Genomic DNA, 56,189 nt, shown 5'->3' on the forward strand with positions numbered 1-56,189 from the left:
CCGGCCGACCCCCCACGGACAGCTCGAGCGGACCGAGCACGCGCAGGCGCACCGCGTCGTGCTCCGTGGTCAGGCCGGCCCCCGGTCTCTCCAACGAATTCCTCGACAACGCTCTCCTCCCACCCGCGGCTCACGGAACGTGAGTGCGACTCCTGCCTCCCTCGGCCCGGTGCCACCGTGTCTACCGGTCGCGCGTTGTTCGGGATCGGGTTGGTGGACGGTGAACAAACTTCGCTGAACAATGGGCCGGCAGCCGAGGGGGGTGGTGCCGGTGCCACGTCGTGAACGTCCGTTGGCGTCGGAGGACACGGCGCTGCTGCGGTTCGCGGCGGATCTGCGGCGGCTGCGGGAGAAGGCGGGCAACCCGACCTACCGGGAGCTGAGCAGGCGCGTCCACTACTCGCCGGCGACGCTCTCGGAGGCCGCAGGCGGCCGCAAGCTGCCCACGCTTCCGGTCACCATGGCCTACGTGACCGCCTGCGGCGGCGAGCCGGTCGACTGGCAGGAGCGGTGGCGCGAGGTCATCACGGAGCTGGGCGAGATCGACGACGGCCCCGGCGAGGACACCGGCCGACCGGCGCCCTACGTCGGGTTGGCCGCGTTCGAGCCAGCCGACGCGGACCGGTTCTTCGGTCGGGACGAGGTCGTCGAGGACCTGCTGGCGCGACTGCGCGCGCGTCGTCTCGTCGGGGTGTTCGGGGCGTCCGGCTCCGGGAAGTCCTCCGTGCTGCGGGCCGGTCTCGTGGCCCGCAGCAGGGCCGGGGACCTGGTGGCGGGCCGGGGGCCGCGACCGACCCTGTTGTTCACCCCGGGGCCGCATCCACTGGAGGAATGCGCCGTCCAGCTCGCGTCCCTCACCGCGACGTCGGTGGCGACGCTGCGGGACGAGTTGGCCGCCGACCCGGAGAGCCTGCACCTGCGGGTGCGCGCGGCGCTGGCCGAGCGGCCGGCCGACGTCGACCTCGTCCTGGTGATCGACCAGTTCGAGGAGGTGTACACGCTGTGCGCCGACAGCGCCGAACGCGAGCGGTTCGTGGCGGCCCTGGTGTTCGCCGCGACGACGCCGACCAGCAGGGTCAGGGTGGTCCTCGGGGTGCGGGCGGACTTCTACGGCCACTGCGGTCAGCACCCCGAGCTCGTCGCGGCCCTGCGCGACGCACAGATCCTCATCGGCGCCATGTCCACCGACGAGCTGAGGGCAGCCGTCACCGGCCCGGCGGCCGCCGCGGGTGCGATGGTGGAGACCACGCTGGTGACCAGGCTGGTCGCGGACGCCGGCGGGCAGCCGGGAGCGCTGCCGTTGCTCTCGCACGCGCTGCTGGAGACCTGGCGGCGCCGGCGCGGCGCGACCCTCACCCTCGTGGGCTACGAGGCGGCCGGGGGCATGCGCCACGCCATCGCCCGCAGCGCCGAGCACGTCCACACCACCCTGACCGCCGCCCAGCAGGCGGTCGCGAAGCAGATCTTCCTGCGGCTGACCGCCCTGGGTGACGCGACCGACGACACGAAACGCCGGATCAGCCGCCGGGAGCTGGACGACGACCCGGACACCCGCGTGGTGCTGGAGCGGCTGACCCACGCGCGGCTGGTCGTCGTGGACGGCAACAGCGTCGACGTCGCCCACGAGGCCCTCATCCGCTGCTGGCCGCGGCTGCGCGGCTGGCTCGCCGAGGACCGCGAGGGCCTGGGGATCCACCGCCAGCTCACCGACGCCACGCACGCCTGGGAGGCCCTCGACCGCGACCCGGGTGCTCTCTACCGGGGCGCCCGCCTCGCCGTCGCCACCGACTGGGCCGCCACCCACGACACCGCGCTCACCACGCGCGAACGGGACTTCCTCGCGGCCAGCAGCGCGGCGCAGTCCGACGAGCTCACCACCGCCCGGCGCCACACCCGCCGGCTACGGCGACTCGTCGCGCTGCTGGCCACCCTGCTGCTCGTGGCCGGCACCGCCACCGTGCTGGCCGTGCGCGCCCGGGGCAGCGCCAGCGAGGAACGCAACGTCGCCGTCGCACGCAAGACCGTCAGCGACGCGGTCGCGTTGCGCGCCACCAACCCCGCTCTCGCCGTCCAGCTCAGCCTCGCCGCCTACCGCCTCGCTCCCGAGCGGGACACCCGGGACAACCTGCTCGACACCTCCGCCGTCCCCTACGTCACCCGGCTCACCGGGCACACCGGCACCGTCGCCTCGGCGGCGTTTCGCCCCGACGGCCGCACGCTGGCCACCGCCAGCGCCGACCGGACCGTGCGGCTGTGGGACGTGGCCGACCGCGGCCGGCCGCTGGCGACCCTCACCGGGCACACCGACGCGGTCTACTCGGTGACGTTCAGCCCCGACGGCCACACCCTCGCCACCGCCAGCGCCGACCGGACCGTGCGGCTGTGGGACGTCACCGACGTGCGGCATCCCCACGCGCTGGTCACCCTCACCGGCGGCACCGACGCGGTCTACTCGGTGACGTTCAGTCCCGACGGCCACACCCTCGCCACGGCCGGCGCCGACCGGACCGCACGCCTGTGGGACCTCGCGGACGTCCACCACCCCGCGGCGCTGGCCACGCTCACCGGCCACACCGACACCGTCTGGCAGGCGGTGTTCAGCCCGGACGGCCGCACCCTCGCCACCGCCTCCTGGGACCACACCGCCCGCCTGTGGGACGTGTCGCACCCCTCGCACGCGCAGGGGCTGCCCGCGCTCGCCGGCGACACCACCCCGCGCTACCCCCAGACCGGACCCGGCGCGGTCAGCGCGGTGGCCACGCTGACGGGTCACACCAACCTGGTCTACGGGCTGGCGTTCAGCCCCGACGGCCGCACCCTCGCCACCGCCGGCGTGGACAAGACGGCACGGCTGTGGGACGTCTCCGACCCCCACCGCCCCGGGGAGCTGATCACCCTCACCGGCCACACCAACGCGATCTACGCGCTGGCATTCAGCCGGGACGGGCGGACCCTGGCCACCGGCGGCGAGGACCACACGACCCGGTTGTGGGACGTGTCCGACATCGTGCCGATGGGCGGCACGGGTGCGGTCTACACGCTGGCGTTCAGCGGGAACGGCCACCTCCTGGCCACCGCCGGCGAGGACCGCACCACCCGGCTGTGGGACATGACCGACGCCGGCCACCCCCACCAGGTCACCGCCCTGCCCGCCGACAACCCGGTCGAGGCCGTGGCGTTCCGGCCGGACGGCCGCGTGCTGGCGACCACCAGCAGCGACCGGAAGGCCACCACGGTGACGCTGTGGGACGTGGCGGATCCGGGCAACCCGCACCGGCTCGCCTCCGTGGCCGCCGACTTCGACGGCGACCAGCGGCTGCTGTTCAGTCCGGACGGCCGACTCCTCGTCGTCGCCGGCGCCGACGCGACGGGGCGGACGGCGATGACGCAGCTCTGGGACGTGGACCAGCCGCGCCGGCCACGCACGCTCGCCACGCTGACCGGCGACCGCGAGGACTACGTCTGGTCCGCCGCGTTGAGCCCGGACGGCCGCACGCTGGTCACCGTCGGCAGGGACCACCGCTCGCAGATCTGGGACGTGTCCGAGCCACGCCACCCGCGCAAGGCGGCCATTCTCACCGGGCACACGGACTTCGTCACCGGAGTGGCGTTCAGCCCCGACGGCCACACCCTCGCCACCGGGAGCGGCGACCGGACCGTGCGCCTGTGGGACCTGTCCGACATCCGGCGCCCGCGCGCTCTCGCCAGGCTGACCGGGCACGCCGACGGGGTCTACTCGGTGGCGTTCAGCCCCGACGGCCGCACGCTGGCCAGTGCGGGCGCCGACAAGACCGTGCGGCTGTGGTCCGTGGCCGACGTCCGGCACCCGTACGAGGAGGCGACCCTCACCGGCCACACCGACTCGATCAACTTCCTGGCGTTCGGCCCCGACGGGCGCACGGTGGCCACCGCCAGCTCGGACCACACCGTCCGGTTCTGGGACACCGACGTCGAGCGGGTCGCCACCCGTACCTGTGCCACCGCCTACCCCCGCATCACGCCGGCGGAGTGGAGCCGGTACTTCCCCGGCCTGGACTACACCCCGCCCTGCCGGTAGCGGTGCGCACCGACATGCCGGCGTACCCGGCCGTGCTGCGCGAGGTGGCCAGGGTGCTGCGGTCCGGCGGGGTCTTCGTGCACGTCGGGGTCCACCCGTGCTTCCGCGGCGGGTTCGCCGACCACAGCGACCCGGACGCGGTGGTCACCCTCGAGGACGGCACCGAGGGCGGCACGCCGGTCCCGATCGTGCCGGCGGTGCGCACCCGCGGACACGGCGAGGGTGGTGCGGGCACGACCTGATCACGCCGTCAGGCGACGCGGAACTCGTTTCCCTCGGTGTCGTGCATGACAACGTGCTCGAGGACCGTTCTTGGTCGTCCCCCGAGGACTGGTCGTCTTCGGCTACGGCACCGTGAGGAAGAGTCAGCGCGCCGCCCAGCGTTGGGCGCCCGTGTTGTTGCACTCGTAGAGCTGCACCAGGGTGCCGTTCGCCGTGCCGCTGGCCGCGACGTCGAGGCATTTGCCGGAGCCCGTGCCGATGACGGACCCGTTGGTGGCGAAGGTGAAGCGCTGCGCGGTCGTGCCGTTGCACGTCCAGATCTGGATCTTGGTGCCGTTGGCGGTGCCGTTGCCGTCGACGTCGAGACAGCGGTCGCCGTAGACGCGCAGCTCGCCGGCCGCCGTGCGGGTCCACTGCTGGTTCACCCCGCCGTGGCAGTCCCAGATGTGGACCTGCGCGCCGGGGGTGGTGCTGACGCCCGAGACGTCCAGGCAGCGGTTCGACTGGGGGTTCACCAGCGCCACGGCGGTACCGACCGGCGGCAGCGCGGGGGTGAGGCTCGTCGGCACCGACTGCAGCGCCGAGTACCACCGCGCGCCCATCTTGTCGTAGCCGGTGGCGGTGGGGTGCACGCCGTCGGCGAGGTCGGCGGTGGTGACCGCCGAGTGCATGTCGACCAGGTGGGTCAGCGGACCCTTCTGCGCGACCACGCCGGGGAGCGCCGCGTTGTAGGCGTCGACGCGCGCCTCCAGCGTGGGGTCGCTCTCCGGCGTGATCTGTGCGACGAACAGCTCCACGGTCGGCGCGGTGGCCCGGATCTTGTCGATGAGCGCGGACAGGCGCGCCGGGGCGTTCGCGACGTCGTAGTTCTGGTTCATGTCGTTGGTGCCGATGTGCAGCAGGATCGTGCGCGGTGCGTAGGTCTGCAGCCAGCCGACGATGTTCGCGTCGAGCTGGTCGATGCGCCAGCCCGAGTGCCCCTCGTGGTCGTGGTCGCCGAGCGTGCTCGGACCGTTGAAGCCCGAGCCCACGAAGTCGACCGTGTACGCGCCGCCCGCCAGCCGCTGCCACAGGTTGATCCGGTAGCCGCCGGGAACGTTGTAGCCGTCGGTGATGGAGTCGCCGAGCGGCATGACACGCACCCCGCCGTTCGACTCCGCCGGCGCCTGCGCGGCCCCGGCAACGGTCATGCCGACCGCGAGAACCACGCCAAGTGCGGCGACACCCAGCCGCCGGAGGGTCCACTGCATGCCTGATCTCCTCGCCGTCGAGTTGCCAGGTTTCCGCCTCATCAGGAAATCGGTGAGGAGTTGGCGGTGTCAAGGCGTGCGCGTGATCTTGGGCCATGTGCCCGGCGCGTTTCGGCTGGACAGGCGCGGGTATCGCCTGGTTCCCGGTGCGACGGAGGAGGAGACGATGACTGGTTCGCGTTGGTACGGGTGCGGCGGCACGAGGAGCGAGCGGTGACCGGCCGCGTGCACAGCTACCTGGCACAGCACCGCGAACAGCTCGTCGACCAGCTCACCGGGTGGGTGCGCCTGCGTTCGGTGGCGGGCACACCGGAGCACGAGGTGGACGTGGTCCGCTCGGCCAACTGGCTCGCCGCGAACCTGCGCGACACCGGGTTCCCCACCGTCGAGGTGTGGGAGGGGAACGTCGTGTACGCCGAGTGGTGTGCGGCCCCGGACGCCCCGACCGTGCTGGTCTACAGCCACCACGACGTGCGGGCCGCGAAGGACGAGCAGTGGGAGCAGACGCCGCCGTTCGAGCCGGCCGTGCGTGACCGGCACCTCTACGGCCGGGGCGCTTCGGACGCCAAGGGGCAGGTCCTCGCCCACGTCTGGGGTGTCCGCGCGCACCTGGCGGCGGCCGACCGCGAGGCGCCTGCGGTGAACCTGAAGGTCCTGGTGGAGGGCGAGGAGGAGATCGGCTCGCCGAGCCTGGCCGGCCTGCTGGACGCCAACCGCGCGCGGCTGGGCGCCGATCTGGTCGTCTTCTCCGACACCCTGCTGTGGCGGGCCGACCACCCGGCGGTCTGCACGAGCGTGCGCGGGGTGCTCAACGCGCACCTGGAGGTGAAGGGCCCCCGGCGCGACATGCACAGCGGCGCCGTGTCGGGCACGGCACCCAACCCCGCCACCGAGCTGTGCCGGCTGCTGGGGCGGCTGCACGACGACAAGGGGCGGGTCACCCTGCCCGGGTTCTACGACCTCGTGGCGGAACCGTCGGAACGCGTGCGGGCGGACCTGGCCGCGCTGCCGTTCGACGAGGAGGACTGGCTGGCCCGGTCGGAGACCCGCGGCCTGGGCGGCGAGCAGGACTACACCCCCCTGGAACGGCTGTGGGTACGCCCTACCGTCGAGGTGCAGAGCCTCATCGCCGGCGACCCGATCGGCCCGTCGCGGGGCGCGATACCGTCGGTCGCCACGGCCGACCTGAGCATCCGCACGGTGCCCGACCAGAAGATCGCGGAGATCGGCGAGCAGCTGCGGAGCTGGGTCGCCGACCGCATCGACGACCGCCTCGACCACGAGCTCACGCTGTCCGACCAGACGGCCCAGGAGCCGTACCACACCCCGGAGGACCACCCGGCACTCGACGCCCTCGCCGCCGCCATGCACGACGGCTTCGGCACGCCGGTGGGCCGGATGGGCAACGCGGGAGGCGGCCCCGCCGAGCTGCTCGCCCGGACGCTGGACGCGCCCGTGGTGTTCTTCGGCACCGGCCTGCCCGAGGACCGCTGGCACGACAGCGACGAGCGGGTGAACATCGACGTGCTGCTCGCCGGCGCGGCCACCCTGGCGCACCTGTGGTCCCGGCTCGCGGATGGCCACTAGCGTTCGCGGCCGAAGAGTCCGTGCCGGACCTCGCGGTCCGGCACGGACCGCACCACGCGCCGACCGCCGCGGTGCCGGGTGCGGGTCAGGGCACGAGCACCGCGCGGAGGTCGGGTGGGAGGTCGACGAGCCCCGGTTCCGCCTCGTCGAGGGCGGCGAGCACCACCTGGGTGAGGTGCCGGGCCTGCCGCGGCGCGGTGTCCAGCTGCCGGGCCACGTCGCGGAGTACCTCCTGGCCGTCCGGGGACTCGACGTCGGCCAGGGTGGTGGCCGCGTAGCGGGCCGTGTCGGGTAGGGACGTCGCCAGCCGTTCCCGTGCCTCGTTGTGCAGGTGGCGGGCGACGGCGCCGGTGACCGCGGAGATCGCGGCGCGGGCGGTGTCGGCGTCCACGTCGGCACGTCGGCGCACCACCTCGACCAGGTCGTCGTGGTTGATCACGGCGCGCTCCCGGTGGAGGGGGTGCCCTGCCAGCCGTGCGGTTTGAGCTGCTCGTCCGCCGGGGACGGGTGCCGGTGGAGCAGACCGTCCTCGCACTCGGCGTACTGGCCGGTGTCGGTCAGGGGTGGGGAGTAGGCGTGCACGGTGACCGTCGGGCCGGCGGCGGGTTCCGGACGCATGCGGTGGATGAACGTGGGATCGAACCGGAAGCTCTCCCCCGCCGGTACCGCGGTGCCCACCGGCCGGTCGCCGAGCCGGAGGTGCTCGTGGCGGATCGTCCCCTTCACCACGTACACCGCGCCGTTCGACGTGGTGTGGTCGTGGTAACCGGTGTCGTGCTCGTCGGCCATCCACGAGATGGCCCACACGCCCAGGTGCTCGTTGGTGAACACGTCGCAGTACGTGCGCTCGGCCGTGGTCCTGCGCAGGTCATCCTCCCACAGCGACGACTGCTCACCGACGGCGATCGCGATCTTCTCCAGTTCCGCCGGGGTTAACTCCTGGTCCGGCGGGTCGAACGGCAGCGAGGGATTCATGAACCGGTAACTACCCGGGTGATCGCCGAGAAAACTCGTCCGGGTGACTCGCGCGGTGGTTCGTCGACCTTCAGCCGGGTAGCCCGACCGCCTGCCGTAGACCGCCTGCCGTAGAAGGGAGATCGCCATGACCGAACCCGAGCGCGCGGAGGACCAGGACGTCGAACGGGGCGCGGCGGAGGAGAACGCCGACGCGCCACTGGACGACATGGAGCGCGAGGTCTCCAGGCCGCCCGAGGAGCGCTGGCCCGAACACCAGGGCCGCGAGTCGGAGTCGTCTCGCTGAGTACCCGAGGCGCTTCCGGTCGCGCGGGCGAGCGCCCACGCGACCGGAAGCGGCTCATCCCCGCCGGGGCAGGCCGGTGCTCGGCAGGAGGGACCGGGTGATCCTGGCGAGGTCCTCGGGTGCGGTGTAGTTGAGGGCGTGCCCGGCGCCGGGGACCTCGACGAGTCGTCCGTGGGGCAGGAGCGCCGCGACCTCCACCGCCCACTCGTGGGACACGATCGGGTCGCGGTCACCGCGCGCGACCACGGTCGGCGTGGGCATCTGCGACAGCTTGTGCTCGACCGCGTCCGCGAGGACGTGGCGGAAGGCCGTCAGCAAGCGGCGCGGGCCGCACCGCAGGTAGTCCCCGGCGATGACCGGGACCAGGGACGGACGTTCGCGACCGACGTCCGCCAGCAGCCGAGCGAGCTGGCGCACCGGCGACCGGGCGTGCCGGTCCATCGTCGGCGCGCACAGGACGGCCGGGCCGAGCAGCTCGGGCGCGTACGTGGCGAGGTCGACCACGACCTGGCAACCCGCCGAGTTGGCCACGAACACCGCGCCACCGCGCCCGGTCGCGGCCAGCCAGTCCGCGAGCGCCAGGGACTGGCCGCGCACGCTCAGCTGGTCGGCTCGGTGTGCCGGTGTCCGGCCGAAACCGGGCAGGTCGAGCGCCACCACCTCGACCCCCGGCGCCAGTGCCCGGGCCAGTGGCCGGAAGTAGCGGTGCGAGCAGCCCAGGCCGTGCACGCACACCACCAGCTCGGAGGAGCCGGCCGGGCCGAGCGCCGCGGCGTGCACCCGCGTGCCGGCCGCGGCCGTCACCTCGTACCGGTCCCAACCACCGGCCTGATCGTGCCGCTCACTCACCCGGGCGATCGCCGAGGGCCTTGCGCACGAGGTCCTTCGTGCGGTCGAACAGCGACAGCGCCGGGCCGGCGGCGTAGTTCGCGGCCGCGGACTCGGTGCCGGGGTGCGGGTGGGTCGGCGCCACGGCCTCGGCCGCCTTCAACATGGGCACCAGCGAACGCAGCCGCTCCGCCGGCACCGACTCCCGCAGGCTCGGGAACTCGTCGACCTCCTCGTGCCGGGCGTGCGCGGTCACCTTGCCGCGGAACTGCTCGAACATCGTGTCGAACCCCTGCGCCTCCGGGCCCATCCGCTCCAGGTCCTGCAGGGTGTCCTTCGCCTCCCGCTCCTCGGCCAGGCGCAGGTCCACCATGTCCGCGCTGACGTGCCCGGACTTCTTGGCGAGCGGGTGGACCAGCTGTTCCTCCGCGGTCTCGTGCACCGCCAGCAGGCGCACGAGCCGCTCGAACGCGCTACGCCGCTGCTCTCCGGTCGAATCGGCGACCTCGGTGAACAGGTCCCGGATCGTGTGGTGCTGCTCGGTCAGGAAATCGATCGCGTCGCCGGCCGAGGTGGTCGAGGCGCCGGCGTCGTGCTCGGTGGAATTCGTCATGCGGCCGTCTACCCGTTGTTCCGCCACCCATGCCGGCGCCGGAAAAGCACGGCCGGGTCGATCACCCGCCCGGCTGGAAGACGGCGCGCACGCAGTCGTCCTCCTTGTTCTTGAACAGGTCGTAGCCCTCGGCACCCCGGTCCAGCGGCATGACGTGGGTGGCCAGGTGCGAGGTGGTCAGCTCACCCTGCGCCATCCGGTCGAGCAGCATCGGGATGTAGCGGTGGCCGTGCTGCTGCGCGGAACGCAGCGTCAGCCCCTTGTTCATCACGGCGCCCAGCGGGAACTTGTCGACCACGCCGCTGAAGACGCCGAGGACGAACACCGAGCCGCCCTTGCGGCAGGCGTGGATGGCCTCCCGCACCGCGACGGGCCGGTCGGTCTGCATCCGCAGCTGCTGCTTGACCTGGTCGTACCAGTACTGCGGGCCAGGGCTGTGCGCCTCGAGGCCGACCGCCTCGATGCACACGTCCGGACCGCGCCCACCGGTCATCTCCCGCAGCTCCGCCCCGACGTCCGTCGCGGTGTAGTCCAGTGTGTCCACATCGAACAGTCGCCGGGCCTGGGACAGGCGGTACTCGAAGCGGTCGATCACGACGACCCGCTCCGCGCCGAGCAGCTGCGCCGCCCGTGCCGCCATCTGCCCCACCGCGCCGCAGCCCCACACGGCGACCGTGTCACCCGGCCGGACCCCGCCGAGGTCGGCACCCATCCACCCCGTCGGCACGGAGTCGGAGGCGAACAGGGCGCTCTGGTCGTCCACCCCCTCCGGCACCGTGAACGCGGTGTAGTCGGCGAACGGCACCCGCACGTACTCGGCGTGGCTGCCGCGGAACCCGCCCATGGCGTGGGAGTAGCCGAAGACCGCGCCGGGATCGGCGCCCCACATGAGCTGCGTGATGCCGGGGTTGGTGTTGGAGTTGTCGCACAACGAGGTCATCCCCCGCTCGCAGTACCAGCAGCGGCCGCAGGAGATGAACGAGCAGACGACGACCCGGTCGCCGACCCGGTGGTTGCGCACGCCGGCGCCGACCTCGACCACCTCGCCCATGAACTCGTGGCCGATGACGTCACCGGACTCCATGAACGGGATGTAGCCGGAGATCAGGTGCAGGTCCGAGCCGCACACGGTGGACAGCGACACCTTCAGCACGATGTCCTCGGCGTTCTGGATCGCCGGGTCGGGCACCGTCTCCACCCCGAGCGAGTTCACTCCCTGCCAGCACAACGCTTTCACAGCCGTCCCTCCCCACCCGCGCGCCGGCTCGCCAGCTCAACGAGCCTGCCGCCCGGTCCCGGGTGCGTCGACGGCGGATCCGGCCGGAGCACGTCTCCGGTCTCCAGCAGGGACTTGGCCGCACGCAACGCCGACCGCACGTCCTGGCGCGGATCCTGCCCGGCCACCCGGGCCACCACGCCCGAGGGCCCCGGTTCACGCAGCCGTGCCGCGAGCTCCGTGCCCTTGTCCCCGCTCGCCGGCCTCACCCGGGTCTCTATCCGGTCGCCGAGCTCGACCAGCGGCGCCGGCAGACCGGCCGGGTCGACCTCGTCGAACGGACGGTTCACCGTGACCGCCAGCCAACGGTTCTCGTCCGCCCGGTGCTGCCTCGCACTCGACGCCCGGGTGGCCGCCGTGACACCGGCGGCGGCGCCGGCCAGCAGCGCCAACTTGCCCATCCTTCGCATTTTCCTCGCCCTTCAGCAGGTAGCACCGGTGCGTACCCGCCCGTACATAACGAAAACCGACCGTTGACGACCGAATCCGGTACCGACTCGGTGACGGCGGCCTAACCACCGCGTCGCCGGGTAGCCAGGGCCACAGGGGAACGGGCGACGGGAGAAAGCAATGCACGACATGGCCGACATGGATTTCCTCCACCAGCTCAGAGACGCCCATCGCGACATCGACCGCTGTCTGGACCTCCACGACCCGCGGGCATTCAGCCGGGCGAGCCAGAAACGCCAGGACCTCCTGTCCCGCCTGCGCGAACTCATCGAACACATCTCGGTGGCCGAGATCGCCGCGTGCGTCGCGAGCAGGCGGTGACCACACCTACCGGCGCCCGTTGACGAACGCTGCGGACGAGCACGCCGCGCGGGCGGCTGCCGGACCGCTCCACCCGGTCAGGTTCTTCTCCCCACCACCGCCTTCGCGGGACCTGATCGAGTGTGTCATCGCGTGCTGGCCGGGTAGCCGGGGCCGCATGGCAACCCGTTGGCGTATTTCCGGTCCGCCGATCGAGGTGCGACCGTGCTGACCGGCGGTGACCCGATCCAGCTGCTGCCGGCGCGCGAGCAGATGGCGTTCACCCTCGGCTTCCACATCATCCTGGTGCCGTTCGGCATCGCGTTCACGTTCCTGATGCTGGTGGCCAACTATCGCGGCATCCGGCACGGCGACGCCGACGCACTGCGGCTCGCGCGGCGGTGGTCGAAGGTCGCGGCGGTGCTGTTCGCCGTCGGCGCGGTGTCCGGGACCGTGCTGTCGTTCGAGCTCGGCCTGCTGTGGCCGGGGCTCATGGGGCGCTACGGCGCCGCGTACGGCATCCCGTTCGCCGTGGAGGGCATCTTCTTCTTCCTGGAAGCCATCTTCGTCTCGATCTACATCTACGGGTGGCGGCGAATGCGTCCCTGGCCGCACTTCTGGGCCGGGGTGCCGGTGCCCGTGGCGGGTCTGTTCGGCGCCATGTCGGTGGTCGCGGCGAACGGCTGGATGAACCTGCCCGGTGGGTTCACGCTCCGCGACGGCCGGGTCGTGTCCGTCGACCCGCTCGCCGTCTACTTCAACCGCGCGTTCTGGTACGAGGCGCTGCACATGTTCCTCGCCGCCTACATCGTCGCCGGGTTCACCGTGGCCGGGGTGTACGCGGTGGGCATGCTCAAGGGCCGGCGCGACGCCTACCACCGGCGCGGGTTCCTCATCGCGTTCACGACCGCCGCGGTCGTCACGCCCGCGCAGATCTTCGTCGGCGACGTCGTCAGCCGCGAGGTCTTCCACGCCGAGCCGGCGAAGTTCGCCGCCATCGAACTGGTGCCGCACACGGGCACGCACGTGCCGGAGAAGATCGGTGGCGTCCTCGTCGACGGCCGCGTCCGGTACGGGTTGGAGATCCCGGACGTCGGCTCGGTACTGGCCGGCCTCGACCCGGCGACCCGCATCCGGGGGCTCGACGCCGTCCCCGCGCGGGTGCGGCCGCCGGCCCACCTGGTGAACATGGTCCACCTGAGCTTCGACGTCATGGTCCTCACCGGTTTCGCGCTGCTGGCGCTCGCCGCGTGGTTCGGCATCGCCTGGTGGCGCCGGCGCGACCTGCCGAGGAGCCGCTGGTTCCTCCGCGCGACCGCGCTCGCCGGCGTGACCTCGGTCGTGTCGCTCGAGTGCGGGTGGATCGTGACCGAGGTCGGGCGCCAGCCGTGGATCGTCGTCGGGCACCTGCTCACGAGGGACGCGGTGACCACGTCGGGCAACATGTGGCTCTTCTTCGCGGCCGTGCTGGTCATCTACGCCGCCATCGGCACCGGCGCGGTCCTCGCGATCCGGGCGATGCGCCGCCGCTGGGCGAGCGAACCGGACGAGACCGTGACGACCCCGTACGGTCCCCGCGGGCAGGAGGTGCCGTCATGACCCTCGTGGTCGCCGCCGGCCTGCTGCTCGGCCTGGTCGCCTACGCGGTGTTCGGGGGCGCCGACTTCGGCACGGGCTTCTGGGACCTGACCGCGGGTGGCGAGGACCGGCGACGGACGTTCATCGGGCACGCCATCGGCGCGGTGTGGGAGGCCAACCACGTCTGGCTCATCTACTGCCTCGTCGTGTTGTGGACGGCGTTCCCCGGCCCGTTCGCGGCGATCATGACGACCCTGTACCTGCCGTTGGGCCTGGCCGCGCTCGGCATCGTCCTGCGGGGCAGCGGGTTCGCGTTCCGCGAGGTGGTCAGCGGCGCCGGCCAGCGCCGCCGCTACGGCGCGATCTTCGCCACCTCGTCCATCCTCACGCCGTTCTTCCTCGGCACGGTCGCCGGCGGCATCGCGTCCGGCCGGGTGCCGGCGAGCGGGCACGGCGACGCCGTCACCAGCTGGGTGAACCCCAGCTCGCTGCTCACCGGGGCGTTCGCGGTCGCGGTGTGCGCGTACCTGGCGGCGGTGTTCCTGACCGCGGACGCCCGCCGCCAGGAGACCCGGGACCTGGAGACCTGGTTCCGGCGCCGGGCCTGGGGCGCGGCCTGGGTCACCGGAGCGGTCGCGATCGCGGGGCTGCCGGTGGCACACGCCGACGCGCCGCGCCTGTTCGACCGGCTCCTCGGCGCCGCGCTGCCCGTCGCGGTCGTGTCCGTGCTCGCCGGCACCGCGGCACTGCTCCTGTTGCGCAGAGCGCGTCCCGCGCTCGTCCGCGCGCTCGCCGCGGTCGCGGTCGCCACCGTCGTGGTCGGCTGGGGCGTGGCCCAGTACCCGTACCTCCTGGGCGACCACGCGTCCGTGGCCGCGAGCGCCGCGCCCCGGGCCACCCTCGTCGCCCTCACCGTGGTCTTCGTCGCGGCCGGTGTGCTGGTCGCGCCGTCGATCGTCCTGCTCTACGTCCTGCGCCAACGAGAACGGGTGGGCACCTCGGAGTAGACCCACTCGTACGGGCGGTGACCGGCTCGCTCGACCGCCGGAAGGCCGATCGCCGGTGTCGGGGTGAGCACGGGCGTGACGTACGCGGCCAGGCGTTGCCCCAGACCGTCCACGGTGGAGGGCCGTTCGTCGGGGTCGGTGACCGGGCGAAGGTCGTGCCGCGGCTCGAAGAGCGCCCGTGCCCAGGCCGCCACGGCGGCCGGCGGCGGCAGCACGTCCGCCCCGAGACGGGCCACGACGAGCAGCTCCTCACCACCGCCGCTCTCGACCGCGGCCGACCAACCCCGGCCCTCCTCCCACAGCAACGCGACGTCACGGTTCGGGAACTGGCCGAGCCGTCCGTCCAGCGCGATGTAGGCGGAGAAGGGTTCGTCGGTCTGGACGTACGAGCACTCCCCGTGCAGGTCGAGAGCCCGGCTGACACGGCGGACGTAGTGGAGCAGCCCACGTGCCACACTGTCGTCGAAGTCCAGTTCCATCATGGCATCGCAGTCCTTTGGCGCGAAGGGGAATCACCTGGCGCCGACTGCTTGACGCAACCACCAATTACCCCTACGCGCAAGTAGCTAACCGCACCCACCCGGTCCCTGTCGATCTTTTCCGGTCAAGCACCCCCACGACAATCCACGGCCTCGACCGTCATGCCAGGCCGGGAGTGTTGATCTGGCGGTCCTGCCGGTATGACCGCTGTGCCCAGCCCGCGATCTTGTGCAGCTCGGCCTTGAGGCCGGCCCAGGTCTTCATCGAGTCCCCGATCAAGCGGATCTCCATCGGGATCACGGTCGAGCCCTCGACCTCGTGCGGGGCGATCTCCTTCATCCCGCCGAACACCCGCTGCTGGGACACCGCCTGTCCAACGCCCAAGGCCGACTGTGCGTAGGTTTCCAGCGACACCGGGTCGAGATCAGGAAGCGCGCGTTCGCCGACGTCGAAGAAGGTGGCGGCTTCTTCTCCCTTCGCCGTCACCTCGTGGAACTGGGACAGCCGCTCGATGATCTCGTCATGGTTCTCCGCCAGGTAGGTCCTGATCCGGGGGTCGAGCAGTCGGTAGGCGTCGGCCAGCCGGGAGCGGGAAAGGAAGATGGTCCAGTTCTTGGGCTGCCCCTGCGGGCTCGCGTAGCGATTTTTCTGCCCCTGTGCCACGGCGACGTAGTCCGCCATGGCGGTGATCTGCGTGTAGATGAGCTGGAGGTAGCCGTTGAGCGCCGTGGTGTCGATCGGCGACCCGATCGCCTGCGTGAACCGCGTCAACTCCGCCGCCGCGAACGGCCGCGCCTGGTCCAGTCGGTGCTGAGCGTCCGGCAGCAGAGTCGGACGGTCCTGGGCCACTCTGGCCTGCGCGTCGGCCCGGTAGAGGTCGAAGAACAGCGGCATACCGGCCAGCGGCACGCCGATGGAGTAGTGGACGAACAGGCCGTCACCCATGCCCGGCTGCCCGGCCCGCTCGGTGTAGCCCTCGCTGCTGAGGGTCACGCCCTTGGTCAGCAACCGCAGGTCCAGCCGCAGTGACGACAGGCGTGTCCCCTCGATCGCCGCGTAGAACCCGTCGCTGACCCGCTTGATCTCGTCGGTGATCCCGACCAGCTCGTCCGGCCCCGCCGCCGCGTTCGAGCCCACCACCTGGACGGCGCCGGTGACGAACTCGATGTTGGAGTAGGGGCCGCCGTCGTTCAGGCTCCGCGAGTCCGAGACGACCTTGAAGTCCGCCCTCCGGCTCTCCGCGATGTCGGTGTCGCCGGGCAGCTTGCCGCCCTTCTGGTTCTTGACCCTCTTGTCCCGCTCGGCCTCGAACCCCAACATCCGCTGGACGGGCCGCTTCCCACCGCCGCCGTCGGCGGACGACGCGGCGGGCAGGGCCGGGTGCTCGCCAGCCGGTCGGGACATCGCCCGGGTGGCGACCTGCTCCGCCTCGCGCTCGAACCGATCCGTCGGGTCCGACACGGAGAGCCCCGACCCGGTGTCGGTACCCTCCACCGGTCCACCGCGCTGCTGAACGACGTGGACCAGCTCGTGGGCGAGCGTGTGCCGATCCCCGCCGCCGTCGCCGACGACCACGTGGTTGCCCGAGGTGTAGGCCCGCGCGCCGATCTCCTCGGCCGACCGCCCCGCCGCCGGGTCGGTGTGCAACCGAACGTCGGAGAAGTCCGCGCCGAGCCTCGCCTCCATCTCGGCCCTGGTCGGCCCGTCGAGCGGTCGCCCGGACGAGCGCAGCACCTCGCGCACGGCCGACCGCTGGACGGGGTCCTCGTCGGCATCGGCCGGGTGCTCGCGGTCGCGTCGGTCGGCCAGCATCCTGGCCACGGCGGTATTGCCGATATCGCGCTGGAGCGCCAGCAATCCGGCCGGCGACGTCGACAGCGGCGGCGGCTCGGCCGCCTTCGCGTCGCCGGTCGGCCGGGCCACCCGGCCGGCGGACTCCTGCGGGTTCTCACCTTCCGGTTCGTGGCGTGCGTGCATGATCAGCTCCGTCCGTTCGAGGCAGCACACGGATGCCGCACTACCTCCCTATCCGGGGCGACCTCCCGCACACCAGGGCGGCACGGGCAAAGCCAAGGGCACGCCGACGCACGTCGGCCCGGCGTACAGGTGGATCCGTGGCCGCGGCGGCTTGTCGATCCCCGGTCCCGACCGCTGTTCTCGCGGTTGCGAAGCCCGGAGCCGGGCGACCAGCAGACCCTCGTCGGCGGTTTCCAGTCCGCCGACGGCTCCCGCTGGGGGCGACCGGTCGCCGGACCGGACCACGCCGTCCACATCACCGACGACCGGGCCGGCGCGGTCTACCGCCTGACGCCACCCGGCCGCTGACGGACCGGCGCGCCGGGAAAGGCCGGCGCGACACCGCGTCTGTCCACAGTGGACGCGGAGGTCAGGCGACGGTGACGGCGTGCCGGACCTGGGCGCCGTAGAGGTAGCCGCCGGTGTTGAACGGGACCTCGGTGGGCTGGGTGGCGCCGGTCTCGTCGGTGGCCGCGGCGATCAGCTCGTAGGTGCCCGGTTCCGGCCGCCACGGCAGCTCCCACGGCAGCCACGCCGCACCTCCCCGTTGCGCGGTGCGCGGGTGGGCCCGCCGCCAGGTCGCGCCGCCGTCGGTGCTGACCCGGACGTCACGGATGCGGCCGTTGCCGGACCAGGACCGGCCGCGCAGCAGGTGCGTGCGGCCCGCGGCGAGCGTGGCGCCCTGCCACGGCAGCTCGAACGCGCTCTTGACGTTCTGCGTGGTGACCGGGGCGCCCTCGGCCGGGTACCGCGGCCCGTACAGCCGGTACAGCTGGGTGTTGAACGGCGAGAACAGCGGGGTGTCGGCGACCTCGACGTCCCCCACCCACTTGATGTTCGCGACGCCGACCCAGGACGGCACGACCAGCCGCACCGGTGCGCCGTGGTCGGGCGGCAGCGGCTCGCCGTTCATCTCGTAGGCCAGCAGCACGTCCCGCAGCGCCTTGGCGATCGGCAGCGGGCGCCGCACGTGCCCGAGGTTCACCCCGTTGCTGACGAACTCGGCGTCCAGCCCTTCGGGCAGCACGTCGACCGCCGAGGCACGCAGCCCCGCCAGCCGCAGCACGGTCGCGAGCCGAACTCCGCGCCAGCGCGCCACACCGACCGCGCCGAGCCGCCACTGCGTGCCCGGCACCGGCGTGTTCTGCTGCGTGGCGAAGAAACTCCGCCCGTTGCCCGCGCACTCCACGAACGCCGAGACCGACACCGACGGCAGCCGGCGCAGCCGCGCCAGGCTGAACTCGACTGCGTTCTCCCGGCTCGGCGCGCCCCGCAGTCCGGCGCCGAACAGCCGCAGCCGCCACGTGTTCGGGTCGACGAGCGCCGTGGCCGTGTGGTCACGCACGAAGAACCGGTCCACCGGCGTGTGGAAACCCTGGTCCCGCATCGACTCCCAGCGCATCTCGGCGTTGCCGCCGAACACGTCGAACAACTCCGGCGGCAGCGGCTTGACGATCGGTCCCGCCGCCGCGGCGGGCACGGCCGGCACGACCGCCGACATGGCCGGCACGACGGCCAGCGCCCCGGCCACGCCGAGCGCCCGCAGCACGTCCCTGCGCCGCAGCCCGTCCGACCGCGCCCGGCCGGCCAACCACTGCGCCATGCGGATCCGGTCGTAGCTGCTCTCGTCGATCACGACCACGCTCCACTGAGGACAAAGGGATGCCAGGCACGACACCAGGAGCGTGACACGGTGACCAAGGGTGGTCAACGACGTCCAGCGCGTGAGACCTCCCGGGCAGCACCCCGGACGTCCACATCGTGGGACACTGCTTCCATGCGTTGCCCCGTCGGGCACTGAGTGTGACGCTCCATCCCGTGAACGCCGGCCTGCCTGTGGGGATGGCCGTCACCGCCCGGGTGGTGGTGTACGGCTGAACGAGCTGACCAACCCGTCGGTCGCACGGTCACTTCCGGTGGCCGTGTGGCGTGCCATGCGTGCCGACCGGTGGGCCTTCGCCGGTGCGGTCACGATCGTCGCGCTCGGTGTCGTCGCCGTGGCCGCGCCCGTGCTGGCGGCGGTCGAGGGGCAGGATCCCTACGGCTACCACAACGAGGCGCTGGATCCGGATACCGGCCTGCCCGCCGGGCCGCTGGGCGGGGTCAGCGGCACCCACTGGTTCGGCGTGGAGCCGCTGACGGGCCGGGATCTGTTCGCGATCGTCGTCCACGGCGCGCGGACCTCGTTCCTGATCGGGCTCGCGGCGACGGCGCTGGCGATGCTGCTCGGGGTGCTGATCGGGACCAGCGCGGGGTATCTCGGCGGCTGGTGGGACCGGCTGGTGCGGTGGACCGGGGACGTGATCTTCGGCTTCCCCTACCTGATCTTCATGATCGCGCTGGGCGCGGTCGCGCCGCCGAGCATTCCGCGACCGCTGCTGCTGATCGTGGTGCTCGGGTTCTTCGGCTGGCCGAAGGTCGCCCGGATCGTGCGGGCGCAGACGCTGACGCTGCGCCAGCGGAACTTCGTGCGCGTCGCGCACGTGATGGGCGCCGGTCCCCGGCACGTGTTCACCACCGAGCTGCTGCCCAACCTGTGGGCGCCGATCATCGTGGTGGCCACGCTGTCCATCCCGGAACGGATCGGGATCGAGGCGGCGCTGTCGTTCCTCGGCGTCGGCATCCCGCCGCCGACGCCGAGCTGGGGTCGGTCGATCAGCGACGCGGTCAGCTGGGTGCCGACCGACCCGATGTTCCTGATCTTCCCCGGCATCTTCCTGTTCCTCGCCACGTGCGCGTTCAACCTGCTCGGCGACGGCCTCGCCGACGCGTTGGACCCGAAGGCGGACACGAGGGGACGGGGGCGTTCGTAGTGCGGATCGCGCGGTTCGTCGCCGGCCGGCTCGCCGGCATGGTGGTGGTGTTGCTGGTCATCGCGTTCGTCACGTTCGTGGTGTTCTACCTGCTGCCCGCCGACCCGGCACGGCTGTCCTGCGGGCGGCCGTGCAGCCCGGAGTCGCTGGCCACCGCCCGCAAGTTCATGCAGTTCGACCAGCCGTGGTACCAGCAGTTCGCGAGCTTCCTCGGCGGGATCTTCACCGGCCGGACGTTCGGCAGCGGCCCGACGGCGATCCACTGCGGCGCGCCGTGTTTCGGCTACTCGTTCCAGCAGAACGAGGAGACACTGCACCTGATCGCGAGCAGGCTGCCCGTGACCGCCTCGATCGCGGTCGGTGCCGCGGTGCTGTGGCTCCTGGCCGGCGTCGGTGTCGGCGTGCTGTCGGCACTGCGGCCGGGCCGCCCGGCGGACCGGATCGCCATGATCGGCTCGGTGGCCGGGGTGTCGACGCCGGTGTTCCTCACCGGCCTCGTCGGCATCCTCGTCTTCGGCGTCACCCTGGACATGGTGCCCACACACGGGTACGTGCCGTTCGCCGAGAGCCCGGTGGACTGGGCGTGGCACCTCGTCCTGCCGTGGCTCGTGCTCGCGTTCCTGCACGCCGCGATCTACGCCCGGCTCACCAGGGGCCAGATGCTCGAGGCGCTCGGGGAGGACTACATCCGCACCGCACGGGCGAAGGGGCTCACCGAGGCCACGGTCGTGCGCCGGCACGCGCTGCGCAACGTGCTGCTGCCGGTGGTCACCGTGTTCGGCCTCGACCTCGGCGGCCTGCTCGGCGGCGCGGTGATCACCGAGCGGGTGTTCGGCATGCCCGGCGTCGGCTCGCTGATGATCGACGCGGTGCACGCGCTCGACCTGCCGCTGCTGCTGGGCTGCACCCTGTTCGGCGCACTTCTCATCGTCGTCGCGAACTTCGTCGTCGACGTGCTCTACGGCGTACTCGACCCACGGGTGCGCCTGAACTGAAGGGGAGACCATGAACCTCGGATCACGCCGGCTCGCAGCCGCGATCGGCGTCGTGCTGCTGCTGGCGGCCTGTGGCGCCAACGACAAGGAGTCGCGGTCCGCCACGGCGTCGGACGACCTGAGACCCGGTGGCACGCTGACGGTTCTGACCGACCAGACGACGTTCCCCTTCGACCCGGCCAGGAGCCAGGGGCTCGCGATCACCTCGAACGGCCTGGTGCACCGCAGGCTCACCACCTGGAAGGTCGCGAAAGGACGGACGACCACGGTGGTGCCGGACCTCGCCGAGGACACCGGCAAGGCCAGTGACGGCGGCAGGACCTGGACGTTCACCCTCAAGGACGGCCTGCGGTTCAGCGACGGCAGCCCCATCACCTCCGCCGACATCAAGTGGGGCGTCGAGCGTTCGTTCGCACCCGCGTTCACCGGCGGGCTGGGCTACCACAAGACGCTGCTGGAGGGCGGACCGGGCTACCAGGGTCCGTTCGAGGGCAAGGAGCTGACCTCGATCGAGACCCCGGACGACAGGACGATCGTCTTCCACCTGAGCCGCGCCTACGGCGACTGGCCGTGGGTGGTCAGCACACCCGCGTTCTCCCCGGTGCCGAAGGGGAAGGGCGCCGAGGCCGACTACGGTGAGCACCCCGTCACGTCCGGGCCCTACCAGGTGGCCTCCTACGAGAAGGGGGTCGCGGTCACCCTCACCCGGAACACCCACTGGAACAAGAAGATCGACGGCCTGCGGCCGGGGCTGCCGGACAAGATCGTGTTCTCCCTCGGCCAGGACACCTCGGTGATCTCGCAACGCCTCATCGACGACAGCGGGGACGACCAGTCGGCCTTCGGGGCGTCGTTCGTCTCCCCCGCCGAGCTCGCGCAGCTGCGGGGGAACTCCTCGGCCACCGACCGGCTCGTCACCTCGGAGTCGGGTGCGCTCGCGTTCCTGGCGCTGAACACCCAGCGCGGTGTGCTCACCGACCCCAAGGTGCGCAGAGCTTTCCAGTACGCCGTCGACAAGAGCGCCTACCAGGTCGCGTCGGCCGGCAACGCCAGGCTCGCCGGGGACATCGCCACCACCCTGATCACGCCGGGCATCGGCGGGCGCGAGGAGTTCGACCTCTACAAGACGAAGCCGACCGGCGACCCGGAGAAGGCCAAGAAGCTGCTCGCCGAGGCCGGGCACCCGAACGGTCTGGACAACCTGCAGCTGGTGGTGGGCAACGTCAACAACTACCCGGAGAAGGCGCAGGCCATCCAGGCCGCGCTGGCGAAGGCGAACATCAGGGTGACCATCCGCTCGCTGGACAGCGACGCCTACGACGCCGAGGTGACCACGAACCCCAACCCGACCTACGACCTGACCCTGGAGGCGTGGCAGCCGGACTTCCCCAGCGCGAACGCGAACCTCCAGCCGCTGTTCGCGTCGTCGGAGATCGGTGGCGGCGGCTACAACACCGCGCGCTACAGGAATCCGGACGTCGACCGGCTCATCGAGGAGGCGCAGAGCACCGTCGACCAGGGCGCGGCCGGCAGGAAGTGGGCGGCGATCGACCGGAAGATCCTCGAGGACTCCCCCGTCGTGCCGCTGATCTACACCCGCAACTCCTTCCTGCACGGGTCCAAGGTCGTCAACTTCCAGATCGGCGAGTTCCCCGCCTACCCGGACTACCGGCTGGTCGGGCTCGCCAGGTGAGTGCTCCCCTGCTGTCGGTGGAGGGCGTGACGATCGCGTTCTCCGCCGACGGACCACCGGCCGCGCAGGACGTCAGCTACGCGCTGGCCGAGGGCGAGGTGCTCGCCGTGGTGGGTGAGTCCGGCGCCGGCAAGACGGTGACCGCGATGTCGCTGCTCGGGCTGCTGCCGGCCACCGCCAGCGTCACCGGTCGGGCCTGCCTGCGCGGGCGGGACCTGTACGCGCTGCGCCCGGCGGAGCTGCGTGCCGTGCGGGGCAACGAGATCGCCATGATCTTCCAGGAGCCGATGAGCGCGCTCAACCCGGTCCTCACGATCGGGGTCCAGCTCGTCGAGGCCGTCCGCACCCACCAGCGGGTGTCGTCCGCGGCGGCCCGGCGCAGAGCGGTGCGGCTCCTCGACCTGGTGCGGCTGCCGGAACCCGCGCGGCGACTGGGTTCCTACCCGCACGAGCTGTCCGGCGGGCAGCTGCAACGCGTGGTCATCGCGATGGCCATCGCCAACGACCCGGTGCTGCTGATCGCCGACGAGCCGACCACCGCGCTGGACGTGACGGTGCAGGCCGAGATCCTCGAGCTGCTCCGGGACCTGCGCGCGGACCTGGGCACCGCGATCCTGCTGATCACCCACGACATGGGCGTCGTCGCGGACATCGCGGACCGCGTCGTGGTCATGAGTGAGGGGCGGGTGGTCGAGCAGGGCGGCGTCACCGACGTCTTCGCGAGCCCGCGCGAGGACTACACGAAGCAGTTGCTCGGCGCGGTCGTCTCACTCGGCGGCGCCGCCACCGCCGCGGTGGAACGAGCCCTGCACGGCGATCCCGGCGAGACCGGCGATCTCGGCGAGACCGGTGACATCGTCGAGGCCGGCGGCACGCACACGGCCGCGGCGGAACACCCGGCGACGCGGTCGGTCCCGGACACGCCTGCCGTGGAGCCGGTGCTGCACGTGACGGACCTCTCGGTGAGCTACGGCGGCCGGTTCCGGCGGATCACCGTGCGCGCGGCCGACCTGGTCAGCCTCCACGTGGAACCCGGCGAGATCCTCGGCCTGGTCGGCGAGTCCGGCTCCGGCAAGACCACCGTGGCCGGCGCCGTCACCGGCCTGATCCCGCCCACCCACGGCACGGTGCTCGTGGCCGGCACGGACATCCACCGCGCCGACCGCCGCACCGGCAGAGCGGTGCGGCGGCGGATCGGCGTGGTGTTCCAGGACCCGCTGTCCTCGCTCAACCCGCGCGCCACCGTCGCCGCCAGCATCGCCGAGCCCATCCGCCTCCACCGGGCACTGCGGGGCGCCGACGTGGACGGACGGGTCGACGAGCTGCTGGAGATGGTCGCGCTCCCCGCGAACCTGCGCCACCGGTACCCGCACGAGCTGTCCGGCGGCCAGCGCCAGCGCGTGTGCATCGCCCGCGCACTGGCCCTGGACCCCGACCTGCTCGTCGCGGACGAACCCACCAGCGCGCTGGACGTGTCCGTGCAGGCACGCATCCTCGACCTGCTCCGCGCTCTGCAGCGCCGGCACCGGTTCGCGTGCCTGTTCATCAGCCACGACCTGGCCGTCGTCGAACAACTCGCCGACCGGGTCGCCGTCATGCACCGCGGGCACGTCGTCGAGCACGGCCCCACCGCGGCCGTGCTCAACCAGCCGCTGCACCCCTACACACGGCGCCTGCTCGCCGCCGCACCCGTGGCCGACCCCGCCGAACAACGCCGCCGACGAGCGGCGTGGCGCGAACTGAACCGGTAGAAGAGCCGCGTCGGTGCGACCGGCCGAAGTGGACGGACGTGCGGCGACCTCGTCGAGACCTGGTCAGGACGTCGTGATCGGCTGGGGGTTCTGGTCGTCGCCGCCACCGTCCTCGTGTGCGGCCTTGCAGGCCTTGATCGCGGTGTCCAGCTTCACGTCGTCGACCACGAGCAGCGCGATACAGGCGTCGAGATGGCCGTCGCCGGCCGCCTTGCAGGCGACGTCGTACTTGTTGTCGTCGTTGCCGTTCTGGCCGCCGTTGTCACCGCCACCGCCGCCGTTGTCACCACCGTTGTCGCCGCCGGCAATCTGCGTGCACTTGTCCTGGTCGGCCTGCGCCGGGCTCGCGACGGTCAGCGAGATCCCGGTGAACGCCAACACGGCCGCCGCACCAGCGGCCAAACCACGAAAGGTACGGGACATTACACGGCTCCTTTCCGGAGGGTATGGGCTCACGCGAGTAGCCTCACGCGCCATTCCCCACACCGCTCACGCGCACAGTTCCCACTATCGGGAGTGCGCGCCACCCGGAAGTGGCACTCCCCGCCCACCTCCTCAGGTCCCGGTGACAGTCCGAACACGACAGAGCCGGTGATGCCGAGCGTCAACGCGACGTTCTCAGGCGGCGCGGCGGTCGGTGACGGGGCGGCGGCGCAGGTTCGGCGTCAGCAGTGCCGGTGGCTGGTAGGCCTGGTCGAGCGCGCCGACGTCCGTGCCCGGGGGGACGATCTCGTCGATGCGGTCGAGGATGTCGTCGGTGAGGGCGACGTCGACGCCGGCCAGCAGGTCGTCCAGCTGGTCCTCGGTGCGGGCGCCGAGCAGGGCGCTGGTCACCCCGGGATGGGCGATGGTGAACGCCATGGCGAGGTGGGTCAGCGGCAGGCCCGCCTCCTCGGCGACCGGGACGAGCCGCTCGACGACCTCGAGGCGGCGCTCGTCGTGGAGGTGGTCGACGAAACGCGCACGGCGCAGGTCGTTCCGCTCGCCCCTGCGCACGCGGCCGGTGAGCATGCCCTGCCCGAGCGGCCCCCACACCAGGGTGCCCAGCCCGTACCGCTGCGCGACGGGCAGCACCTCGCGTTCGATCCCGCGGTTGAGGATCGAGTAGGCCGGCTGCTCGGTCCGGAACCGCACCAGGCCGCGCCGTTCGGCGACCCACTGGGCCTCGACGATGTCGGAGGCCGGCAGCCCGGAGGTGCCGATGGCCCGGACCTTGCCGCTGTGGACCAGGTCGGAGAGCGCCGACAGGGTCTCCTCGATGTCGGTGGCCGGGTCGGGGCGGTGGATCTGGTAGAGGTCGAGGTGGTCGGTGCCCAGCCGGCGCAGCGAGTTCTCGACCGCGGTCGTGATCCACCGCCGGGACGCGCCCTGCTGGTTGGGGTCGTCCCCCATCGGGCGGCTGACCTTGGTCGCGAGCACGACGTTCGCGCGCCGTCCCTTCAGTGCCCGGCCGACGATCTCCTCGGAGTCGGCGTAGGCGTCGGCGGTGTCGACGAAGTTGATGCCCGCGTCGAGCGCCTTGTGCAGGACGCGGATCGAGTCGGCGGGGTCGGGGTTGCCGATGGACGTGGCGAACATCAGCGTGCCCAGCGCGTACGGGCTGACCTTGATGCCCGTCCGGCCGAGGGTGCGGTACCGCATGGCGGTCTCCTGCCGTATCGTGAACCGGAAAGCTTTTCCGCAACCATACGGAAAGGCTTTCCGGTTACGCAAGTGGAGTGGAGGACGGCCGTGACCGAGACCTCGGCCGCGCGCCGGCGGCGCGCGGACGCACGACGCAACCTCGAGTCCCTGCTCGAGGCGGCGAAGGCCGTCTTCGCCACGTCCGGGGTGGACGCACCGGCGAAGGAGATCACCGACCGGGCGGGTGTCGGGGTGGGAACGCTCTACCGGCACTTCCCGCAGCGCTCGGACCTGGTCATCGCGGTGCTGGAGCGCGAGATCGACGCCTGCGCCGACGCGGGCCCGCAGCTGCGCGCCACCCACCCGCCCACGGCGGCGCTGGTGACGTGGATCCGGCGTTACACCGAGCTCGTCGCGACCAAGGCGGGCCTCGCGTCGGCCCTCCAGTCGGCGGGCGAGGCGCACCAGGCGCTGCGCGAACACTTCTACCAGCGCATGGGGCCCGTGCTCGAGACGATGATCGCGGCCGCGGCCGCGGCGGGCGGGGTCCGCGCCGACATCGACGCCAAGGACGTCCTGCACGCGGTGGCCCTGCTGAGCCAGCCGGTGCCCGGCGAGGAACCCGGCTACGGCCGGCACCTGGTCGACATCTTCATCGACGGGCTGCGCCCCTGACGCCCGCCGTGGGACGGCACCGCGCTCGCCACCGGTCGCCGCGCGGGTGGCGGGTCACCATGTCCCCCAGCTCGTTCTCGACGGTCTCGACCGGAATGGCCCGCACCACGAGCGGTACCTCACCGGGTCGGGCCCCGGCCGGCTGGCCGGGCCCCCGCTCGTCCTTGCCGAGTTCGACGATCGCCACTCGCGACGCCGATGGCGCCCGAACAACCGGACAGCCTCACATCCGTCCTAGGGTGGACGGTGTCCGTGCTCCTGGGCGGGCGCCGGCCCCGCAGTGGCGACTGTTCCTCGGACGGAAGGACCTTCGGGTTGTCACCCACCACCAGCCTGGCTCCGAGCACGGCCGAGGTAACCCCGGAGGAACCGCCGGCGGCCGGCGACGGGCGCCGGTTCGACTGGTTGCGGCGGCACCGGCGGTGGTGTTTCGCGCTGGTCGTGGTCGTGTTGCTCGCCGAGATGGCGTTCGCGATGGTCACGACGGCCGTGGAGCAGACGCCGACCATCGACGAGCCGGTCTACGTCGGCACGGCGGTGGTCTACCTGCGGCAGCACGACCTGCGGTACAACCCGGAGCATCCGCCGCTGGGCAAGCTGATCATGGCGACCGGGCTGGCCTTCGCCGACGTACGGCTCGACCCAGCGTTCGCCGGTGACCAGTCACAGCTCGGCCGGCACGTGCTGTACGAGTCGGGCAACGACCCGGGACGGGTGATGTTGCTGGCGCGGCTGCCGATGATCGTGCTGACGCTGCTGTTCGGGCTGGTCGTCTTCGCGTTCGCGTGCGATCTGGTCGGACCCGTGGGCGGGATGGTGGCACTCGCCCTGTACGCGTTCTCGCCGGACGTGATCGCGCACGGGTCGCTGGCCACGCTCGACGTGCCGGTCGCCGGGTTCCTGCTGACGTCGGTCTGGCTGCTGTGGCGGGCCCGGCGCCGCCCCGTCCTGTACCTCCCCCTCGCGGGGCTCGCCCTCGGCGCGGCCCTCGCCACGAAGATGAGCGCCCTGGCCGCGGTTCCGGTGTTGCTGCTGCTGGTCGCGCTGTCCGTCTGGCACGCCCGCCGCGCACGCGATCCCGACCCGCGCAGGACCGCCGGGCTCGTCGTGGCGGCGGCGGCCGCGGTGGTGCTGATCGCGGTCGCGGTGGTGTGGGCCTCCTACCTGGCCGTGGATCCGCGGCTGCGCTTCGAGACGCCACCGGGCCTGCCGGCCGTCCACGGACTGCGCGCGCTCGTCGACTGGCTGCCGTTCCCCCGGCCGTACCGGGACGGGATGCGCGTCCAGTTCGGCTTCGAGGACCAGGTGTGGGGCGGCTTCCTGTTCGGCCGGCAGTACCTCGGTTCGCTGTGGTACTACGTGCCGGCCGCGCTGCTGGTGAAGACGCCGCTGGGCGCGCTGGCGCTCGGGCTGGCCGGCACCGTCACACTGCTGGCGGTCCCCCGGCTGCGCCTGCCGGCGCTGTACGTGCTCGTCCCCACGGCCGTGCTGCTGGTCTCGGCCATGAACAGCGAGCGCGACCTCGGCGCCCGGTACGCGATCTTCGTACCCATGTTCCTGGCGGTCGCGGCGGCCGGGGTGGTCGCGCTACGGCCGCGGTGGGCGCACGTCGCCGCGGCGGTCCTGGTCACCTACGCCGCGGTCAGCGCGCTGAGCACGTTCCCGTACTACCTGCCGTACTCCAACGAGGCCTTCGGCGGCCCGGCGAGGACCCACCTGCGCCTGCACGACTCGAACGTCGACTGGGGCCAGGATCTGGGCCGGCTGTCGGACCGCCTGAGGCAGCGTTACCCGCGTGAGCGGGTCTGGCTCGTCTACAAGGGCAGCGGCGTGCCGTCCTACTACGGCATCAACGCCGCCGACCCCCTCGCCGTGCCGCCGGCCCGGGTGCGCGGGCTGCTCATCGTGTCGGACTCCGCCGTCGCCAGGGCCGACGACCGCCTGGCAGCGCTGATCGACGGCAGCACACCCATCGACGAGGTCGGTCACTCCATCACGATCTACCTCCGGCCGTGACCCGCGGCGTCCGCAGGGTCAGGATTCGGCGCATGACCGGGTCACGGTCGAGGCCGGTGCGGCGGCGAGTTCCTTCGCACGGTGGACCACGGCGTCCAGCATGGCCGCGGTCAGCACGCCCGTGTTGGTGTTCTGCCGGCTCGGGTGATAGCTGCCCAGCAGCACCAGACCGGCAGGGGTCACCTGCTCCGCACCGTGTGCGAACCGCGGCAGCGGGCGCGCTCCCGCCCACCGCGCCACCGCCCGCCAGGCGAACGCGCCGAGGCACAGCACGACGCGCAGCGCGGGCAGGGCGTCGACCTCCGCGGCCAGGAACGGCAGGCAGGCGTCCCGTTCCGCGGCGGTCGGCCGGTTGCCCGGCGGGGCGCACCGCACCACCGACCCGAACCACACCCCCGCCAACCGCAGCCCGTCGTCGCGGCGCTCGGAGACCGGCTGGTCGGCCAACCCGGCGCGGTGCAGGGCGGCCACGAGCCAGCTCGCCGTCGAGTTGCCGGTGAACGCCCGGCCGGTCCGGTTGCCGCCGTGCGCGGCGGTGGCCAGACCGGCCACGTAGATCCGCGCGTCGGGGTCGCCGAACCCCGGCACCGGCCGCGACCAGTACTCCTCGCCGGCGAACCGCGCTGGCCGCTGCTCGGCGCAGGCCTCGCGCCACCACACCAGGCGGGGACAGGCCCGGCACGCCACGATCCGGTTCCGCACCTCGAGCATCGACTCCACCCCCTGACTCTCCCGCAGACCCCCGACAGCGCCGCCGCCGCCCCGACCGCCGGCGAGCGAGCGGGTCACCTGGCGGTACGCCCCAGCCGCAGCGCCGAGAGGAGGAAGAAGACGCCGCCGAGCGTGGCGTAGGCGGCCAGTGTCGTCAGCGAAGCACCGTCCTTCGCGGCCTGAACGATGAACGACGCCCCGGCCACCACGGAGACGGTGCCGCTGACGATCATCGGCCACTGACCGCCCAGACCGCGCCGGCCGGCACCGACGAGGAGCTGGACGAGGCCCGACACGATGGCCCAGCTCCCCCACACACGCAGGACAGCCGGGATCCCGGACGACGCGGCGATGGCGAGGCCGGCGGCGGCGAGCAGGCTGACCGCGATGTTCACGTACAGCCCCGGCACCGGCCTGGTCGCCTTCGACGAGCGGGCGTCGACGACCGCGGCGACGGCATCGAACACGGGGTAGAGCACCAGCAGCGTGCCGCTGACGGCGCCGAGTCCCGACGCGGTCGCGAACAGCAGTCCGGCCCAGACGACGGCGAACGCGAACCGGACGAAGTACAACCGGCGCAGGGAAAGCCCGGCGCCGACGGCCCGATCGGTGATGGTGCTCATCCGGTCTCCTTCGGATGGCTGACGGTGCAGCCGAGTAGATAGAACGTTCGGTCCTGTGGATCGAACACTGGCACGAGCCTCGCACTACGTCAAGACCGAACGTTCTATCTGCTACGGTGGCGCCAGTGGAGGGGAGCGAAACGGTGTCCGAAGCACGATCCCGGCTGCTCGCCACGGCGAGCCGGCTGTTCTACGCCGAGGGACTGCACTCGGTCGGCGTCGACCGGATCATCTCCGAGGCGTCCGTGACCCGCGCGACCCTGTACCGCCACTTCCCCGGCAAGGACGACCTCGTGGTCGCCTACCTGCGCGCCGCCGACGACGCGATCCGCGCGCAGGTGGGAGCCGCCCGCGCCGCCGGGGGCGCCCCGGCCGAGGTGGTCCGGGCGGTCGCCGCGTCGATCGCCGACGGCATCCGCTCGCCCGGGTTCCGGGGATGTGCCTTCCTGAACGCCGCGGCGGAGTACCCCGACCCCGCGCACCCGGTGCACCAGGCCGTCCTCGCCCACCGGCAGTGGTTCCTGAGCACCGTCACCGAACTGCTGGCGCGGACCGGGGAGACGGCACCCGAACCCGCGGCGAGGCACTTCGTCATGCTGCGGGACGGCGCGATGGCGGCGGGCTGCCTCACCGACCCCGTACCGGTCTGCGAGACGTTCCTCCTCGGTGTCGAGGGGATCCTGCGGTACCGGGACGCGAACCCCTGACGGCTCACCCCCCGACGACCCGGCGCGCGGACGTGCCGGGTCGTCGGGCCGGGCTCAGGGCCGGTTGCCCGTGGGGATGGTGATGAGGGTGGCCGTCGGTGAGGTGCCCTTGTCGAGGAACAGCATCGCCAGCGCGCGGATGAACTGGTCGAACATGTAGAACCCGACGGGCATGATCGGCAGCAGCCCCTCCCGGAACGCGATGTAGGCGGGCCACCCGGTGCGGACCAGGGCCGCCGCCGCGTAGTCGCGTGGCAGCTGGAGCCAGTCGCCGATCGCGTCGCTGAGCACGTAGCGCACGAACTCGTTGAGGAACCCGCGCGTGACGCCCAGGTCGATCTGCGCGGTCAGGCCGAGCAGGTCCTCGGCCAGTTCCCTGCCCTCCCGCGTCGGGGCGAGGATCGGGGTGAGCACCTGCGCCGACTGCGCGTCCGCGGCGGCCCAGGTCTGGGGGATGAACTCGTCGCGCACGCCGAGCAGGTGGATGGCGACCTGCCACGAGTGCAGGAAGGCATCCTCCTCCGCGGCCGTCATCGGGACGTGCCACTCGCGCAGCTTCCGGTGCACGAAGGTGCCGAGGCTGTGGAAGGTGACCAGGATGTCGCCGTTGCTGATCGGGATCTGCTCGTCCGGGACCGCCTGCTGCCAGTGCGGCGACCGCGGCAGCAGGTGGCGCACTGCCGCGTGCACGAGGCGCGTCTTGTTGGACGTGACCAGGAACTGGCCCGCGGGGTCGAAGGCGTTCAGCTCGCTGAGGTCGTAGCCGAAGGTGAACGTCTTGGCCGCGCGGTCCTGCATGTCGGCACCGCCCGCCGACCAGTAGACCGACGCGGCCTCCCGCGGGATCACCGTGCTCATGATGCCGCTGCCGAGGCCGTAGAGCATGAACAGGTAGGTGTCCTTGCGCCGGTTGAAGTCGGCGGCCAGGCGCAGCTTGGCGCGGTCGGCCCAGGACGGCAGCGTGGTGACCCGCCGCAGGTAGGCGGCGAGGTCGGCCGGCAGGCCGCTGGGCAGCGGGTCGCCGTTGTTCACCCACGACCGCAGGGCCGTGTTGACCGCCGGCACCTGGCCGTTGTCGAAGAGGCCCGCCACCAGGCGGTCGACCTCGTCGTCCCAGACCCACCACGGGTCGCTCCCCGCGGCGGCGCCGGCCGCCGAGCCCGCCGACGCCCAGGCCGGGGCAGCGCCCGCCACGCCGACCAGGCCCAGCGCAACACCGAGCGAAAGGACGTTCCTCCTGCTGAGATTGCTCATTTACTTACCTGGCTTCCTTGGTAGGCATAGGCACCGCTTGTGCAGGGTGTCGCGGTAGCAAACCAGCCACGATCTCAGACGCATCAGAATGAGATTCTTCATTAACATATCGAAGCGGATCGGCCGTCGGCAAGGGAATCCCCACCTGAATCGGTCCCTACGCCGACGGGAGCGCGCATGACCATGGACGCAGGCGAGCGCCGCTGCGCGAGAAGGAAGATGTAAACCGGCAGTCACGCGGGGGCGAGTCGCGTCGGTCTGGTTCGTCCCGTGGTTGACTGGCACGCATGGCCCTGTCCCCGCGTACGTCCGCCCGGGTGCCGCGGTGACCGCCGAAGCGGCCGCGGCCGTCCGGCCGCGCAACCGCAGGCAGCTCATCGTCGAGGCGGCCGGTCGGGCGTTCAGCGAGCACGGCTACCACGCGGCGTCCATGGAGGAGATCGCCGCCAGCGTGGGCATCACCGCGGCGGCCCTGTACCGGCACTTCCCGAACAAGTACGCGTTGTTCGCCGAGTGCGCGAACGTCCTGGTGGACCGGCTCGTCGCCGTGCTCGACGAGGTGCCCGCCGAAGCGGCCCTGGTGGACGTGCTCGCCGCCGTCACGCGGGTCACCGTCGCCCACCGGGCGGCGGGCGGCCTGTACCGGTGGGAGTCCCGTTACCTCAACCGCGAGGACCGCCAGGTGCTCCGGGCGAAGTTCGCGCACGTCGTCGGGCGGGTGACCGACGTGGTGCGGCGCGAGCACCCGCTGCCCGACGAGCACCTGCGTGCCGCGGCGGCACTCGGCGTGATCGGGTCCATCACCATGCACCGCACCTCGATCGCGCAGCGCCGGGTCGAGGAGGTGCTGCTGGCGGCCGCCACGCGCGTGGTGGCGACCGACCCGACGGCGGCCACCGGGAGCGCACGCTCCGTCGAGCTACCCACCCAGCCCGTGCCCCGCACCCGGCGCTCGGAGATCCTCGCGGCCGCCATCCCGCTGTTCGAGAAGGACGGGTTCACCACCGTCACGAACGGCCGGATCGCCGAGGCCGTCGGGCTCGTGCCGTCCGCGATCTACCGCTACTTCCCCGGCAAGGCCGACATCCTCGCGGCGGCCTGCCTGCAGGCCGCGGGACTCCTGGCGCAGGCGGTGGCACAGAACCTCCTCGGGGTGGTCGACCCGCACGACGCCGTGGTCGCACTGGCGGCGACCTACGTGGCCTACAGCTTCGAGCACACCGCGCTCACCAACGTCGCGAACGCGGAGCTCGCCGGTCTGCCGGCCACCCTGCGGCGCCCCCTGGTCGTCGCGCAGCGCGAGCACATCGCGGTGTGGGAGCGGCAACTGCGGTCGGCGCGTCCGGAACTCGACTCGCGCCAGGCCCGGGTACTGGTGCACGCCGGGTTCGGCGTGGTGGTCGAGGCCGGCCGCGGACTGCGGTGGCGGGACAGCCCGGACAACCGCGACGCCGTCGTCGCCTTGCTCGTGGGTGCCCTGGGTCTCTGACACTCCGCAGGGCATGCGGCCGGCGGACCGCGATCAGGGCGCGGACACGCCGACACGCTGGAGGTAGGGCTCGACGCTCGAGACGTCACGGGTGACGGTCGCGACGTAGCCGTCGGGGCGGACGAGCACCCACTGGCCCGGCTCGAGGCCGTAGGTGTCCCGGACGTGGTCGCCGGTGTCCCGAATGTCGCCACCGACCAGGTGGACGTGCAGGCCGGCGCGTGCCGTCGGCGCCGACCCGGGGTCGGCCTCGTAGCCGAGCAGGGTCCAGTGTGGCCCCTGGAACAGGGTGAACAGCCGGGTGGGCGGGCCACCGGCACCGGTGACGGGCGCGTCCGGGGCGCGGTCGCCGGCCAGCACGCCCTTGTCGCGGTCCGGGTCGGCCAGCGCCAGGGACGAGCGGGAGTAGCCGAGGTCGAGCTGGCTGCTCTCCCGGCCACGGGACATGCGCCGCCGGTCCTCGCGCAGGAGCCGGGTGGACAGGTTGAGGACCTCCTCGGCGACCGGCCTGCGCTCCTGCTCGTAGGTGGCCAGCAGCGACTCGTCGGCGCCGCCGAGTACGGCGGCGAGCTTCCACCCGAGGTTGTAGGCGTCCTGCAGGCTGGTGTTCAGGCCCTGCCCACCGGTCGGCGGGTGCACGTGCGCCGCGTCCCCGGCCAGGAACACCCGGCCCCGCCGGTAGGTGTCGGCGATCCGCGCGTTCATGGCGAACGCCGACGCCCACGACACGGACCGGACGGTCACGTCGTCGCGGCCGGTGCGCTCGCGGAGCAACGCGGTGAGCCCGGCCGCGGAGAGGTCGACGTCCACGTCGAACGGGACCGGCGCCTGGAGCTGGAACATCTCCGTGCCGCGGAGCGGGCACAGCGACACCTGCGCGGACGTGTTCTCGCCCCACCGGTGCCAGAACGCCGCGGAGACCCCCTCGGCGTACACGTCGGCCACGATCGCCCGCACGCCGAGGGTCCTGCCCTCGAACCCGATCCCGAGGCTCTTGCGGACGAAGCTCGCCCCGCCGTCCGTGCCGACCAGGTACGCCGCGCGCACGATCCGCTCGCCGCCCGGTGTCGCGAGCCGTGCGGTCACCCCGTCGCCGTCGGCCTCGAAGCCCACCAGCTCGTGGCGGTAGCGCGGGGCCTGCCCCAGCTCGGCAAGCCGGTCACGCAGGACGCGTTCGGTGCGGAACTGCGGCACCATCAAGGGAATCTGGTACGGCTCGGCCGTCGTCGCCGGGGACAGCTCCCCGACCGGGCTGTCCACCGGCCCGTTGTCCGTGTAGGCCCGCTGCGGCGGGTACTCGCCCCCGGCCGCGACGACTCGGTCGATCACCCCGAGGTCCTCGAACACCTCCTGGCTCCTGGGCTGGATCCCCTTGCCCCGCGACCCGATGAACGGGTGCGGCGCCTTGTCGACCAGCACGAGCGGCACTCCCCTGCGCGCCAGGTCGATCCCCGACGTCAGCCCGGCCGCTCCGGCCCCGCTGATGAGCACCCCGGTCTCCACGACATCCACCATGACTCGTCTCCCTCCAATAATATGTGCGACTTGCACATGTTATGGAGCGAGAACTCCCGCTGTCAACGCATGCTTCTGCTCATCGTGACTCCTTATGCGTGCTTGCTACACCTATCTCACGGCCGGCGGCGGACGAGTGGACGGTCGTGCGGACGCCTACTTCCAGCGGAAGTGCACGAAGATCCGGCCGAAGTTGTCCGAGTCCTTCTCCACCCGGTGGTAGATCGCCTTGATCTCCTTGCGGTCGAGGAAGCGCAGCACCCGCTTCTTCAACGCGCCGGAGCCCTTGCCCGGGATGATCTCCACCAACGGCGCCTTCTTGGCGACCGCCTCGTCGATGATCGCCTGTAGGGCGCGGTCGATCTCCGCGCCGCGGTTGTAGATGTCGTGCAGATCGAGCTTCAGCTTCACACCCGCCATGGTGCACCTCGACGGCGCGAACGCCTGCTCATCCGCCGCCGCCTCGGGTGATGTCGCCGAGCACGTCGAGTGACAGGGAGTTGAAAGGGCGGTGAAAGACATCCTCGTTACGTTCCCCCGGGTATCCACAGGGAGGGAACTTCGAGTGTCATATCCACAGCAGGGCGGCTACGGCGCGCCACCACCGGGGTATCCGCCACCCGGGGGTGGTTACGGTCCGTACCCGCCGCCGCGGCGGCGGAGCACCGGCGCGATCGTCGGCTTCGTCGGTGTCGTGGTCGTCGCGGTCGTCGCGGTCGTCCTTGCCGTCGTCCTCACGGGGGGTGACGACGGCAAGGCGACCGCGGGCGGCACCGGGTCCGTTCACACGTCTGGGGCCGCCCTGCCCGGCGGCTCCAACGGCGGCTCCCAGCACGGCGGCACCGACTCCAGCGGCTCGAACGACGGCGGCTCCGACGAGGGCTCGGACGGTGGCTCCGACGGTGGCGACGGCGGCACGGGCGATGGCGGCCCGAGCCCCGAGGCCATGGCGGACGAGGTCGTCCGCGTGGTCGAGCAGCACGACACCGAGACGATCCGGCGTTACGCCTGCACCGAGCAGGAGGCCGCCGACCTCTACAGCGAGCTGTCGCGCTACGACGGCATCCAGCTCTCGGCGACGGTGAACGACGTCCAGAAGTCCGGCGACACCGCGCAGGCCAGCATCACGATGTCCGCGGGTGGCCACAGCGAGGACTTCACCGTCGAGATGGCGAAGAACGACGGGGGGCTCTGGTGCGTCACCGGCATCTGAGCCAGGCGCCGCACCACGGGGGATGGCACGGATGATGTCCGGCTGCGCCGAGGCCATGCCGACCTCAGTTCGACGGCCTCGGCGTGCCGATCATGCTTCCGTGACCGCGATGACCAGGACCGGGACGGGGTCCACGGGGGGTGCTGTCCCGGTCCTGGCAGCGTCAGCTGACGGCTCGCCCGTTCGTCTGGGCGGCGGCGGTCTCCGCCAGTGCGACCTGGAGTGCCTTCGCCTTGGGGGTGTCGGCCTCGCCCATCCGGGTGAGGATGTCGAGGGCTTCCGCCCAGGACGCCCGGGCACCCGCGATGTCGCCCTTGCCGCGGCGCGCGTGGCCGAGGCCGGCGTGCATGGCGGATTCCTGCCTGCGACCGCGGGAAAGCGGTTCACCGGCCAGTGCCTTGGTGAAGAACTCGATGGCCTCGTCGTACTCCTGGCGGTCGAGGTGCACGTCACCGATCTGGCCCAGGACCACCCTCTCGTCGCCGCGGTTGCAGGCAAGGGCCTCGTACGCGGTGCCCAGCGCCTCGTCGAGGCGGCCGTCCTCCCGCAGGGCGTCGGTGATGTTGCCGAGAATCGTCGCCTCGCCGTAGGAACCGGTCAGTTCGCGGCTCGTCGTCAAGGCCTCGGTCAGGGCGGCGATCGCCTCGTCGAAGCGTTCCTCCTCCTTCAGCAGGTTGCCCATGTTGTTCAACGTCGCCACCCGCACGCGGTGCGCCCCGTTCGCCGCGCTGATCTCGATGCTGCGCCGGAAGCACGCGAGCGCCTCGTCGGGCCGGCGGGCCACTCGGTAGGCGGTGGCCAGGAGGTTGAGCGCGGCGCTGCGCGCGGCCGGCTCGTCCAGGTGTTCACTGGCGGTCACCCCGACCTCGGCGAGGACAACGGCGTCGTCCTTCGCGCCGAGGGACTCCAGCGGCCGCCACAGCGCCCACGCCAGGCCGAACGCGAGGTCCCACCAGTCGTACGCGGCGGCGAGCCGAGCGGCCCCGACGAGGGCAGGGCGCTCTTCCTCGAACCACCGCATCGCCTCGGTGGAGTCGGCGAACAGCAGCGGCGCCACGTCCGGTTCCGGGTCGACCAGCGGTATCGGGCTCTTGCGCTCCGGGTCGCACCGGTTGTCCACGTTCGTACCGCTCTGCAGGCACCAGCTGACGAACCGGCGCAGCGCCGGTCGCGCCGACCCGTCGTCGAGCTCGATCGCGTAGTCGCGCAGCAGGTCGTGCAGCTCGAAACGGCCCGGCCGGCGTTCCTCGAGCAGGTTCGCCGAGACCAGCGCGGTCAGCAGCGACCTGGTCTGCCTCGGCGGCCTACCCGCCAGCGCCGTCGCGGCCGCGACGCCGATGTCGGTGCCCGGGACGACGCCCAGCAACCGGAAGAGCTCGGCCGCGTCGGGCGCGAGGTCGCGGTAGGACGCGTCGAAGATGGACCGCAGGTCGTCGTCGCCGAGGTCGAACCCGCCGAGCGAGTGCTCGGCCAGCTCGTCGGCGAACTCCCGCAACGGCACCTCCGGGTAGCGGGCGATGCGTTCCGCGCTGATCCGGATCGTCAGCGGCAGTCCACCGCACCGCCGGATCACGTCGGCCGCCGCGTTCGGCTCGACGGCGACCCGACCCGCGCCCGCGATGCCCTCCAGCAACGCGAGGCCGCCCGCCGTGCCGAGCCCGTCGAGCCGCAGCGACCGCGCGCCGTCCATGGTGAGACCGCGCAGGCGGTTCCGCCCGGTGATCAACACGAACGCGGAGCTGCCGGGCAGCAGCGGGCGCACCTGCTCGGCATCGTGGGCGTTGTCGAGCACCAGCAGGATCCGGCGGCCGGCGAGCTCGGTGCGGAACAAGGCCGTGCGGGCGTCGATGTCCGCCGGTAGCCGTTCCGGGGGCATCCCGAGCGAGAGCAGGAGCGTGCCCAGCGCGGACCGCGGCTCGACCGGACCCTGCGGGCTGTGGCCACGCAGGTTGAGGTACAGCTGCCCGTCGGGGAAGTGCTCCCGCACCCGGTGCGCCCAGTGGATCGCCAGCGCGGTCTTCCCGATCCCGGCCATGCCGTCGATCGCGACGATGGTCACGGCGTCGGGCGGCTCGGCCAGCAGCCGGTCCAGCTCCGCCAGCTCCTCGACGCGCCCCTGGAAGCGGGTGACGTCCGGTGGCAGCTGCGCCGGCACGCGGAACGGCCGGTCCCGTCCGGCATTGAGCACCTCCTGGTGCGCCTGCTTCAACACCGGTCCCGGCTCGACGCCCAACTGGTCGGCCAGGAGCTCGACGACCTGGTCGTACGCCTTCGCGGCGTCGGCCTGGCGGCCGGCGCGGTGCAGCGTCAGCAGCAGGGTCGACCAGATCTGCTCGTTGAACGGGTCGGTCCTGGTCAGCTCACGCAGCCCGCTGATCGCGTCGTCGGTCCGGCCGACCGCCAGGCTGGCGTCGACCCACTGGTGGAGGAGATCGGCGCGCCACACGAGCAGCGGCGCGACCTCCTCGGCGTGCATCACCTCGGAGTCGACGTCGCGCAGGGGAACGTCGCGCCACAGCGCCACGGCCGCACCGAGGTCACGGGCCGCCGCCACCGGATCGCCCGCGTCGGCCGCCGCCCGGCCCGCGTCGGCCAGCTGCCGGACCCGCAGCAGGTCGAGCTCCTCGGGACCGACGTCGATGCGGTAGCCGGCCGAGGTGGTCTGCAGGCACGACGGGTCGCCGAGCACGCGCCGCAGCCGCGCGACGCGGGTATGCAGCGCCGCCCGGCCACCCGCCGGGTTCGGGGGCGCCCCGTCCCAGACCCAGTCGATCAACGTGTGCACCGGCACCTCGCGGTTCGCGCGCAGCAGCAGGCCGGCGAGCAGTGCACGCTGCTGGCGGCTCCGCACCACGACCTCGGTACCGTCCGACAACACCGTCAGCGGCCCCAGAACCTCGAACTGGAGACCCATGGGGCGATCATAGAGCCGGTGGGCGCGCGATCCGGATGGGTAGACCATGCCGGTGGGCGTGTGCGATCGTCGGTGGTGGTGTTGATCGCGATCGCGCGGGGAGGACGGATGGCAGGCGAGGTGACCACGCCGAGCGCCCAGGAGGTCGAGGAGCTGGTCCAGGGGCTCTACACCGACGGCATCGTCGCGCGGCGCGGGGCGTTCTCGACGGAGTGGGTCGACCGGCTCGGCGAGGACATCATGACGATCTTCCGGGAGTCGCTGGAGCTGCCCGGGACCGCGGTGGGGCGCGGCCCCAACCGCTACTACGTCGAGATCCACCCCGAGCGGCTGCGCGGGTTCCTCGACCTGGTCACCCACCCCTGGGTCACGGCCGTGTGCGAGGGAGTGCTCGGCGCGGACTACCAGATCGTGGAGGTGGGCTTCGACGTGCCGCTGCCCGGCGCGGTGAACCAGCCGTGGCACCGCGACTTCCCGGCGCCGCCCGAGACCACCCGGGACCGCCGGCTCACCTCACTGGCGTTCAACCTGACCACGGTGGACGTCACCCCGGAGATGGGGCCCTTCGAGATCGCGCCGGGCACCCAGTGGGACGACAGCCCGGAGTTCGAGCACGGCATGTTCCCGCCGCGCGACCACTGGCCGCGGTACGAGGAGCTCGGCCGGCGCAGGCTCACCCGCCGCGGCGACATCTCCGCCCGCAGCGCGCTCACCATCCACCGCGGCACGGCCAACCGCTCGGACACCCCGCGCCCGACGCTCGTCCTGGGCGTCGACGCCCCCGGCGCCGGCAACGACGAACGGCACGACCTCCAGGTCACCCGCGCCTACCACGCCCAGCTGCCGGAGTCGCTGCTCGCGCACCTGCCGTGCCGCGTCGTGGACGAGCTGGAACCGGTCGAGCAGAAGCACACCATCGAGGGACTCGTCATGGGGGCACCCTGACGAGCGCCTGGCTCACGGGCCGCGCCGGCACAGCCCCGGCGCGGCCAGCCGGGTCGGTGGACCGGCGTCAGCGCTTGCGGCGGAACTTCTCCACGGCCTGGCAAGCGCGCTCACGGTTGCGCGGATCCTTCGCCATCTCTCCCGCCTTGGTGGTCATCTGCCGACCACGCGGGCTACGCATGAAGTTCTTGATCCGGTTGAACAGACCGGCCATCACGGTCTCCCTTCCTCGCTTCTCGTCGGATCAGACATACCCACCGATCACGACCTCAACCGGACACCCTCGGTGGCCTCGCGGTGGGCCGGCGCGAAGACCGGTCCGTGCAGCCACCCGGCGGGGTTGGGGACAACCCCGGGTTGCTCCGGTGCGTCCTGTGGTTCGTAGCCGACACCGGGGGTCGCCATGCCGGGCTGGAACCGCCGCTGGACCGCGCTGTCCGCCGGTGCCGGGCTCCTGCTCGCGGGCACCGCGGCCGTCCTGCTGGTCACCGACGCGAAGCCGGAGCTCGACGAGACCCTCCTGCGGGAGGTCGGGCCCGTCGTGCACGCCGCCCTCCCGACGGACCGGGAGCTCACCTGGCCAGGCCCGCTGAAGGGCCGCTGGTTCTGCGCCGAACGCTGGGTGGAGACCCGTCACATCGACGGTGCCGTGCGAGTAGGACTGATCGCGAACTGCTCGGAGTACGCCCGGCGGGACGGTGCACTGGTCGAGTCGGCCGGCCTCCACAGCCCACTGGTGGTCACGCTCACGCCGGGCCGGAACGGGTGGCGAGTGCACGACGTGGACGTGCCGACCGACGGCGCCGGCCACGACGCGTCGCTGCGCCGCATGTTCACCCAGCCCGGCTACGAGGAAGTACGGCGGTCGATGGGCGAGCCGGGTCCGGATCCGGCGGTCGAAGCACGCGAAGCGTTCCGACTGCCCGTCGACGCACCGGTGCTCCCCCGCTGACGACCGCCCCCGTGTCACGTCCTGCCGAAGGGAACCGGATCGGTGTCCACGGCCAGCCTTCGTAGTGCCACAGAGCGATCCCCGTCCCGGTGTCCGTCCACCCACCAGCGGGAGCCGCCGCGTTAGTACGGAAGCGTATAGTACGGAACCGTGAGGAAAGAGCCGGCTCTGCTTGCCCTGCAACGGGCCACGCACGCGACGCTGCACCGGCTCTCGCTGGTCCTGGCCGACCTCGCGCTGACCGCGTCGGAGATCAACGCGCTGGGCAACCTCGGTGACGGGCAGGCCAGGACCACCTCGCAGTTGGGGGCGGCCGTCGGTGCGCGACCGACCACGCTCACCGGCGTGCTCGACCGCCTGGAGAGCCGGGGATACATCACACGCACGGCCAGCCCGACCGACCGGCGGGCAACCGTGATCACGGCGACCACCGCGGGCCGGCGGGTCGCGAGGCGCATCCGCAAGGCCATGACCGAACTCGAACGGCGGGCCGTGGCCGGTCTACCACCCGAGTCGGTCGAGGCCTTTCACACCGTGCTCACCGCACTGACCGAGGAGCCGTCATGACCGCCTTCCAGCGGCTGCTGACCGAGGTGACCGCCGCCACCGGCCGGTTCGGCCACCGCGAACACGTCCACCTCACCTGGCTGGCCGTCCGCCGCTACGGCCTGCCCGCGGCGATCTCGGCGGTCAGCACCGGAATCCAACAGACCGCCCGCTACGCGGGCGCACCACAGAAGTACAACGCGACGGTCAGCAGAGCCTGGGTGGAACTCGTCGCACACCACACCCACCACGACGGCGCGGTCGACTTCGACACCTTCACCACGCGCAACCCGGCGCTGCTGGACAAGCGACTGCTCACACGGTTCTACCACCCCGCCACGCTCGCCACGGCCCAGGCCCGCACCGGCTGGACACCACCCGACCGCGCGCCCTTCCCCTGGCAAGCCACGACCTGAACCGGGCACGCCAGCACCGTGGCGGCGGGCAGGGTCACCAGTGGCGGTTGCGACATCCGACGTGCGGCGCAGAAAGCACCTGCCTCAGCACCGCTCGGCGACGACACCGTAGATGTCGGCACCGCCGCGCGGCCAACGAATTCTCGCTTCCCACAGCCCTGCGGAGCGGGCGGTGGATTGTACGATCACTGCTCATGACGGCGCGACGCTTCACCGCCACGGTCGGCACCAGCGGGCGCGACCGCGTGTTCGTGCCAGTTCCGTTCGACCCCGACCAGGTCTGGGGCGTCAAACCTCGGCACCACATCACGGGCACCGTCAACGGACTGCGCATCCGCGGCGTCATCGAGGTTCTCGGCGCCGACCGCGGCATCGTCCTCGGTCCCGCGTGGCGGCGCGACAACGGCGTGTCGTCCGGTGACCGCGTCGAGGTGGTCCTGTCCCCGGAAGGCCCGCAGCGCGGCGACCTCGCCGAGGACATCGCGGCCGCACTCGACGCCAACCCGGCCGCTGCCGCGTTCTTCGACTCGTTGGCCCAGTTCTACCGCCGCGCCTACCTCCGCTGGATCGACGGCACCAAGCGCCACCCGGAACAACGCGCGGCACGCATCAGCGAGATGATCGACCTCCTGGCCGCGGGAACCAAGCAGCGCCCCAAGCCGTAGCTCCATCCGGGCGCGCGGTCAGCCGTCGTCGCGGCACAGGCGGAACGGCGGCTCGAAGAGCACCGGACATCGTCCTGTGACTGGTGAGTTCGGGCCGTCCGACCAAGTTCTTGGGACGTGCCGCGGGAAACAGGGCTGTGACCAGCGGACTCAAGCGCCGGCAATGCGGGGCCAAAGCGGGGGCTGACATGCTGCGCCCGAGTTGCCGGAGGGCGGGCAGCCGGCGTGGAAGGACAGAAAGAAACAACAGTGCCTGCCGGCCGAGTTCGGGGTCCGGCCGCCGATCGGCATCGTCGGCGGGGTGCTGGGCCGGTGAGGGTGAACGGACGCGCACCAGGAGGATGACCATGACGGTCCGGCATACCGGAGCACCGTTCTCCGGAGTTCAGAAGCTGTTCGTGTGTCTCGCGGCTGTGCTGATGACCCTGGGGTTGGCGGGGACGGCCGGCGCGGCCGGCGCCGTGGTCAGCTCGTACAACTTCGAGGGTGTCGACAGCATGGCGTTCGACCCCTACACCGACGCCGAAGGGGGACAGCTCCACCTGTTGTCGGGAAGTCCGTACACGCCGACGGTCAACAAGCAGACCGCCGTGGACGGCTCCCAGTCGATGTGTGTCGGTGTCGGTGTCGCCGGCGACCACGACGTCCATTCGGATCGCGGTGAGGTTCAGATCCTCGGCAGGGGCGGCTCCAACATCAAGGTCGGCAACGAGTACTGGTACTCGCTCAACGTCCGGCCGGATCCCGGCCTCAAACCCAACCCCGTGGATCCGGCTCGTGGTACCCGCGTGACCGATGTGGTCTTCCAGATCCACAACACCACCGACCCGGCGCTCGACGGTCCGCCGATGACGCTGTGGTCGGACGGCCTGGCGTGGGGGTTCAGCGTCCGCGGATCGGCCGACCCGGCGACGGGCTACAACGACGACCGCCAGAGCATCCCCCTCGGGCCGGTGCACCTCGGCGCGTGGACGAACTTCATCCTCGACGTGAAGTTCAACACCGACGGCACGGGCTGGTTGCGCATCTGGGAGAACGGCACCCTCATGTTCGACAAGCAGGTGTCCAACACCTATCCCGACGCTACCCCCACCTCACACAGCACCTCGAACGGCGCGTTCACCAAGTTCGGCGTCTACGCCTGGTGGCTGCTCTACCCCACCATCCAGCAGGCCGCGTTGGCGCAGGGAAACACCTCCCGGGACTACTGCCACGACCGCATCCGGGTCGCCGACAACACCGGTTCCTGCCCGGCATTGGCACCGGCGACCGTCCACTGTGACGCCGTTCCGCCGACGTTCGGCTACGAGTGGAACGGCAGCACGCCCATCAACCCCGGCCCGCCGGACACCCACACGGCGCCGCAGTACTACCCGGTCCGCGGCGTCACTGCGACCGGCTGGATCGACGGGTACCCACCGGAGGATGCCGTCGACGGCAACGCGTCGACCTACTGGAGCAGCGATGAGGACGGCGCCTACCTGCAACTCGATCTCGGTGCGGTCACCAGCATCTCGAAGGTCCTCATCGGTTGGCTGCACGGTGACACCCGGCAGCAGACGTTCCGGATCCTCCTCGGTGGAGGCGCCGAGTCCTGCGACACCCACACGATGACCTCATCGGGCACCACCAACGGGCTGGAGGCCTACAACCTGCCCTGCACCGCGCGATACGTCCGCGTCTACGGCTATGGCAACACCCAGAACGCGTACAACAGCATCACCGAGATCAAGGTTGCCAGCTAACCCGTCCTCACCGGACGGACTCCTGCTTGCCCTGCCGGGTAAGGAAAGAGGCACCGCATGAAAAGGCGACTGTTCAACGCCGCTGTCGCGCTCACCGCGGCCGTCGCGCTCACCACGAGCGTGAGCCCAGCCCAGGCGACCCCGTCCACGGCCGGTTCACCGAGTGTCGCGACCAGAACCACCACCGACATCGCGACCATCCTCGCCGCGGTCAAAAAAGCCTACGACGTGTACAAGTCATTCGCTCAGGGCGGCACCTCCGGCCAGGACGCGACCACCCTGATCCTCAACGCCATCCAAAGCGCCCAGACCGCGATCATCAGCCACATCGACGCGATCGCCACCGCCGAGGCCCGTGCCTGCGCGCGGAGCGCGGTGGTCGACTTCCCCAACTTCGAGGCGTTGACCACGGACAACCGGCAGGCCTTCGCCCTGGCGGCGACATCGTGCACAACCCGGATCGAGAGCCTGCTGGGCACCGTCACCGACCTCGGCGCCGTCGACCAGCTCGGGTTCTCGCTCAACGCCGTCGGCCCCATCGCACTGATCACCCGCAGCCGCACCGGCCTGACCAACCCCAGCTTCGTGCCCGTGCTCGTCTCCGCCAACCAGACGGTCGTCACCAGGCTCGCCCCGGCATGCCATCCGCACACGGACCTCGAAGGCGCCACGGAGTGGATCTGCCTGGCGTACAACGGTGATCGTGCCGCCGACTCCCCGCTGATCAACTCGCAGAACGCGGCGATGCAGCGCACGAGCTGGCCCGTGGCCAAGTCCGTCCTACCCCAGCTGGCGAGTTTGTAGCCCGGCTACCGACACCCGAGCAGGAGCCGCACCGCCAGCGGCTTCTGCTCGGGTGACATGGATTTTAGGCCGGGGCGACAGACCGTCACGAGTCCAGCTGTTCCCGCTGGCTGGGTGCCTGGAAGCCGGTGAGGTCGGGGGTGGCGTCCGTGGTCAGCGCGAGCTGGTTCGCCGCGAAGCCGGCCTCTCGTGCCCACAGTGAGATGGTGTGCCGGCCCGGCGTGAGCCTCAGCGCGGCCGCGCTGAGCGACGTCGAGCCGTACCAGGTCTCGGCAGCGGTTTCCGAGGTTCCCTTGGACGAGTGGTACCGCCACTGGCCGTCGACGGCCACGTGGTAGGAGTCGGCGTCCGGGTTCGGGTTGCTGGAGTTGACGAACAGGTAGTACGTCCCGCCGGTGGCGATGTCGACGGTGAACTCCAGCCGTGGCGGCGCTCCCGCCGCCGCGCTGCCGTTGACGTGGTCCGCGGGTCCCGCGGCGAGCAGGGCCTGGGCCTGCGCGGCGGTGTTCGCCAGCCAGTTCGCCTTCGCGCCGCTGTTCGCCACCGGAACGGCCTGGACACCGTTGCGTACCAACGCCCAGGTGTGCGTGCCGTCGTTGCCGGCGACCAGGTTGGCGTACTCGCTGCGCTCCAGCGCGTCCGACGGGTCGATCACGACCGAGCCGGCACGCTCCTGGTACGCGCCCAGCCGTGGGCCACCGGCCTTCGCCACCGTCGCGGTGAGCAGGGCCATACCGCCGGGGGTCGTGATCGTGATCTCCGCGACGCCGACCCGGTTGCCGGTGATCGTCGGCACCCCGTTGTGGAGCACGGCCGAGACGGCGGTCTCGTTGTCCGACGTCACCGTCACCGCGCCGTCGACACCGTCGACACCGCGGGTCGCCCCGACCGGCACGGTGACCGCGGGCAGCACCCGGAAGTTCGCGACCTCCGGCGGCAGCGGTGCGACGCTGGCCTGCCGCGCCCGGGCGATGTCGTTCGGGCTCTCCGCCGGACCGACGAGGCCGTCGCCGGCGGCGCCGGGGCGCGTCTCGACGACGATCCGGTCGAAGGCGATGGCCGCGTCCGACCGGTACACCACGAGGTCGTGCCAGCCGGGCTTCGCGACGTCGACCGTGAACGTCAGCGGCTCGATCTGGCGCATGGCGTTGTTCCCCCATGCGTTGCCGCAGCTGGTGGTCGAGCAGCCCGCCAGCAGCACCGGGGCGTTCCCGTCGAGGCCGATCGCCGTCTGCGCGGTCCGCGGGGTGCCGTCGTCCTCGCGTCCCTCGTTCAGGGTCGGGACCCGGTAGTAGGTTCCGGTGAACGTGCCGGTGGAGGAGAAGTAGACGCGGTACTTCAGCTTCGCGGTGGACGCGAAGTCGGCGTCGACGCGGGCCGCGGTCTCCGGGAAGGCCTTCATGGCGTCGTCGCGCTGCGCGAGGCCCTCGACCGGACGCCACCGGCTCCCGTCCGCGCCGGGCACGTTCTCGGCGAAGTGTTCGGCCTCGACGGCGACATAGCCGTTCGCCTCGACATGCCCGCCGGGTCCCATCACGGCGGTCTCCGCGTCCCTCGGGATCGCCCTGTCCGCGGTCACCGCGAACGCCGCCACCGGGTCTCCTGCCCGCACGCCGCCGGGCCCGTGGTAGACCCGGACGGTGCCGGTCGCGCTCGCCTTCAGCCGCGCCCAGTCGACGGAGACGGTGACGCGGTGTTCGGTGGCGGTGGTGCCCGAGGTGTCCGAGAGGGTGAGCCACGGGACGTCCGCCTGTGCGGCCCACTGCTCCGCGTGGGCGTTCCTGGTGAACACGTCGAAGAAGCGCGCGTCGTCGGGGGCCGCCGAGGAGAACCGCAGCGTGCCGCTGCCCGGCACCTGCTGGCCTTCCGCATTCGCACCGATGCCGTCGGCCGGGGTCGCGGCGGCGTACCGGTTGTCGGTGAGCATCACCACGCCCTGGTTGCCGCCGGACGGGTGGCTGTAGCCGATCACCCTGTCCCACTTGCCGCCGCTGCGCGTGTTCCAGTACGCCTCGTCGGACCTGATGCGCTCGCGGGCCCGTTTCGACAGCAACGCGTAGATCGCCGCGCTGCCGTAGCGGCCCTGCGCGGCGTACAGCTGGTTCTTCCAGTAGTAGCCGAGCTGCTCGGCCATGTTCCGGTACGAGCGGACCCGGTGGGTGATCTGCTGGTAGAACGCGGACCGGTAGCTGCCGTCCAGGCCGGCCTCGACGCCCTCCAGGATGTGCACCAGTTCGTTGGCCTCGTTGACGTACCGCTGGAGCTCGTCGCCGTCCGACGTCGGGCTGAACGGGTAGGAGCGTTCGCCGGGGAACACCCCGGAGTCGGCGCTCGCGTCGCTCGACGCGCCCCAGAACTCGGCACGCTTCGTGCTTTCCAGCCGGGAGAACCGGTCGAGCGCGTCCACCACGACCTCCGCCTGCCGCCCGCCGAGCCCGAAGTCGCGTGTCACCTGGTGGGTCAGGAACCTGTCGGTGTCGGAGTTGTCGTGACCGTCGACGTCCCAGGCCAGCTTGGCGAACAGCTCGGTCTTCATCTCACCGGGCTTGATGTCGCCGACGTTGAGGATCCAGAACCGGCCGGCGCCGGAGTGCCACGCCCGGTGCAACTGCTCGACCGTCAGGGCCGTCGGCGTGGAGTTGAGCCAGAGGTAGCTCTTCGGGGAGCCCCAGTACGAGATGTGGTAGTACAGGCCGTTCCCGCCCGGCCTGGCGGCTTCGGTCGCCGTCGGCACCTGGCGCACGTAGCCGACGTTGTCGTCCGACCACATGACGGTCACGTCGGGCGGGATGTGCGCCTTCAACCCGTTGTTGTAGAGGTCGCCCATCTCCTTGTAGGGGATGAAGACCTGCGGTACGGCGTCGGCGCTGCCGTAGACCTCCGCGATGAGAGCGCGCTGCTCGACGAGCACGTCGCTGACCATCGCCAGCACGTCGGCGAAACCGTAGGGGTTGCCCGGCGTGAAGTTGGGGGCGTCGTCGTGCACGCCCCGGAGGCCGAGCGGGACGACGCTCTCGAACCGCGCGTTGGCCACCAGGCGCTCGCGCCAGTACTCGATGATCGCGGGCTTGTTGACCGAGTAGTCGAACGCGTCGCGGTAGTCGTCGCCCTTGATGTCGAGTGCGTCCTTGTTGCGCTCGTAGAACGGCTGCCACTCCTCGACGTTGCTGCGCAGCATCGGTTCCGCGTGCGAGGAGGACATGATCACGCCGTACGCGGCGGCCTCCCGCGCGTTGACCGGCGTCACCGTGTCGTACATCCCCGTGTCGGTGGCCGCGTTGAACGACGTGGTGCCCTCGTGCATCGCGGGCCACAGGGTGTTCAGCCCGAGGCGGAGCAACAGCTCGTAGACGTGCCGGTAGTAGTTGACGTCGGGCGTGCCCCTGTCGGTGGGGAACTTGGCCTTCGCCCAGTCGATGGTGCGTTCCTCGTCGTTGATGAAGATCCCCCGGTACTTCACGTCCGGGCCGTCGTCGACGTGGGCCGCGCCGGGCACCACGATCTGGTTGCGTTGCCGGACGGGGACGTCGCTGAACCAGTACCAGGGCGACACCCCGAGCCGCTCGGAGATCGAGTAGGTCCCGTAGATCGCGCCGCGCGGATCGCTGCCCGCGACCACGAGAGCTCGGCCGACCCCCGGCACGGGGTTGTCGACGGCCTTGACCGCGTACGCCTCCCACGCACCGGTGATCTTCGCGGCCTCGTCGAACCGGCCCGCCGCGATGATCCCGTCGACCAGCTCGCTCTGCCCGATCACACCGACGATGATCGCGGTCCGCGCGCCGCGCGCCTCGGTCAGCAGGGCGGGGACCCTGCGGGGATCGGCGCCGGCCAGGCGGTCCTCCTCCGCAGCCTCGTCGTCGGCGAACAAGCCCTGCACCGCGTGGGCGTCGATCGCACCGGTGACCATGGCGACGTCCTGGCGCAGGTCCTGAACCGCGCGCCGCACCTGCCGGTAGTCGCGGTCGTCGTGATCGCGGTGGTAGGACCCGTCGATGAGGATGGGCGTGGTCGCGGCGCCGTCGTAGATCGTGAAGCCGTCATCCGCCGCCGACGCCGGCGGAGCGGTCGTCAGGAGGGCGCCGTGCAACGCACAGGCGATCAGAGCCGCGACCGCGCGACGTGGGCCGCCGCGGGTTCGGACGGGCGTCCGCTGCCGCATCCCGTTCTCCTTCCGGCCGCCCGTGTGCGAGATACCCGTGCTATTGCAGGAGTAGCGCCGACACGCGGGTGTCAGGGTTGCCGCCGTAGCTGACGACCGCGCCCACCTCCGACGGCATCGAACGGATGCTCATCCCGGCGAAGCCGCGTTCGGTGACGAACCAGCCCCACGTGGTCAGCCACGGCCGGTCGTCACCCGGCACCACGTCGGGGGTGGGGCGCACCCGTTCCTGGACGACGAACGGTTTTCCCCTGACGTCGTCGAGGAGCTGGCGCCACTCGGCGTCGTCGTGCAGCCAGCCGGGGTGGATGCCGGTGCCCGAGAACTCGCCGGCTGCCTTGAGGATCAGGTTCTCCCGGTTCGCGCGTACCTGGTCGAGCTCCGTGCGGTGCAGCGACCGCGTCCACGGCAGCAGCCGGTCGACCAGCTCCCGCTCGCCGTGCTCGAGCTCGTCACGGTGCCCGGACAGCAGCGCGAGGGTGTTCTTGTTGCCGTACAGGTAACTGCTCAGCGGCGTGAAGACCTCCGTGCGGTGGGCTCTGGCCAACTCTCCGGTCCTGCCAACGGCTTGCCGCGGTGCGAAGAACCTGACGGCGACGTCGACGCGGGTGCCGGCGAGGTAGGCGTGGCCGTTGCGCTCGACCACGTCCTCCAGTTCCCCCAGCAGGACGTCGACGCCGAGCCGGGCGCAGCTCTGTACGAGAGCGGCGAACCGGTCGGCGAACCGGGTCAGCATGCCGCCCGCTTCGAGGAACGCGATCGTGCGGTCGCGGCCGACCGCGTCGAGGAGCTCCGCCACCGGGTGCACGTAGGTCAGGTCGTGCTCGTCGGCGAACGGCTTGAAGTCCGGCACCTCCAGGATCGCGTGGGCGAGGTCGCCGAGGGCGCGGCCGCCGAGCTGGCTGCCGGAGTTGAACTCCAGCAACCGGAACTGCTCGCCAACGCGGTAGATGTCCGCGCGGCCGTGGAAGGGCGGCCGCTCGGCGCTCATCAGCGCGGCCTCCGCGGGCGGGATGCCCAGCGCCGCCGCGTAACGGGTGAGGCTGCCGCCGAAAAGCCTGGCGGGCAAGGAGACCAGGAGGTCGAAGAACGCCTTCAGGTCGGCGGAGACCCGGTCGGCGGTGCCGCGGTCCAGGAAGAACGGGCGGGGGACGAGCCGGTCACCGTAGAGGGCCTCGACGTCCGGCGGCAGGTCCAACCGGTCCATCACGCCGTGCACGCTCTCGTCCCTCAGGTACGCCTCGGTGACGGTCACCGGCCCATGATGGCACCGGTCCCCCGGCCCGCGCGTCGGCCGAATGCGTTGTTCCACACGCACAAGCGGCTCATCACGCATTCATCCTTGTCCGCCACGGCAGGATAACGGCATGAAAAATCCTGGGGAAAGTCTGCCCATGCGGACCGTGCCCGAACTGCTCGCCGAGAATTCCCGACATTACGGGAAAAGACTCGCTTTCGCCGACGACCGGCGCGGCGTGAGCTGGAGCGACCTGGCACATCGGACGGCCCGGCTGGCAGCCGGGTTGGCCGTCGACCGCGGGGCACGCGTGGCGTTCTGTCTGGACAACAGTGTCGAGTTGGTCGAGGGCTTTCTCGCCGCGCTGCGGGCCGCGGCGGTCGGCGTGCCGCTGAGCCCGCGTGCCACCGACGCCGAACTCGCCACCTCGATTCTCGACTGCGACCCGGACGTACTGGTCACCGACCGGCGGCACCTGCCGCAGATAGCCCGGACGACCACCCGGGCGCGGCTCGTCGTGACCGGCGACGGCCCCCTGCCGGACAACACCGAGCGCTTCGACGACCTCGCCGCCGCCGGTCCGCCGCGCGACGACCTCGGGCTCGACGAGCCGGCCTGGCTGATGTACACCTCCGGCACCACCGGCGCGCCGAAGGCGGCGGTGTTCAACCAGCGCTCCGCGCTCTGGTCACCGATCGCCTGCTACGTGCCCCTGCTGGGGCTGTCGGCGACCGACCGCCTCCTCTGGCCACTGCCGATGGCCCACACCTACGCCCACTCGGTCTGCGTGCTCGGCACCATCGTCGCCGCGGCGAGCGCGCGGATCACGTCGGTCCAGGAGCCGGCCGCCCTGGCCCGGGTGATCACCGAGTACGCGCCCACCGTCATGGCGGGCGTGCCGCTCAGCTACGAACGGCTGCTCGACACCGACCTCACCGAGGTGCCCTCACTGCGGTTGTGCATCACGGCCGGCGCCCCGTGCGACCACGAGGTGCGCCAGCGTTTCGAGCAGCGGTTCGGCGCACCGCTGCTCGACGGCTACGGCAGCACCGAGACCTGCGGCAAGATCGCCATCGAAACCCCCCACGGCCCACGAGTGCCCGGCAGCAGCGGACCACCGGCCCCCGGCATGGACGTCCGGCTGGTCGACCCCGACACCGGCCAGGACGGCGAGGAAGGCGAGATCTGGGTACGCGGCCCCAGCGTCATGCTCGGCTACCACAACCAACCACCCATCGGGCACGACGGCTGGTGGCACACCGGCGACCTCGGCCGGCTCGGCGCGCACGGCTGCCTGACCGTCATCGGCCGGGTGAGCGACCGCATCGTCAGCGGCGGCGAGAAGATCAACCCCGCCGAGGTCGAACGAGTGCTGGTCGGCCTGCCCGACGTGCTGGACGCGGCCGTGGTGGCACAACCACACCCGCTGCTCGGCCAGGTCCCGGTGGCATTCGTCGTACCCGCCAGCGGAGACGTGGACCCGGCCCGACTGCTACGCCGATGCGCCGAGGTCCTGCCGACGCACAAGGTGCCGGACGAAGTCCTGTTCACCTCGGCCATCCCACGCACCGCCGCCGGCAAGACCCGACGGGCCGTGCTGCGCGCGACCCTCGACACGCCTCCGCTCGTGCGGTTCGCCTAGCCGGCGCCCGGAACGTCCACCGGGGACGAGAACCGGCCGCGACACAACCGGGACGTGACGACGACGGCGGTCCGACACGGGCACGGCACAGTCCCGAGCATGACCTACGTTCGGCCGGCCCAGGCGGCGCGTCAGCCCGTCCAGCGCGGGGCGCACTCCCCCGCGCTGGACGGGTTGCGGGGCGTCGCGATCCTGGGGGTGCTGCTGTTCCACACCGGACACCTGCCCGGCGGGTTCCTCGGGGTGGACCTGTTCTTCGCCCTGTCCGGCTACCTCATCACCGACCTGCTGCTCCGCGAGGTCGAGGCGACCGGTGCGGTGTCGCTGGTCGCCTTCTGGGGCCGGCGGGTGCGCCGGCTGCTGCCGGCGCTGGCGACCGTGCTCGCCGGGGTGACCGTGCTGGTGTGGGCCGTGAGTCCGCCCGATGTCGTGGCGACCACGCTCGCGGACGGTCCGTGGGTGCAGCTGAACCTGGTCAACTGGCATCTGCTGGCGGAGTCGGCCGGCTACTGGGACCGGTTCGGGCAGGCCCGGGTGTTCGAGCACCTGTGGAGCATCGCGGTCGAGGAGCAGTTCTACCTGGTGTGGCCGGTGCTGCTGCTGGTCATCGCGCGGTGCGTGCGGCGGGTGGACCGCTGGGTCGCGGTGGTGGGGCTCCTGGCCTCGGTCGCCTCCCTGGTGCTGATGGTCGCGCTGGCCAGCCCGGTGGATCCGACCCGGGTCTACACCGGCACGGACACCAGGGCGTTCTCGCTGTTGCTGGGTGCCGTGGTCGCGACCAGGCCGGTGCTCGCCCTCCTGGCTCGGCTGGGCGACCGAGCGGCGGGTGCGGCGCAGGTGTCCCTGGTGGTCGGGATCGGCGTGCTGTGGTGGCTGGCGGACGGGGTGCGCCGGCCGTGGCTGTTCACCGGCGGGCTCTTCGCGCACTCGCTGGCCGCCGCGCTGCTGGTCGGGCTGTGCGTGCGGGCGCGGCACCGCGTCGTCGCCACGGTTCTCGCCTGGCGGCCGCTGCGGTGGTTGGGGCTGGTCTCCTACAGCCTCTACCTGTGGCACTGGCCGGTCGCCGTGCTGGTCCCCGCGCAGTGGGCGGGACTCCCCCGGACCTCGCTGGTGTGCGGCGTGTCGATCGGGTTGGCCGCGCTCTCGAAGTACCTGGTCGAGGATCCGGTCCGGTTCCGCGCGACGTGGGCCAGGGGCCGAACCGGCGTGCTCGCGTTCGCCGCGGTCATGGTCGGGTTGGCCGTGCTGTGGCTGGCACTGCCCGCGCCGGCACCGGTCACGGTCGACATCACCGAACTTCAGTGATTACCCGAACAGGGGGCAGGTCCGCAGCTCGTCCGCCTCCGGGGTGGGCTGGGTGAACCGGACGCGTACCCTCGTGGCCCGCGATCCGCCGGCCTGGACGTGGACGCCGAGTGCCGTGCACACGAGCTGGTCGATGCCCAGCGGGGTGAAGTCGTGCACCGTCAGCGGCACCATCAGCTGGATCACGCCGGGTTCGGTGGTCACCACGACCTGGGTGACGGCGGTCGGCGCGATCTCCGTGCGCAGTGCCGAGTCGCCGGGGCCGGTCAGCAGCAGCGAGGTCGCCTCGGCGACCGTGCCGAGCCGACCGGTTCGGCGCAGCTGCGGCTGGAGCTGGTGGTGGGCGTCGACGAGGTACAGCGTCACCCCGGGCGCGACGCCGGTCGGGGCCTCACCGCCGGCCGCCGGACCGGACGGCTCGACCCCGCAGCCCGCGAGCAGCAGGGCCAGGCCCACGGCCACCACCCACCGGCCCCGCCTCACCGGTCCTCCAGGTACCGGGGCAGTCGCAGCACGAAGCGCGCACCGCCGCCGGGGACGTTGTCCGCGGTGACGTCGCCGCCGTGCAGGCGGGCGTTCTGCCGCGCGATCGCCAGGCCGAGCCCGCTGCCGGGGGTGCGGGCGCGGGCGGTGTCGGCCTTGTAGAAACGATCGAACACGTGGGGCAGCACGTGGTCGGGCAGGCCCGGCCCGTGGTCGGTGACCTCGATGCGCACCTCGTCGGCGAGGCCCGAGACGCGCACGCGCACCGGCGGTGCGCCGTGCCGGAGTGCGTTGCCGGCCAGGTTGGCCACGATGACGTCCAGCCGGCGCCGGTCGACGCGCAGCACGACCTCGTCCGGCGCCACCAGCTCGACGCGGTCCAGCCAGCCCCGGGCACGGAGGCAGTCACGCACCGCGCCGGCCGCGTCGACCTCCTCCAGCCGCGGCCGGGCGGTGCCGGCGTCGAAGCGGGACACCTCCATCAGGTCCTCGACGAGCTGGACCAGCCGGTGGGTCTCGGTGATGGCGAGCCGCGCGGACTCCCGGGCGTCCGGCTCCATCCCGTCCGCCGTGGCCGCCAGCACCTCGACCACCGCGGTCAGCGTGCTCAGCGGGGTGCGCAGCTCGTGGGAGACGTCCGCGGCGAACCTCCTGGCGTCGGTCTGCATGCGTCGCATCGCGGCCATCGAGGTCTGCACCGACTCGGCCATCTCGTTGATGCTGGTCGTCAGCTGGGCCAGCTCGTCGGCGCCCCGTGGGGACGTGCGCGCGCCGAGGTCGCCGGCGGCCAGCCGGCGCGCGGTGTCCCGGAGCTGCCGCACCGGACGCAGCACGCTGCCCGCGGCCAGCACCGCCCGCAGCACGGCCAGCGGCAGCGCCGCCGCGGCGGTGGCCGCCGCCGACCGGGTGAGGCCGCCGATCTGCCGATCCACGTCGGTGAGGTCGTGCGCCGAGTACACCTCGATGCCGGACGGGGTGCGGGCGCCGTCCGCCGCGGTGACCATGACGGGCGTGCCGATCAGCAGCCACGGTGTCCCGTCCGCGGTGACCCGCTGCGTGATCAGCCGGTGCTGGCCGCGTACCGCGGTGCGCAGCGCGTCGGTGACCAGGTCGGTGCCGGCCGCGGAACGCAGGTCCCGGTAGGTCACCACCGCGTTGGCGCCGACGGCCGCGCGCAGCCGGTCGAGGGCCCGCTGGTCCGGCGGGTAGGTCAGCTGAGGGGCGATCGCGGCGATCTGGCCGGTGGTGGTCTCGACGAGCCGCCGCTGGGTGGAGGTGACCAGCGCCGTGCTCGCCGACCCCGCGCTCGACCAGGCCGCGGCGGCGGCCCCGAGCACGGTCACCACCACGAAGGCGACCACCAGCCGCGCACGGAGCCCGCGCGGCCACGGTCCCCTCCACCTCATACCGGTCCGAACCGGTAGCCGAACCCGCGCACGGTCTGGACGTACACCGGGTTCCGCGCGTCGGTCTCGACCTTCGCCCGCAGCCGCTGGACGCAGTTGTCGACCAGGCGGGAGTCACCGAGGTAGTCGTGCTCCCACACCTCGGTCAGCAGCTGGTCGCGGCTGAACACCCGGGCGGGGGCGCGGGAGAGGGTCAGCAGCAGCCGCAGCTCGGTCGGCGTCAGCGACACCGGTTCGCCGCGCAGCGACACGGTCAGCGCGGCGGTGTCGATCCGCAGGTCGCCGTGCAGCCGCACGCCGTCGGCCACGCCGGCGCCGCGGCGCAGGACCGCGCGGATCCGGGCGTCCAGCACCGTGGGCCGCGCCGGTTTGACCACGTAGTCGTCCGCGCCCGCCGCCAGGCCGCCGACGACGTCGAGGTCGTCGCCACGCGCGGTGAGCATGATCACCGGGACCTCGCTGGTCGCCCGGATGCGCCGGCACACCTCGACGCCGTCGAGGCCGGGCAGCATCACGTCGAGCACCACCAGCTGCGGCGTGGACGCGTGGAACTCGTCCAGTCCCCGCTCGCCGGTGTCCGCGGTGCGCACCTCGTGGCCGTGCCTGGACAGCGCCAGCTGGAGCCCGCGCCGGACCAGGGGGTCGTCCTCGATGAGCAGTATCGCCACCACGTGTCGAGTATGGACAAGGTCGTGCCGGTCCGGCGCGGGCCGGTGGTCCTCTGCGACACAACCGCGACGAAGCGGCGCACCGGCCGGGACACGGCGGCGGCACGGTCGGAGCCATGACCACGACACGATGTCTCGTCCTCGGCCTGGCCGGGCTGCTCCTGATGACCGGCGCCTGCTCGCCCTCCCCCACCGCCCAGGCGGGGACGGCCCGCGCGGGGCAGTCGAGGGTGCTCCTCCTCGGCGACTCCGTGGCGGCGGGTGAGGCACTGCCGCTGGCCGCCGCGTTCGAAGCC

52 protein-coding genes (1 of these 52 running past the window's edge) are annotated in these 56,189 nt (G+C 72.0%); 27 read left to right on the plus strand and 25 right to left on the minus strand.

Going from position 1 to position 56,189, the window contains the following annotated elements; all coding sequences use genetic code 11:
- Positions 1-271 precede the first annotated feature (271 nt).
- Both ACJ73U_RS37715 and ACJ73U_RS37720 read left to right on the plus strand, forming a co-directional pair.
- Positions 272-4,057 (plus strand): hypothetical protein, encoded by a 3,786-nt coding sequence (locus ACJ73U_RS37715; RefSeq protein WP_407782556.1) that lies wholly within the window; start codon positions 272-274, stop codon positions 4,055-4,057.
- Between the two features lie 14 nt (positions 4,058-4,071).
- Positions 4,072-4,299, plus strand: coding sequence for a hypothetical protein (locus ACJ73U_RS37720; RefSeq protein WP_407782557.1), 228 nt, complete (start codon positions 4,072-4,074; stop codon positions 4,297-4,299).
- A 123-nt stretch (positions 4,300-4,422) separates the two neighbouring features.
- On the opposite strand, the gene ACJ73U_RS37725 is transcribed toward ACJ73U_RS37720, so the two are convergent.
- Complete coding sequence (locus ACJ73U_RS37725; protein WP_407782558.1) at positions 4,423-5,529, minus strand: RICIN domain-containing protein; 1,107 nt, start codon at positions 5,527-5,529, stop codon at positions 4,423-4,425.
- Positions 5,530-5,742: 213 nt separating this feature from the next.
- Here ACJ73U_RS37725 and ACJ73U_RS37730 point away from each other — a divergent pair, with 213 nt between their 5' ends.
- Positions 5,743-7,116 (plus strand): M20/M25/M40 family metallo-hydrolase, encoded by a 1,374-nt coding sequence (locus ACJ73U_RS37730; protein ID WP_407782559.1) that lies wholly within the window; start codon positions 5,743-5,745, stop codon positions 7,114-7,116.
- Between the two features lie 85 nt (positions 7,117-7,201).
- On the opposite strand, the gene ACJ73U_RS37735 is transcribed toward ACJ73U_RS37730, so the two are convergent.
- Both ACJ73U_RS37735 and ACJ73U_RS37740 read right to left on the minus strand, forming a co-directional pair.
- Positions 7,202-7,555 (minus strand): DUF2267 domain-containing protein, encoded by a 354-nt coding sequence (locus ACJ73U_RS37735; RefSeq protein ID WP_407782560.1) that lies wholly within the window; start codon positions 7,553-7,555, stop codon positions 7,202-7,204.
- On the minus strand, positions 7,552-8,091 hold the full coding sequence (locus ACJ73U_RS37740; protein ID WP_407782561.1) for a hypothetical protein: 540 nt from the start codon (positions 8,089-8,091) through the stop codon (positions 7,552-7,554). Before ACJ73U_RS37740 ends, ACJ73U_RS37735 begins: the two co-directional genes overlap by 4 nt.
- 127 nt (positions 8,092-8,218) lie before the next feature.
- On the opposite strand from ACJ73U_RS37740, the gene ACJ73U_RS37745 reads away from it, so the two are divergent.
- Positions 8,219-8,377 carry a hypothetical protein gene (locus ACJ73U_RS37745; RefSeq protein WP_407782562.1) on the plus strand — a complete coding sequence of 53 codons (159 nt, stop codon included), beginning with the start codon at positions 8,219-8,221 and terminating at the stop codon, positions 8,375-8,377.
- Between the two features lie 54 nt (positions 8,378-8,431).
- Here ACJ73U_RS37745 and ACJ73U_RS37750 read toward each other — a convergent pair whose 3' ends face one another.
- The 4 genes from ACJ73U_RS37750 to ACJ73U_RS37765 form a co-directional block, all read right to left on the minus strand.
- A complete protein-coding gene (locus tag ACJ73U_RS37750; RefSeq protein ID WP_407782563.1) occupies positions 8,432-9,226 on the minus strand; it encodes an alpha/beta fold hydrolase in 795 nt (264 codons plus the stop codon).
- Entirely contained in the window at positions 9,219-9,818 is a 600-nt protein-coding gene (locus ACJ73U_RS37755) for a hemerythrin domain-containing protein (protein ID WP_407782564.1), read from the minus strand. The genes ACJ73U_RS37750 and ACJ73U_RS37755 overlap by 8 nt, the downstream gene beginning before the upstream one ends.
- Positions 9,819-9,879: 61 nt before the next feature.
- Entirely contained in the window at positions 9,880-11,055 is a 1,176-nt protein-coding gene (locus ACJ73U_RS37760; RefSeq protein WP_407782565.1) for a zinc-dependent alcohol dehydrogenase, read from the minus strand.
- A complete protein-coding gene (locus ACJ73U_RS37765) occupies positions 11,052-11,495 on the minus strand; it encodes a hypothetical protein (protein WP_407782566.1) in 444 nt (147 codons plus the stop codon). Before ACJ73U_RS37765 ends, ACJ73U_RS37760 begins: the two co-directional genes overlap by 4 nt.
- A gap of 169 nt (positions 11,496-11,664) precedes the next feature.
- Between ACJ73U_RS37765 and ACJ73U_RS37770 the strand changes: the two genes are divergently transcribed.
- From ACJ73U_RS37770 to ACJ73U_RS37780, 3 genes are all read left to right on the plus strand, one after another.
- Complete coding sequence (locus ACJ73U_RS37770) at positions 11,665-11,865, plus strand: hypothetical protein (protein ID WP_407782567.1); 201 nt, start codon at positions 11,665-11,667, stop codon at positions 11,863-11,865.
- Positions 11,866-12,069: 204 nt separating this feature from the next.
- The gene (locus ACJ73U_RS37775) at positions 12,070-13,443 is read left to right on the plus strand and encodes a cytochrome ubiquinol oxidase subunit I (RefSeq protein ID WP_407782568.1); all 1,374 of its coding nucleotides are present in this window, start codon (positions 12,070-12,072) and stop codon (positions 13,441-13,443) included.
- Positions 13,440-14,429 carry a cytochrome d ubiquinol oxidase subunit II gene (locus ACJ73U_RS37780; RefSeq protein ID WP_407782569.1) on the plus strand — a complete coding sequence of 330 codons (990 nt, stop codon included), beginning with the start codon at positions 13,440-13,442 and terminating at the stop codon, positions 14,427-14,429. The genes ACJ73U_RS37775 and ACJ73U_RS37780 overlap by 4 nt, the downstream gene beginning before the upstream one ends.
- Here ACJ73U_RS37780 and ACJ73U_RS37785 read toward each other — a convergent pair.
- The gene (locus ACJ73U_RS37785) at positions 14,387-14,911 is read right to left on the minus strand and encodes a DUF6292 family protein (RefSeq protein ID WP_407782570.1); all 525 of its coding nucleotides are present in this window, start codon (positions 14,909-14,911) and stop codon (positions 14,387-14,389) included. The genes ACJ73U_RS37780 and ACJ73U_RS37785 overlap by 43 nt on opposite strands.
- 157 nt (positions 14,912-15,068) lie before the next feature.
- On the minus strand, positions 15,069-16,886 hold the full coding sequence (locus tag ACJ73U_RS37790) for a DUF4157 domain-containing protein (RefSeq protein WP_407782571.1): 1,818 nt from the start codon (positions 16,884-16,886) through the stop codon (positions 15,069-15,071).
- A gap of 186 nt (positions 16,887-17,072) precedes the next feature.
- On the opposite strand from ACJ73U_RS37790, the gene ACJ73U_RS37795 reads away from it, so the two are divergent.
- Positions 17,073-17,234, plus strand: coding sequence for a hypothetical protein (locus ACJ73U_RS37795; RefSeq protein ID WP_407782572.1), 162 nt, complete (start codon positions 17,073-17,075; stop codon positions 17,232-17,234).
- Positions 17,235-17,295: 61 nt separating this feature from the next.
- On the opposite strand, the gene ACJ73U_RS37800 is transcribed toward ACJ73U_RS37795, so the two are convergent.
- Entirely contained in the window at positions 17,296-18,561 is a 1,266-nt protein-coding gene (locus ACJ73U_RS37800) for a sulfite oxidase (RefSeq protein ID WP_407782573.1), read from the minus strand.
- Between the two features lie 298 nt (positions 18,562-18,859).
- On the opposite strand from ACJ73U_RS37800, the gene ACJ73U_RS37805 reads away from it, so the two are divergent.
- From ACJ73U_RS37805 to ACJ73U_RS37820, 4 genes are read left to right on the plus strand one after another with little or no spacing between them, the layout of a single operon-like run.
- The gene (locus ACJ73U_RS37805; protein ID WP_407782612.1) at positions 18,860-19,738 is read left to right on the plus strand and encodes an ABC transporter permease; all 879 of its coding nucleotides are present in this window, start codon (positions 18,860-18,862) and stop codon (positions 19,736-19,738) included.
- Positions 19,738-20,733, plus strand: coding sequence for an ABC transporter permease (locus tag ACJ73U_RS37810; RefSeq protein ID WP_407782574.1), 996 nt, complete (start codon positions 19,738-19,740; stop codon positions 20,731-20,733). Before ACJ73U_RS37805 ends, ACJ73U_RS37810 begins: the two co-directional genes overlap by 1 nt.
- A 10-nt stretch (positions 20,734-20,743) precedes the next feature.
- On the plus strand, positions 20,744-22,426 hold the full coding sequence (locus ACJ73U_RS37815; RefSeq protein ID WP_407782575.1) for an ABC transporter substrate-binding protein: 1,683 nt from the start codon (positions 20,744-20,746) through the stop codon (positions 22,424-22,426).
- Entirely contained in the window at positions 22,423-24,177 is a 1,755-nt protein-coding gene (locus tag ACJ73U_RS37820) for a dipeptide ABC transporter ATP-binding protein (RefSeq protein WP_407782576.1), read from the plus strand. The genes ACJ73U_RS37815 and ACJ73U_RS37820 overlap by 4 nt, the downstream gene beginning before the upstream one ends.
- Before the next feature lie 63 nt (positions 24,178-24,240).
- Here the strand turns inward: ACJ73U_RS37820 and ACJ73U_RS37825 are convergent, their stop codons facing one another.
- Positions 24,241-24,600, minus strand: coding sequence for a hypothetical protein (locus ACJ73U_RS37825; RefSeq protein WP_407782577.1), 360 nt, complete (start codon positions 24,598-24,600; stop codon positions 24,241-24,243).
- A 195-nt stretch (positions 24,601-24,795) separates the two neighbouring features.
- Entirely contained in the window at positions 24,796-25,818 is a 1,023-nt protein-coding gene (locus ACJ73U_RS37830; RefSeq protein ID WP_407782578.1) for an aldo/keto reductase, read from the minus strand.
- Positions 25,819-25,908: 90 nt separating this feature from the next.
- On the opposite strand from ACJ73U_RS37830, the gene ACJ73U_RS37835 reads away from it, so the two are divergent.
- Positions 25,909-26,475 (plus strand): TetR/AcrR family transcriptional regulator, encoded by a 567-nt coding sequence (locus tag ACJ73U_RS37835; RefSeq protein WP_407782579.1) that lies wholly within the window; start codon positions 25,909-25,911, stop codon positions 26,473-26,475.
- On the opposite strand, the gene ACJ73U_RS37840 is transcribed toward ACJ73U_RS37835, so the two are convergent.
- On the minus strand, positions 26,453-26,662 hold the full coding sequence (locus ACJ73U_RS37840) for a hypothetical protein (RefSeq protein ID WP_407782580.1): 210 nt from the start codon (positions 26,660-26,662) through the stop codon (positions 26,453-26,455). The genes ACJ73U_RS37835 and ACJ73U_RS37840 overlap by 23 nt on opposite strands.
- Positions 26,663-26,790: 128 nt before the next feature.
- On the opposite strand from ACJ73U_RS37840, the gene ACJ73U_RS37845 reads away from it, so the two are divergent.
- Positions 26,791-28,491 (plus strand): ArnT family glycosyltransferase, encoded by a 1,701-nt coding sequence (locus ACJ73U_RS37845; RefSeq protein WP_407782581.1) that lies wholly within the window; start codon positions 26,791-26,793, stop codon positions 28,489-28,491.
- An 18-nt stretch (positions 28,492-28,509) separates the two neighbouring features.
- Here the strand turns inward: ACJ73U_RS37845 and ACJ73U_RS37850 are convergent, their stop codons facing one another.
- Together ACJ73U_RS37850 and ACJ73U_RS37855 are read right to left on the minus strand one after the other, a co-directional pair.
- On the minus strand, positions 28,510-29,202 hold the full coding sequence (locus ACJ73U_RS37850; RefSeq protein ID WP_407782582.1) for a uracil-DNA glycosylase: 693 nt from the start codon (positions 29,200-29,202) through the stop codon (positions 28,510-28,512).
- A gap of 74 nt (positions 29,203-29,276) precedes the next feature.
- Positions 29,277-29,825: a hypothetical protein gene (locus ACJ73U_RS37855; RefSeq protein ID WP_407782583.1), complete on the minus strand. Its 549-nt coding sequence runs from the start codon at positions 29,823-29,825 to the stop codon at positions 29,277-29,279.
- A gap of 143 nt (positions 29,826-29,968) precedes the next feature.
- On the opposite strand from ACJ73U_RS37855, the gene ACJ73U_RS37860 reads away from it, so the two are divergent.
- Positions 29,969-30,532, plus strand: coding sequence for a TetR/AcrR family transcriptional regulator (locus ACJ73U_RS37860; RefSeq protein WP_407782584.1), 564 nt, complete (start codon positions 29,969-29,971; stop codon positions 30,530-30,532).
- Positions 30,533-30,586: 54 nt separating this feature from the next.
- Here ACJ73U_RS37860 and ACJ73U_RS37865 read toward each other — a convergent pair whose 3' ends face one another.
- Positions 30,587-31,786 carry an oxygenase MpaB family protein gene (locus tag ACJ73U_RS37865; RefSeq protein ID WP_407782585.1) on the minus strand — a complete coding sequence of 400 codons (1,200 nt, stop codon included), beginning with the start codon at positions 31,784-31,786 and terminating at the stop codon, positions 30,587-30,589.
- 325 nt (positions 31,787-32,111) lie between these two features.
- Here ACJ73U_RS37865 and ACJ73U_RS37870 point away from each other — a divergent pair, with 325 nt between their 5' ends.
- Positions 32,112-33,275 (plus strand): TetR/AcrR family transcriptional regulator, encoded by a 1,164-nt coding sequence (locus ACJ73U_RS37870; RefSeq protein ID WP_407782586.1) that lies wholly within the window; start codon positions 32,112-32,114, stop codon positions 33,273-33,275.
- A 33-nt stretch (positions 33,276-33,308) separates the two neighbouring features.
- Here the strand turns inward: ACJ73U_RS37870 and ACJ73U_RS37875 are convergent, their stop codons facing one another.
- Positions 33,309-34,790, minus strand: a complete 1,482-nt coding sequence (locus ACJ73U_RS37875) for an FAD-dependent oxidoreductase (protein WP_407782587.1) — start codon at positions 34,788-34,790, stop codon at positions 33,309-33,311.
- 156 nt (positions 34,791-34,946) lie between these two features.
- The gene (locus ACJ73U_RS37880; RefSeq protein ID WP_407782588.1) at positions 34,947-35,201 is read right to left on the minus strand and encodes a Smr/MutS family protein; all 255 of its coding nucleotides are present in this window, start codon (positions 35,199-35,201) and stop codon (positions 34,947-34,949) included.
- 154 nt (positions 35,202-35,355) lie between these two features.
- Here ACJ73U_RS37880 and ACJ73U_RS37885 point away from each other — a divergent pair, with 154 nt between their 5' ends.
- Positions 35,356-36,003, plus strand: a complete 648-nt coding sequence (locus tag ACJ73U_RS37885; RefSeq protein ID WP_407782589.1) for a hypothetical protein — start codon at positions 35,356-35,358, stop codon at positions 36,001-36,003.
- A 163-nt stretch (positions 36,004-36,166) separates the two neighbouring features.
- Here ACJ73U_RS37885 and ACJ73U_RS37890 read toward each other — a convergent pair whose 3' ends face one another.
- Positions 36,167-38,917: a BTAD domain-containing putative transcriptional regulator gene (locus ACJ73U_RS37890; RefSeq protein ID WP_407782590.1), complete on the minus strand. Its 2,751-nt coding sequence runs from the start codon at positions 38,915-38,917 to the stop codon at positions 36,167-36,169.
- 108 nt (positions 38,918-39,025) lie between these two features.
- Here ACJ73U_RS37890 and ACJ73U_RS37895 point away from each other — a divergent pair, with 108 nt between their 5' ends.
- The gene (locus ACJ73U_RS37895) at positions 39,026-39,862 is read left to right on the plus strand and encodes a phytanoyl-CoA dioxygenase family protein (protein ID WP_407782591.1); all 837 of its coding nucleotides are present in this window, start codon (positions 39,026-39,028) and stop codon (positions 39,860-39,862) included.
- 67 nt (positions 39,863-39,929) lie between these two features.
- Here ACJ73U_RS37895 and ACJ73U_RS37900 read toward each other — a convergent pair whose 3' ends face one another.
- Positions 39,930-40,076 carry a hypothetical protein gene (locus tag ACJ73U_RS37900; RefSeq protein ID WP_407782592.1) on the minus strand — a complete coding sequence of 49 codons (147 nt, stop codon included), beginning with the start codon at positions 40,074-40,076 and terminating at the stop codon, positions 39,930-39,932.
- Between the two features lie 189 nt (positions 40,077-40,265).
- Between ACJ73U_RS37900 and ACJ73U_RS37905 the strand changes: the two genes are divergently transcribed.
- The 6 genes from ACJ73U_RS37905 (at position 40,266) to ACJ73U_RS37930 (ending at position 44,990) form a co-directional block, all read left to right on the plus strand.
- A complete protein-coding gene (locus ACJ73U_RS37905) occupies positions 40,266-40,814 on the plus strand; it encodes a hypothetical protein (RefSeq protein WP_407782593.1) in 549 nt (182 codons plus the stop codon).
- Between the two features lie 150 nt (positions 40,815-40,964).
- Entirely contained in the window at positions 40,965-41,381 is a 417-nt protein-coding gene (locus ACJ73U_RS37910) for a MarR family winged helix-turn-helix transcriptional regulator (protein ID WP_407782594.1), read from the plus strand.
- Complete coding sequence (locus ACJ73U_RS37915) at positions 41,378-41,776, plus strand: hypothetical protein (protein WP_407782595.1); 399 nt, start codon at positions 41,378-41,380, stop codon at positions 41,774-41,776. The genes ACJ73U_RS37910 and ACJ73U_RS37915 overlap by 4 nt, the downstream gene beginning before the upstream one ends.
- 194 nt (positions 41,777-41,970) lie before the next feature.
- Positions 41,971-42,441: a YdeI/OmpD-associated family protein gene (locus ACJ73U_RS37920; RefSeq protein ID WP_407782596.1), complete on the plus strand. Its 471-nt coding sequence runs from the start codon at positions 41,971-41,973 to the stop codon at positions 42,439-42,441.
- Positions 42,442-42,788: 347 nt separating this feature from the next.
- Complete coding sequence (locus ACJ73U_RS37925) at positions 42,789-44,186, plus strand: heparin lyase I family protein (protein WP_407782597.1); 1,398 nt, start codon at positions 42,789-42,791, stop codon at positions 44,184-44,186.
- Between the two features lie 57 nt (positions 44,187-44,243).
- A complete protein-coding gene (locus tag ACJ73U_RS37930; RefSeq protein ID WP_407782598.1) occupies positions 44,244-44,990 on the plus strand; it encodes a hypothetical protein in 747 nt (248 codons plus the stop codon).
- A gap of 85 nt (positions 44,991-45,075) precedes the next feature.
- On the opposite strand, the gene ACJ73U_RS37935 is transcribed toward ACJ73U_RS37930, so the two are convergent.
- Both ACJ73U_RS37935 and ACJ73U_RS37940 read right to left on the minus strand, forming a co-directional pair.
- Positions 45,076-49,152, minus strand: a complete 4,077-nt coding sequence (locus ACJ73U_RS37935) for a glycosyl hydrolase 115 family protein (protein WP_407782599.1) — start codon at positions 49,150-49,152, stop codon at positions 45,076-45,078.
- Between the two features lie 40 nt (positions 49,153-49,192).
- Positions 49,193-50,407, minus strand: a complete 1,215-nt coding sequence (locus tag ACJ73U_RS37940; protein ID WP_407782600.1) for a hypothetical protein — start codon at positions 50,405-50,407, stop codon at positions 49,193-49,195.
- Positions 50,408-50,546: 139 nt separating this feature from the next.
- Between ACJ73U_RS37940 and ACJ73U_RS37945 the strand changes: the two genes are divergently transcribed.
- Both ACJ73U_RS37945 and ACJ73U_RS37950 read left to right on the plus strand, forming a co-directional pair.
- The gene (locus ACJ73U_RS37945; RefSeq protein ID WP_407782601.1) at positions 50,547-52,031 is read left to right on the plus strand and encodes a class I adenylate-forming enzyme family protein; all 1,485 of its coding nucleotides are present in this window, start codon (positions 50,547-50,549) and stop codon (positions 52,029-52,031) included.
- 99 nt (positions 52,032-52,130) lie between these two features.
- On the plus strand, positions 52,131-53,336 hold the full coding sequence (locus ACJ73U_RS37950; protein ID WP_407782602.1) for an acyltransferase family protein: 1,206 nt from the start codon (positions 52,131-52,133) through the stop codon (positions 53,334-53,336).
- Here the strand turns inward: ACJ73U_RS37950 and ACJ73U_RS37955 are convergent, their stop codons facing one another.
- The 3 genes from ACJ73U_RS37955 to ACJ73U_RS37965 are packed head-to-tail and all read right to left on the minus strand — an operon-like array spanning position 53,337 to position 55,896.
- A complete protein-coding gene (locus ACJ73U_RS37955; protein WP_407782603.1) occupies positions 53,337-53,819 on the minus strand; it encodes a hypothetical protein in 483 nt (160 codons plus the stop codon). It abuts the gene before it with no gap.
- Entirely contained in the window at positions 53,816-55,225 is a 1,410-nt protein-coding gene (locus ACJ73U_RS37960) for an ATP-binding protein (protein WP_407782604.1), read from the minus strand. Before ACJ73U_RS37960 ends, ACJ73U_RS37955 begins: the two co-directional genes overlap by 4 nt.
- Entirely contained in the window at positions 55,222-55,896 is a 675-nt protein-coding gene (locus tag ACJ73U_RS37965) for a response regulator (RefSeq protein WP_407782605.1), read from the minus strand. The genes ACJ73U_RS37960 and ACJ73U_RS37965 overlap by 4 nt, the downstream gene beginning before the upstream one ends.
- A gap of 113 nt (positions 55,897-56,009) precedes the next feature.
- Between ACJ73U_RS37965 and ACJ73U_RS37970 the strand changes: the two genes are divergently transcribed.
- Positions 56,010-56,189: the 5' end (the start) of an SGNH/GDSL hydrolase family protein gene (locus ACJ73U_RS37970; protein WP_407782606.1), read on the plus strand. It continues 564 nt past the right edge of the window; only the first 180 of its 744 coding nucleotides appear in the window; the start codon lies at positions 56,010-56,012; its stop codon lies beyond the right edge, outside the window.

The sequence above is a fragment of the Actinophytocola sp. genome (genome assembly GCF_045807065.1).
Lineage (GTDB): Bacteria > Actinomycetota > Actinomycetes > Mycobacteriales > Pseudonocardiaceae > Actinophytocola.

Bases quoted from the DNA above. Each gene is read 5' to 3' on its own strand.
- ACJ73U_RS37720 (WP_407782557.1), top strand. From the start codon at position 4,072: ATGCCGGCGTACCCGGCCGTGCTGCGCGAGGTGGCCAGGGTGCTGCGG.
- ACJ73U_RS37725 (WP_407782558.1), bottom strand. From the start codon at position 5,529: ATGCAGTGGACCCTCCGGCGGCTGGGTGTCGCCGCACTTGGCGTGGTT.
- ACJ73U_RS37740 (WP_407782561.1), bottom strand. From the start codon at position 8,091: ATGAATCCCTCGCTGCCGTTCGACCCGCCGGACCAGGAGTTAACCCCG.
- ACJ73U_RS37745 (WP_407782562.1), top strand. From the start codon at position 8,219: ATGACCGAACCCGAGCGCGCGGAGGACCAGGACGTCGAACGGGGCGCG.
- ACJ73U_RS37755 (WP_407782564.1), bottom strand. From the start codon at position 9,818: ATGACGAATTCCACCGAGCACGACGCCGGCGCCTCGACCACCTCGGCC.
- ACJ73U_RS37765 (WP_407782566.1), bottom strand. From the start codon at position 11,495: ATGGGCAAGTTGGCGCTGCTGGCCGGCGCCGCCGCCGGTGTCACGGCG.
- ACJ73U_RS37770 (WP_407782567.1), top strand. From the start codon at position 11,665: ATGCACGACATGGCCGACATGGATTTCCTCCACCAGCTCAGAGACGCC.
- ACJ73U_RS37780 (WP_407782569.1), top strand. From the start codon at position 13,440: ATGACCCTCGTGGTCGCCGCCGGCCTGCTGCTCGGCCTGGTCGCCTAC.
- ACJ73U_RS37785 (WP_407782570.1), bottom strand. From the start codon at position 14,911: ATGATGGAACTGGACTTCGACGACAGTGTGGCACGTGGGCTGCTCCAC.
- ACJ73U_RS37790 (WP_407782571.1), bottom strand. From the start codon at position 16,886: ATGCACGCACGCCACGAACCGGAAGGTGAGAACCCGCAGGAGTCCGCC.
- ACJ73U_RS37805 (WP_407782612.1), top strand. From the start codon at position 18,860: ATGCGTGCCGACCGGTGGGCCTTCGCCGGTGCGGTCACGATCGTCGCG.
- ACJ73U_RS37815 (WP_407782575.1), top strand. From the start codon at position 20,744: ATGAACCTCGGATCACGCCGGCTCGCAGCCGCGATCGGCGTCGTGCTG.
- ACJ73U_RS37825 (WP_407782577.1), bottom strand. From the start codon at position 24,600: ATGTCCCGTACCTTTCGTGGTTTGGCCGCTGGTGCGGCGGCCGTGTTG.
- ACJ73U_RS37830 (WP_407782578.1), bottom strand. From the start codon at position 25,818: ATGCGGTACCGCACCCTCGGCCGGACGGGCATCAAGGTCAGCCCGTAC.
- ACJ73U_RS37850 (WP_407782582.1), bottom strand. From the start codon at position 29,202: ATGCTCGAGGTGCGGAACCGGATCGTGGCGTGCCGGGCCTGTCCCCGC.
- ACJ73U_RS37855 (WP_407782583.1), bottom strand. From the start codon at position 29,825: ATGAGCACCATCACCGATCGGGCCGTCGGCGCCGGGCTTTCCCTGCGC.
- ACJ73U_RS37865 (WP_407782585.1), bottom strand. From the start codon at position 31,786: ATGAGCAATCTCAGCAGGAGGAACGTCCTTTCGCTCGGTGTTGCGCTG.
- ACJ73U_RS37875 (WP_407782587.1), bottom strand. From the start codon at position 34,790: ATGGTGGATGTCGTGGAGACCGGGGTGCTCATCAGCGGGGCCGGAGCG.
- ACJ73U_RS37890 (WP_407782590.1), bottom strand. From the start codon at position 38,917: ATGGGTCTCCAGTTCGAGGTTCTGGGGCCGCTGACGGTGTTGTCGGAC.
- ACJ73U_RS37895 (WP_407782591.1), top strand. From the start codon at position 39,026: ATGGCAGGCGAGGTGACCACGCCGAGCGCCCAGGAGGTCGAGGAGCTG.
- ACJ73U_RS37900 (WP_407782592.1), bottom strand. From the start codon at position 40,076: ATGGCCGGTCTGTTCAACCGGATCAAGAACTTCATGCGTAGCCCGCGT.
- ACJ73U_RS37905 (WP_407782593.1), top strand. From the start codon at position 40,266: ATGCCGGGCTGGAACCGCCGCTGGACCGCGCTGTCCGCCGGTGCCGGG.
- ACJ73U_RS37915 (WP_407782595.1), top strand. From the start codon at position 41,378: ATGACCGCCTTCCAGCGGCTGCTGACCGAGGTGACCGCCGCCACCGGC.
- ACJ73U_RS37920 (WP_407782596.1), top strand. From the start codon at position 41,971: ATGACGGCGCGACGCTTCACCGCCACGGTCGGCACCAGCGGGCGCGAC.
- ACJ73U_RS37925 (WP_407782597.1), top strand. From the start codon at position 42,789: ATGACGGTCCGGCATACCGGAGCACCGTTCTCCGGAGTTCAGAAGCTG.
- ACJ73U_RS37930 (WP_407782598.1), top strand. From the start codon at position 44,244: ATGAAAAGGCGACTGTTCAACGCCGCTGTCGCGCTCACCGCGGCCGTC.
- ACJ73U_RS37935 (WP_407782599.1), bottom strand. From the start codon at position 49,152: ATGCGGCAGCGGACGCCCGTCCGAACCCGCGGCGGCCCACGTCGCGCG.
- ACJ73U_RS37945 (WP_407782601.1), top strand. From the start codon at position 50,547: ATGCGGACCGTGCCCGAACTGCTCGCCGAGAATTCCCGACATTACGGG.
- ACJ73U_RS37950 (WP_407782602.1), top strand. From the start codon at position 52,131: ATGACCTACGTTCGGCCGGCCCAGGCGGCGCGTCAGCCCGTCCAGCGC.
- ACJ73U_RS37960 (WP_407782604.1), bottom strand. From the start codon at position 55,225: ATGAGGTGGAGGGGACCGTGGCCGCGCGGGCTCCGTGCGCGGCTGGTG.